Source organism: Cellulosimicrobium sp. SJTW-1, assembly GCF_047716875.1.
Classification (GTDB): domain Bacteria; phylum Actinomycetota; class Actinomycetes; order Actinomycetales; family Cellulomonadaceae; genus Cellulosimicrobium; species Cellulosimicrobium funkei.
In genome coordinates this window covers 168,223-223,892 of sequence record NZ_CP136680.1, presented here as the reverse complement: position 1 = coordinate 223,892, position 55,670 = coordinate 168,223, and the positions used below count along the sequence as shown (strand labels likewise).

The window sequence follows — 55,670 nt, the reverse complement described above, 5'->3', positions numbered from 1 at the left end:
CGCCGTCGGCGCCGAGGATGCCTGCACGGACCGCCGGCACGCGGCTCACCGCGAGCCGGCCGCCCTGGCCGAGCTCGGGGACGAGCACGTCCGGCTCCCACACGACGTCCCAGGTGCCCGGGCCGTCCTCGCCCTCGCCCGGCTCCGCGAACGTGAGCTCCGCCGTGGTGGTGTACTCCCAGGCCTGGTCGCCCGCGACCTCCCAGCGGTAGGCGAGCGTCGCCGTCGCGCGGTCGCCCGCGTCGTCGCCCTCCTCGTCGACGTCCACCGACTCCACCTCGACCGTGCGCTCGTACGGCGCGAGCGGCTCGAGCACCGCCTCCAGGTGGCCCTGGACGTCCTTCGCGGCGCCGTTGCGGAACTCCAGCGCGCTCACGTCGCCGGCCTGGAGGGCGTCGGCGAGCGCGTTCGCGGCGTCGGACGCCTCCGGGCGGTCGGGCGTGCACGCCGCGAGGGGCAGGGCGAGGACGGGGACGAGCGCCGCGGCCGTCGTCCAGCGGGCGGTCCTCCCGCGCCACCGGCCGTGCGTGCCGGATCGACCGTGGTCGTGCGCGACGCTGCTCACTCGTGCTCCCCTGCTCCGTACCGTTCGGGACGAGACGGACGCTACCCGACGGCACCGACGCCCCCGGCACCGACGGCCGGACCGGACCGGTTCGTCCGCCGCTTCTTCACCTCCCGCTCCTCCTCCCCGTCCCGCGGAGCCGCGGCGCGCTCCCCTTCCCCCGGACGGTCGCCCGGTGTCCGCGCAGGTGGGCTGGGGTGCGCGCGGGTGCGCGCCGCGATCCCTGGACGATCCTGCGCTTTTCCTGAGGAACAGGTGCGCCAGCGTTGAGGAGGACTCCGTACTTTTCGAGTCATGACTCTCCACACCCCCGAGACGACCCCCGCCCCGCGCCGCGACAAGCGCCGCGCCTTCGCCGCCTTCGGGCTGGCGGCCCTCGCCGTCGGCGGCATCGGGGCAGCGCTCACCAGCGCCGCCTGGACCGACAACGCGTTCTTCGCGGCGCCCGCGACGGCCGCGACCTTCGACCTCCAGGGGTCGCTGGACGGGACCACCTGGAAGGACTCGTCCGACCCCGAGGCGATCGAGCTCGTCGTGCCGTCGGACGCGCTCGCGAACCTCCTGCCCGGCCAGACGCGCACGATCGACCTGTGGGTGCGCAACGAGAGCTCGGTGAAGGCCGCGCTCACGTCCAGCGTCCGCTTCGCCTCGGGCTCGACCTTCACCACGAACCCCTCCGCCTCCGTCTCCGGCCTCGCCACGACGCTCGACGCCGCCGGCGGCACGTCCAGCGACCAGTTCCGGCTCACCGTCACGGCCCCGAGCGACTGGGCGCCGTCGAACCAGGGCGCCACCGGGACGCTCGTCGTCACGGTCTCCGCCACCGCGACGGCCTGACCGGACGCCGGACGCAGGAGGAGGAGAACCACCGATGCAGGTACTGCGGCGCGGGGCCGTCCTCGTCCTGTGGGTCCTCGCCGCCTTCGGGCTGGTGTGCGGGGCGGTGTGGGGCGCGACCGCGGCCGGCCTCATCAAGCCCCTCGTCGTGATCTCCGGCTCGATGGAGCCGGGGATCATGACGGGCGACCTCCTGGTCGCCCGGCCGGTCCCGGCGGCCGACCTGGCCGTCGGCGACGTGGTGAGCCTGCCCAGCGAGCTGACCGGCGACCTGGTGACCCACCGCGTCGAGGCCGTCGAGCAGACGGGCGACGACCGCTACACGGTCAGCATGAAGGGCGACAACAACGCCTACGCGGACGCCCTGGACTACACCGCCTCGGGCGACGTCTGGAAGCCCGCGGTCCAGCTCGCCGGCTGGGGCACCGCGATCGTGCGCATGACGACGCCCGCCGTGGCGGTCCCCCTGCTCGTCGGCCTGCTCGGCCTGCTCGGCCTCACCCTGCTCGTCCCGCCCGCACCGCGGCGCGCGCCGGTCCGCCGGTGACCGGCGCCCGGACCGGCCGGCGGGCCGACGGGGCGGCCGGTCAGCCGGCCGGCCCGACGGCCGGGCGCCGCACGCTGAGCCTGCTCCTGGCGGTCCTGACGCTCGTGACGGCGTCGTGGTGGGGCGTCGCGCACGCGGCCGTCGAGCCCACGACGGCCGCGTGGACGGACCAGGCCCGGGCCGCCGCGCCCGTCTCCGCCGGCCGGTGGCAGACGACGACGGCCGGCACGTGCGTCGCGCGTGGCGAGGGACGCACCGTCCTCTCCGGCTGCACGGTCCGCTCGATCTCGTCCGAGACGTGGGGCGAGCCGGGGAGCCAGGTCCGCAACTACTACGTGGCCTTCACGGTGCCCGCGGGCACGCGGTCGGTGTCGTTCGACGTCGACCTCCGGGCCGCGACCGGCCAGGAGACCTCGTGGCGGTGGAGCGGCGCACACGTCATCGCCGGGGGCCAGTTCACCCCGCAGCAGGGCTGGACCTGCGCGGACCTGCCGCGCGTGCGCGGGGAGGGCGCCGACTGGCAGAACCCGATCTACTTCCAGGTCGCCGAGCAGGGCGGCGGGGGCGCATCGGCCTGCCCGTGACAGGCGCCGTCGTGGCGCGCGTCAGTCCGGCGTGACCGGGCTGATCACGTACCAGAGCCGCACCGACGCGTCGCCCCCCGGCCCGGGCTCGTGGCTGATCTGCACGGACGTCTCGACGTCGCCGTTCGACCCGTTGATGCCCGTGCGGGCCCGCGTACCGCCCGAGCGCGACGCGTCGAGCGACGCGGGCAGCTCGTCGAGCCACCGGTCGACCTGCGACCGCGGGAAGCCCAGCACCTGCGCGTCGGCCACGAGCTGGTCGTGCACGGCCTGGCCGCCGGAGAGCGTGCGGAACACGTTGATCGCGCTCACGTACCCGCGCCGGGGCTGGATCGTCAGCTCCTCGGCCGTCGTCGTCCAGGTGCCGTCGGGGAGCGTCAGCTCGACCTCGGCCGCGCCGTCCGGCACCTGCACGACGGCCATCGACTCGCCCAGCCCGACGGACTCCGCGGTGATCGGCCTGCTCACGTCCCAGCGCACGGTCTCGCCCCTCTCGATGTCGTCGATCGTCGTCGTGCCCGTCGCGCCCCCGCCGCCCTCGACGACCGCCCCGCCCGACGCCGTCGGGCCTCCCGGGGCGGTCGTCCCGCCCGGTCCGGTGGCCGCGTCGTCCGGGTCGCCGAACGTCACGGTGCACCCCGCCAGCACGAGAGACCCGGCGAGCGCGCCCGCGAGCAGGACCGCGGCGACGCCGGCCCTCGGCGCCGTCCCGTGCGCGCGACGGAACCCCCGGCTCACTGGTCCACGTCCACGTCCCACTCGGTCAGTCTGTCAAGGATGCGCCCGATGCGGGCGGGGTTCGTGAGCCGGTAGTCGGCGATCCGGTCGGACACGTCGGTGCCGATGATCTGCGCCGCCTGGTCCGGGTGCTGCGTGACGAGCTGCTGGTAGGCGGGCAGCGTGTCGTTCGCGATGTACTCCCAGCGCGTCGCCTGGTCGGCGATGTTGCCGCCCGGGAGCGGGGTCTCGACCGTCACGGTCCCCTGCACGGGGTTGTCGAACGTGATGCCCGTGAACGGGATGCCGATGTTCTCGGGGCCGGGCGTCTCGACGCTCACCGTGAAGGGGTCGTGCTGCGCGTACGTGCCCGCGTCGGGGATCGACGGCTCGCCGACGAGCGTCATGAGGTACGTGAACGCCTCGCCCGTGACCGGGTGGTCGCGCATGGTCTGCCAGTCGTCGGCGATGATCTGGTTCTGCTCGCGCCACAGCAGCGCGGTGTTGCCGTCCGCGAGCGCCTGCGCGTCGCCCGCCCGGCCGGCCTCGACGTCCGCCCACGCCTGGTACGCGGCGCGGTCGATGACGCCGGCCTCGAGCAGCCGCTCCATCTCCTCCAGACCGCCGTTCAGGTACGCCTCGTGCATGACGGCCTGGTCCACGAAGATCTCGCGCTGCATCGACAGGAACTGGTTCTCGTAGAAGCCGAGCTCGGCGTCCGACATCGTCGCGATCGCCTCGAGCGCCGCCCGGTCGACGCCGGGCGGCAGCGCCCGGGCGCCGCTCGCGACGCCCTGCGCGAGCTGCCGCATCATGTCGAGGTCGAAGAACCCGGCGGCGAACGACGGCCCGATCATCGCGGCCATGCCGGCCCACTGCATCCACGGGTTGTCCAGGTAGAGCTCGCCGTAGTACGTGTAGACGCTCTCGATGATCTCCCGGTTGGCGGACGCCCCCGCGGACGGGTCCCAGTCGGCGAAGTCGAACCCCGCCTCGCCCGCGGCGACGCGCGTCCAGTGCGTGACGGCGAGCTCCGCGAACCCTGGGGAGTCGGGGTCGACGCCGAGCCGCACCATCTGGTCGTAGAGCGCCGCGACCTGCACGTCCGTCGCGTCCTCGAGCCACGCGGCGCGCTCGCCCGCGTCCATCGCGGCGTACTCGCCCGGCGTCGGCGTGGGGACGGTCTGCTGCGGCCCGCCCGGGCCGGACGTGGGTGCGCCGCCCGGGCCCGCGAGGGCGCCGCCGTCGGCGCTCGCGGACTCCTGCTGGTCGGCGTCCGTCGCGAGGCGGTCGGCCGCGGCGTCGAGGAGGCTCGCGGTGCCGGTGAGCGAGGGCCCGAGGGTGGTGGCCCACTCGCTGCGGAACTGCGCGGCGTCGGGCCCGTCCCACCGGGTCGCGGCCTCGACGACGGCCGCCACCTGCGCGCGGTGGGTCCGCAGCGCGTCGGCGCCGGAGCGCAGGCCGGACGCGAGCGCGCGCAGCGCACGGACGTCGGCGCCCCACATCCCGCTCATGCCGTCCCCTCCCGCCCCTGCGCGTCCCCTCACGCGCACGCGTCGACGCCTTCGTCCTCGACGGTCGCACGCCGACGGTACGCGGCCGGGTCGGCCGCCGCGATGGGGACAACTGCCCATGCCCGGACAGGGCAGGCGCGGCGGCGCGCCTCAGCTCAGGCGGCGCTCCAGCCGCACCACGACCGTGTCACCGACGTCCTTGCCGAGTCGCTTGCGCACGCCCGCGTTGAGCGACAGCATCAGCCCGCCCGACCCGGTCGGCATGAGCCCCACGTTGCGCAGCGCGACGTCGTCGACGGTCGCGTCCACGCGGACCGCGCGCAGCGACCCGAAGAGCTCGCGCGCCCCGGGCACCTCCACGCAGGGCCACGTGTCGCCCTTGACGTCGACGCCGACGGGCGCGGTGAACGTGTGGTCGAGGAGGACGGGCTCGAACGGCATCGGGTGCTCCGGTGGGTCGTGCGGTCGTGGTCGGAGGTCTGACCCGCCGAGGGCCGAGAACTCGTCGGTCGTGGTCGAGCGACGTTCAGACGCCCCGCACCGACGCGCCCATGCGCTCGACCGCCTCGGTGAGCACGTCGACGCCCGTCGCGAGGTTGAGGCGGACGTGCCCCTGCCCGCCGGGGCCGAACCGGCGCCCGTCCTCCAGCGCGACGCGCGCGCGGTCGAGGAACCACGACCGGGGGTCCGCACCCGCCGGGCCGGGCAGACCGCGCGCGTCGAGCCACGCGAGGTACGTCGCCTCGCCGGGCCGGTAGCGCACCGTGGGCAGGTGCTCCGCGAGCAGGTCGGCGAGGAGCCACGCGTTGCGCTCGACGCCCGCGAGGACGTCGTCGAGCCACGCCTCGCCGTGGTCGAGCGCCGCGACGTGCGCGAGCACGGACACGTGCTGGACGCCGTGGCTCGCCTCCTCGGGGATGCGCCGCAGGTCGTCGGCGGCGTCCGGGCCGGCGGCGGCCGCCGCCGCCTTGAGGCCCGGCAGGTTCCACGCCTTCGACGCGGAGACGATGGCGACGGCGGATCCCGCCCCGGGGACGGCGAGGAGCGGCGTGTGGGTCGTCGCGGGGCGCCCGTCGAGCCCGGGCCGCGTGAGGGGCGCGTGGATCTCGTCCGCCACGACGCGCACCCCGTACCGCGCGGCGAGCGCCAGGCCGGCCGCCAGCTCCGCGCGCGTGTGCGCGGTCCCCGTCGGGTTCTGCGGGTTGCACACGAGCCAGACGGCGCGGCGCCCGCTCCCGGGGCCGTCACCGTTCGCGGCGACGCCGGTCGCGTCGGCGAACGCCCGCTCCAGGGTGTCGAGGTCGAGCCGCCCGTCGGTGCCCAGCGGCGCGTCGACGACGCGGCGCCCCTCGTTCGCGGTGAAGCCGTAGAACGGCGGGTACACGGGCGGGTTGACGACGACCGCGTCGCCCGGGGACGTGAGGACGCGCAGCACCTCGACGATCGCGACCATGACGTCGGGCAGCGTGCGCGACGTCGCCGCGTCGAGCGTCCAGCCCCAGCGGCGCCGGGCGAAGCGCGCGTACGCCTCGCCGTACGCGGTGCCGACGTCGTACCCGGTGTCGCCCGAGCGCAGGGCGGCCGTCACGGCGTCGACGACGGCGTCGCACGGCGCGACGTCCATCTCGGCGACGAACAGCGGCAGCACGTCGGGCGCGAACGTGCGCCACTTGACCGACGTCCGACGGCGCAGCTCGTCGAGCGTGAGGACGTCCAACGGTGTGCGCATCGTGCCCCTCCTCGGTGCGGGCCGGGTGACCGCCCGGCGCCGGGCCGACGGGGCTGCCCCGGTCGACCGACCCGCCCCACCCTAGGCGGGCTCGGGCTCCGTCGCCGCGGGCGCGCCCTCCTCGGCCGCGGCGTTCGCCGGGCTCGTCGCGAGCACGACGCACCCCCCGACGGCGGCCAGCGTCGCCACGACGGCGGGCACCGCCCAGCCCGACCGCACGACGTCGCCGAGCACGGCGAGCCCGACGATCCCCGGGGCGAGCACCTCGATCACGGAGACCGTCGCGGCGACCGTCCCCACCGCGCCCCGCTCCAGGGCGCGCAGGTAGGCGAGCGCGCCCGCGACGCCGCCGAGCACGATCGCGAGGGCGAGCGGCTGGAGCACGGTGTCGAGCAGGTCGCCGGACGCGTGCGCGCCGCGCGCCGCCACGGCGGCGACCGAGTAGCCGAGGCCGCCCAGAACGGCGAGCAGCACCGGGTGCCCGCGCCGGTACGCGGCGGCGGTGCCGACCGCCACGACCACCCCGGCGACGTTGACCCAGGTCGTGAACCCGGCCGGCGGGTGCGTCGCGGGCTGCTCCCCCGCCGCGAGCGCCAGCACCACGAGGCCCGCGACGACGACGCCGATCGACACGACGTCCGTGCGGCGCAGCGTCGCGCCGAGCACGAGGCGGGCGAGCAGCACGACGGCGACGAGCGACGCCGCGACGACGGCCTGCACCACGAACAGCGGCAGGTGGTCGAGGGCGAGGAGGGAGAGGAGCCAGCCGACGCCGTCGACCACGAGCCCGCCGACGACGAGCGGCTGGGCCACGGCCGCGAGACCGTGGGCCCGGCGCGTCGCGACGGCCTGCATGATCGTGCTCACCGCGTACAGGAGGCTCGCGGCCACGGCGGCGAGGAGCGAGAGGATCACGACGCGGCCCCGGGACCGGCGCCCGCGGCGGGCGCGACGTGGGCCGCGCGCACGGGCACGCTGGGCCGTTCGGTCGGGGCGGGCACGTTCCGATCATCCGCCACGGCGCCGCGCACCGCGCGGGCGGGACGCCCGGCCCGCCGGACGTCGGGCCGAGGTGGTCAGGCGCCGCCGCGGGCGGACGCGGTGGTCAGGCCTCGTCGCGCGCGGGCGCCGCGTCCCGACGGCCGCGCGCGTGGGCGGGCCGCTCGTCGTCGTGCACCCAGCGCCAGACGCGCGTCACGACGAACCACACGACCGCCGCCGCGACGACGGCGATGACGACCTTCTGCAGGACGCCCGCGTACTCCTCGACGACGTGCCACTGCTCGCCGAGCGCGTACCCGGCGTAGACGAAGATCGTGTTCCACACGGCGCTGCCGGCGGTGGTGAGCGCGGTGAACTTCCACAGGGGCATGCGCTCGACCCCGGCGGGGATCGAGATGAGGCTGCGGAAGATGGGGATGAAGCGGCCGAAGAAGACCGTCGCGCTGCCGTGCCGGAGGAAGAACTGCTCGGTGCGGTCGACGTCCTCGACCTTGACGAGCGGGAGGCGCTCCGCGATCCACCGCGTGCGCTCGCGCCCGACGATCGCCCCGACCGCGTAGAGCGCGAGGGCGCCGACGACGGACCCCGCCGTCGTCCACAGGATCGCCTCGACGAGACCGAAGCTCCCCTGGCTCGCCGTGAAGCCCGCGAGCGGCAGGATGATCTCGCTCGGCAGCGGCGGGAACAGGTTCTCGAGCGCGATGGCGATCGCGGCCCCGACCGGGCCCAGCGTCTCCATGAGGTTGACCGCCCAGCCGGCGACGCCGTCGAGAGCGGGCTCCGCCGTCGTGGCGGCGGGCACGGCGGCCGTCAGGGCGGCGGAGAGTCCGGAGGGCATGGGTCACGAGCCTAGGCGAGCGGTCCGTGGCGCGAGCGCCGATGCGGCCGGGAGGGTGTGGAGGTCTCGTGCGGAGGCGCGGGACGCGCCGGGGACCGCCCCGCTCAGCCGCGGACGAGCTCGTCGAGGCGGCGGATCGGGTCCCAGGCGCCCGCCTCGCTGTTCGACAGCACGACGACCGTCACGCCCGGCGCCCCGGCCGGCGGGAGCGCGTCGGCGCCGTCCCCGGCGGCCACCGGGTCCGGGTAGTGGCGCAGGATCGCGCTCGCACCCGTGTTGATGCCGTCCTTGTACGCCGAGCGCACCGACCCGTCGGCGAGCAGCTCGAGCTCGAGCCCGAAGCCGTAGTGCACGCTCGGGGCGGGCTCGTCCCCGTCCGTGTCGTCCGTGCCGTCGTCGTGCAGCACCTGCGGGGTGAGGAACGCGCGCGTGAGGTCGGGCGGGAGGAGCTCGCCGCCGCGCACCGCCGCCCAGAACCGGGCGAGGTCGCGCGCCGTGACGTGCGCGCCGCCGTCGGGCGAGCCGACGGGCGGGTAGGAGTAGACGTTCTGCCGCCACCCGGTGACGGGGCCGTCGTCGTCCGGGCCCTCGTGCACGGGCTCCCAGCCCTCCGCGACGTCCGGCTCGGCCTCGTCCATGCGGAAGAACCCGGAGCGGTCCATGCCCGCGCGCGCGAACACGTGCTCGCGGACGTGCTCGCGGTACGTCGTCCCGGTGACGGACTCCAGCGCGAGGCCCGCGAGGACGTAGCCGACGTTGCAGTACCGGCACCCCTCGCCGGGCGCGAAGTTCGGCTCCTTGTGGACGAACCCGGGCAGGAAGTCCGCCGTGCGCGTCACGGAGTAGCTGGGCCGGTCCGCCCACAGCTCCTCGTACGACTCCCCCGCCTCCTCGTCGGCGTCGTCCGCGATGCCCGACGTGTGAGTCAGCAGGTGCCGGATCGTCACCTCGCGCGGGATCGTCGTGCCCGCGAGGTCAACGTGGTCGTGGACGCGGTCGTCGAGCCCGAGACGGCCGTCGCCCACGAGCTGGAGCACCGCGACGGCGGTGAACAGCTTGGTGACGGACGCGACGTCGAACCGCGTGCTCGCGCGGACCGGGACGCCCCAGCGGCGCGACGCGACGCCGTAGGCGCGCTCGAGGAGCACCTCGCCGTGGCGTTCGACCCGCACGACGCCGGAGAAGTCGTCGGCGTCCGCGGCGGAGCGCAGGTGCGTGTCGAGGGCGGCGAGAGCGGCGTCGTCGAGCGCGGTCATGGCCCGACCGTAGGCGGGCCGGGGCGCTCCCGGCCAGGACTTTTGTCCCGGAGAGCCGCACGTCGTCACGGGTGGGAGCGCTATCACGGTACGGTCGCCGCATGGCGACCTCGACGACGACCCCAGCGCTCGGCGTGATCCTCCCGCGCGAGCTCCCCGCCGACCTCATCGTGCCGTTCGCGCGCCGCGCGGAGGAGGTCGGCCTCGACGAGCTGTGGGTCGTCGAGGACCTCACCTTCCACGGCGGGATCGCGCAGGCCGCGACGGTCCTCGCCGCGACCCAGCGCCTCACCGTCGGCATCGGGATCCTGCCCGCCGCCACGCGTGCGCCGTCGACCACCGCGATGGAGGCCGGCACGCTGGCCGCCCTGCACCCCGGCCGCCTGCACCTCGGGCTCGGGCACGGCATGCCGGGGTGGATGCGGCAGATCGGCGTGTGGCCCGCGAGCCCGCTCGCGATGCTCGAGGAGACCACCGCGACCGTGCGCGCGCTGCTGCACGGCGAGCGCGTCAGCGTCGCGGGCCGCTACGTGTCCGTCGACGACGTCGCCCTCCACGCCCCGCCCGCCTCGCCGCCGCCCGTGCTCGCGGGCGTGCGCGGCCCGCGGTCGCTCGAGGTCTCCGGCCGCGTCGCGGACGGGACCATCCTCGACATGCCCGTGACCACCGAGTACCTCGCCGTCGCGCGCGCCGCGATCGACGCCGGGCGCGCGAGCGCCGGCGACGCGGCCCCGCCCGCGCACCGGGTCGTCGCCTTCTCCGTCGGCGCCGTGCACGACGACGTCGCGACCGCCCGCGCGATCGTCCGGCCCTACCTCGCGGTGCTCGGCGAGGCCGACTGGTCCGCCCAGATCGACCCGCTGCCCTTCGCCGACGACTTCCGCGCCCTGCGCGACGCGAGCGCCACCCCCGACGACTTCGCCGCCGCGATGCCCGACGCGTGGGTCGACGCGCTCGCCGTCGTCGGGGCGCCCGAGACCTTCCGCGCGCGGCTCGCCGAGCTCGGCGCGGGCGGGGTGTCGAGCGTCGTCCTCGTCGCCACGACGGCCGACCCCGCCCGGCCGGACGACCCGTTCAGCGCGCTCGACGCGCTCGCGGCGGTGACCCGCCCCGCCGCCTGACGGGAACCGTCGACCTGCGAGACCGCGCCGGAGAGCCGACCATGGGCAGGTGAGCGAGCACGCACCCACCTACACCGAGACGTGGCCCCTGCTGAGCCCGGGAGACCGCCGTCGGCTCGAGGAGCTCGACGACCTCGAGACCGACATCCTCCGCCAGCTCTCCGAGGCGTTCGCCGACGAGGTGGACGCCCCCACGCTCGGCGAGCTCCAGGTCGAGCGGCTGCGGGTCTACCGCGACGCGCAGGCCCGCGCGCAGCGGCAGCGGACACGCGCCTGACCGCCCCGTGAGCGCCCCGGGGCCGCGCGCGCCCGCGGCCTCGTCCTGCACGGCGTCCAGGCCCACGCGACCGCCGTCCGCCTGCTGCGCGGCCACGGTCGCACGGCCCTCGCCGCCGGCGAGGCGCACCGTCGACAACCACGTCGACCGGAACTTCCGGAGGCTGGGCATCACGTCGCGCGACCAGCTCCCCTCCGTGCTCTGACGACCGACGTCGTCCCGCCGGCGCCGCCGCATCAGTAGCGCCAGGCGCGCATGTCCTCCTGGTACGTGCGCTGGACCGTCGGGGACAGCAGGGTCGACGGCGGCAGGTCCCGCGGCGGGTTGTCGGCCGGGAGGCGCGTGGTCGCCGCGAGGGACGCGGCGTCGTGGAAGCGCAGCCCGTCCGGGAGGGGCGTGCGCGCGAAGGGGCCGGGCACGACGTCGGCCGGTCCGCCCGGGAGCGAGAGCGCGAAGCCCCACTCCCCGAAGGAGGGCACGTTGACGGTCAGCGGCACGACGGTGCGCCCGGGAGCCGCGGCGCGGACGGTCGAGACCACCTGCCAGAACGCGTCGGGCGTGAAGTACGACGACGTCGCCTGCGTCGCGAACGCGCCGCCGGGCCGCAGGTGCGCGGCGACCATGCCGTAGAACTCCTGCGAGTACAGCTTGGCGACGCGCTCGGAGGACGGGTCGACGAGGTCGACGAGCACGACGTCGAACGTCTGCGGCGTGTCCTCGACCCAGCGGAACGCGTCGGCGTTGACGACCGTGACGCGGGGGTCGTCGAGCGCGTGCTCGTTCACGGCGGTGAGGAGCCGGTTCTCGCGCGCGAGGTCGGTGACGGCGGGGTCGAGGTCGACGAGCGTGACCTCCTGGACCGAGCCGTAGCGCAGGACCTCGCGCGCGAGGAGGCCGTCGCCGCCGCCGAGGATCGCGACGGACGCGGGCGCCGCGACGGACGTCATCGCCGCGTGCGCGAGCGTCTCGTGGTAGCGCGCCTCGTCGACCGAGGAGAACTGGAGCTGGTTGTCGAGGTAGAGCCGCGTGTCGCCCCGGTACTCCGTGACGACGACCTGCTGGTAGGCGCTGCGCTCCTGCGCGACGACCGGGTCCTGGTACATCCCCGCGCTGATGCGCGCCTCGAGCCACGACGACGCCGCGAACCCGGCGAGGAGCACGACGAGCGTGACGCCCGCGAGCACCGACCACCGCGGCGGGTGGCCCATGCGCGCGAGCATGAACCCCGCGACGGCGACGTTGAGCACCGCGACCGCGAACGCCGTGCGCACGAGGCCGAGGTACGGGAGCAGCAGGAACGGGAACAGCAGGGAGGCGGCGAGCGCCCCGAAGTAGTCGAGCGCGAGCACCTTCGACAGCAGGGAGACGGATCCCTCGCTCCCCCGTTCCTTGAGCACCGCGACGAGGAGCGGGATCTCGACGCCGATCGCCGTCCCGATCGCGAGCGACAGCACGACGAACACGACCCACGCGAGCTCGGTGGCGGCGTACGCCCAGAACAGCGCGAGCACCGACGTCCCGCCGAGGAGCGAGAGCACGAGCTCGTTGCGCACGAAGCTCAGCCCCGCGGTGCGCTGCAGACGCGGCGCGAGGAGCGAGCCGAGGCCCATGCCGAACAGCGTGAGCCCCGTCGCGACGGAGAACGCGACGACCGAGTCGCCGAACAGGTACGACGCTGCCGTCCCGAGGATGAGCTCGTAGACGAGCCCGCCGACGGCGACGAGCAGCGCGGCGGCGAACACGGTCGGCCGGTCGAGGTGGCGCGCCCCCGAGCGCCCGGCGGGCGCGTCGCGGTCCGCGGCCGCGTCCGCCCCCGGCGGGCCGCCGGGCGGGACCTCCTGCTGGTCGAGCACGGTCAGGAGCTGATCGTCCCCGCGATGATGAGGCCGATCGCCACCGCGAGGCCCGCGATCATCACGCCGAACGCGACGTTGTGCTCGTCGACGAGCTCGCGGTGCAGGTTGAGCCGGAACACCTTGTTCGCGACCACGAGCGTGACGAGCAGCAGGACGATGCCGAGCACCGAGTAGAGGACGGTCGAGAAGAAGGACCAGAGGAACGCCAGCGGGGCGGCGGCAGAGATCACGGGGTCTCCCGGGTTCGGGTCGTGGGACGGGCGGACGGGTGCAGGGGTTCGGGGGCGGGACGACCGGGCGCGGGGCGGGTCACTTGCCGAGCCCTCCGCCGCCCCCGCCGTAGACGGTGCGCCGCACGCACGTGCCGTCGTCGGTCGTGCCGACCTGGCCGGTGGTGGGCGACGTCGTGACGACGGAGCGGGGCGTGCACGACGCGCTGCCCGAGGCGGCGCGAGCCGCGCACGACCCGAGGCCGAGCAGCACGACCGCCGCGACCGCGAAGGCGACGAACCGCCCGCCGGGGACCGTGCGCGGCGCGACGCGGCGGCCGAACAGGCGCTTCTGCTCGGCGCTGTCGAGACGGCGCCCGTGGTAGACGGACGTGACGGGGCCGAGCGGTCCGGTCGTGCGCTCGATCGACACGATCGCCCCGTGGGCCGAGAGGTCGACGTACTCGACCTCCTGCCCGACGGCGAACGGCTCGGCGAACTGCCCCTCGACGTGCTCGACGCGCCCCGTCCCGTGCTCGCGCACCGTGAGCGTGTGCTGCCGCCCCTCGAGAGTCAGCCCGAGGGTCCGGCCGGTCCGCAGGCCCGAGAGGTCGACGACGGGCGGCCACGGCTCCGTCGGTCGCAGGAGCGTCACGTCGCGCGTGTCGTGGTCGTACTCGACCCAGACGTCGGAGCCGTCGTGGGCGAGGAGCTGCCACTCCTCCCACGTGAACGTGGAGCCGCCGTGCACGGTCGAGAGCACGGCGACGGCGCGCGGCGTCGCGCGCTGCGGCGGGGCGCCCACGAGGTCCTCGCCGACGCGCATCGCGAGCCGCGGGCGGGGCGTCCGGCTCACGCGAGGCTCCGCACGGCGACCTCGGTGGCGCCGAGCTCCTCGGCGAGGAGCGCGCGCACGTCGTCCGTGAACGTGGCCGACGCCGGGGCGCGGCACGTCGTGAGGGTCACGTAGGCGGTGCCGTCCTCAGGCCAGGTGTGCACGGCGAGGTGCGACTCCGCGAGCAGCAGCACGACGCTCGTGCCCTGCGGCTCGAAGCGGTGGGACACCTCCCCCAGCGGCGTCATCCCGGCCTCGCGGACGATCGCGTCGAGGCAGCGGCGGACGGTCGGCTCGTCGTCGAGCAGCGCCGGGTCCGCGCCCGTCACGTCGAACACGTGGACGAGGTTGCGCTGCACGTCCACACCCCTGTCGATGTCGGTCCTGTCGGCCGGCGCGGGCGAGCGCCCGCGGTCCGGTGGCCGCCGTCGGGCCGCGCACACCCTAGCCGACCTGCGGCGTCGGCCGACGGGTGGACCCGCCGCGCGAGACCGGCCGTCCGCCCGCACGGGCGGACGCCGTCCAGGGAGCGGGCGACGGCCGTTCGCCTACGATGCGCGGATGGATGCCGAGTGGTTCGTCGACGCCACGGCGCAGTGCGCCGTGGGTCGGCAGGCGCGCGAGGTCGCGTGGGAGCGGACACCGCTGGGCCCGCCCGACGAGTGGCCCGAGGCGCTGCGCCACGCCGTCCGCCTGTGCTTCTCGACGCGCTTCCCCGTCATGCTCGTCTGGGGGCCGGACCTCACGCTGATCTACAACGACGGCTACGAGGAGATGCTCGGCACGGCCAAGCACGCGGGCGCGCTCGGCGCCCCGGCGGCGGTGGTGTGGGCGGAGATCTGGGACGAGGTCGGGCCGCTGTTCGACGAGGTCCTGCGCACCGGGCGCGCGTCGTCCGACCGGGACCTGCACCTCGTGATGAACCGCTCCGGCTACGACGAGGAGACGTTCTTCACCTTCTCCTACAGCCCGCTGCGGGACGACGACGGCCGCATCGTGGGCGTGCTCGACATCTCGACGGAGACGACCCTGGCGGTCGTCAACCAGCGCCGCCTCGCGATGCTCGGGGAGCTCCAGGGCGCGCTCCCGACGACGTTCACCGACCTGGCGACGTTCGGCCGCCCGGTGCTCGACGTCCTGGCCGGTAGCCCCGACGTCGCACGCGCCGCGTTCTACGACGTGCGGGGCGGGCGACCCCGGGAGGTCGGGTCGGTCGGCCCGGGGCCGAGCGCCGCGGAGACCCGCCTCGTCGAGCGGGTGTTCCGGACCCGGCAGCGCATCGTCTCGCAGGGCCTCGTGGTCAAGCCGCTGCGCGACGCCCTGCGCGGCGGCGTGGCCGGGATCCTCGTGCTCCGGGCGAGCCCGATGCGCCCCTGGGACCGCGACTACGCGCGATACCTCGCCGGTCTGGCCGCGACGGTCGGGGCGGCGCTGCGCGACGCCGTGCGCCTGCGGACCACGATGGACGCGCTGCGGCTGCGTGCCGAGCGCTCGGAGGAGCAGACGGCGCAGATGCGCGAGGTCGCGCTCGCGCTCCAGCAGGCGGTGCTCACCGAGCCGCCCGAGCCGGACCACCTCCAGGTCTCCGTGCACTACCAGCCCGCCGCGCTCGACCGCGACATCGGCGGCGACTGGTACGACGGGTTCGTGACGCCCGACGGCGCGACGACCCTCGTCGTGGGCGACGTCGTCGGCCACGACCTCGCGGCGGCGGTGATGATGGGGCAGCTGCGCGGGCTCGTGCGCGCGATCGGCTACGACAGCGGCGAGTCGCCGGCGCGCGTCCTCGAGCGCGTGGACGCGGCGGTGCAGGGGCTCGCGCTGGGGAGCGGCGCGATCGCGACGCTGGTCGTCGCGCGCATCGAGCAGACCGCGGAGCAGGTTCGCCGCGGGACGCGGACGGTGCGGTGGACGAGCGCGGGGCACCTGCCGCCCATGCTCGTCCGCGCAGACGGCCGCGTCGACACGCTGACGCGGCGCAACGACCTGCCGCTGGGGCTCTCGCCGGGCACCGCGCGCACCGAGCACACGGTCGAGGTCTACCCGGGCGACACGCTCGTGCTGTACACCGACGGGCTCGTGGAGCGTCGCGGCCACAACCTGCGCGACGACCTGGCCGACCTCGCCCGCGCGCTGGAGGGCACGCACCGCGGGCCCATCGAGGAGGTCGTCGAGGCGGCGCTCACGCGGATGCTGCCGGGGCCGGGCGAGGACGACGTCGCGCTCGTCGTGCTCCGGACCGGCCCGCAGGACGTCCCCGTCACCGACCACGCCGACGCCGACGCGTCGACCGAGCACCGCGCAGCCGTCGTCTGACCCGGCAATTACGGGCGAGGGGTCGTCCCCCGCCCGTGACGGGCGGGGGACGACCCCGGGTCGGTGGCGCTCAGCGGCGCCGGTCGGCCGTCAGCCGCAGGTGGTCGCGGCGTACGGCGCGACGACCTCCGTGCTGACCTGCTCGCCGTCGACCGTCGCCGTGGCGGTGACGGTCGCCTCGCCCGCCTCGGCGGACGGGGCGCGCACCGCGAACGACTGGTACGCGTTCGCCCCCGGGGCCACGGCGGTGACCGCCTTGGTCCCGAACGGCGTGGCGAGCGTGACGTCCACGGGGACGTCCTCGCCGTTCGTCGCGCGCACGGCCACGTAGGCCTTGCCCGCGAGGCAGCGGGTCTCGGCCGTGACCGTCACGTCGAGCGTCGGCTCCTCGCCGTCGTCGCCGGCGTAGACCTGGGCGACCTCGGCGTCGGACAGCGCGCGGTCGAAGACGCGCACGTCGTCGATCGTGCCCGGCCAGTAGTCGACCGGGTTGCCGCTCCACTGCCCGCGCCCGATCGTCAGCGGACCGGACGGCGTGGTGCCGCCGCACACGTCGGACTGGCCGACGAGCTCGCCGTTGACGTAGAGCTTGAGCTTCTGGTCGGCCGCGTCGCGGACGCCCACGACGTGGTACCAGTCGCCCAGCACGGGCTGCACGACGTACTCCGCGCGCGGCTCGCCGTCGTAGGAGAAGGCCCACCGGCCGCCCCCGCCGTACTGGAGGTAGAACGCGCTCGAGCCCGTGACCGAGTCCTGGCCGACGATCGTCGACCACGCGCCACCGGGCGTCTTGTCGAGCTGGACCCACGCGGACACCGTGTACGAGCCGGTCGTGTCGACCACGGGACCCTCGGTCGCGAACGACTGGTTCGTGCCGTCGAGCCTGATCGCGGACCCGCTGTCGCCGTGACCGGCGACCCACGTGCCCGTGCCCGACGCCGCGTGGTCGCCGACGCCGTCGGCCGCCGTCGTGCCCTGGCCCTCGTCGAACGACCAGCGGCCCGTGCCGGTCAGCCCCGGGGTGCCCGGGTCGACGGGCGCGGAGCCCTGCACCGCCGCCGCGGCGACCCGCTCGTTGACGTCCTTGACGCGCGCGGCGTCCATCTTGAGGACGCGCCGGTCGTACGTGTAAAAGCCGTTCAGCTCGTTCTCGACGTCGGAGATCTCCGTGTACACCGAGCCGGACAGGTAGCACTGCGCCGGCCGCACGAGCTTCTCCGTGTTCTGCACGTACGCGTCGGTCAGCGCCTCGCTGTTCGCGACCCCGCCGTACGGGTTGGCGGACACGCCCGGCCACATGTGGCCCGGGACGCTCATCGAGAAGCCGCCGTGCTCGCCGTCGATCGCGGCGCGCGTGGCGTCCGGCTTCGGCAGGGCCGGGCCGGTGTACTGGTGCCAGTCGATGATGTCGCCCGTCTTCGAGTCACCCTTGGACGCGCAGCAGTTGTAGCCGGAGTGCGTGTTGAGGATCCGGCTCGGGTCGTAGGCGTCGATCGTGTTCCCGATCCGCGCCGTGTCGGCGAGGTTCCACTCGCCCCAACCCTCGTTGAACGTCACCCAGCCGACGATCGACGGCACCGAGCGGTGCTGGTCGATGATCGTCTTCATCTCCTGCTCCCAGAAGACGCGCGACGCCGGGTCCGTGTCGCCGTTGTTGAACCACCCGCTCGGGATGTCCTGCCAGACCATGAGGCCCAGCGTGTCGGCGTGGTAGTACCAGCGGGCCGGCTCGACCTTGATGTGCTTGCGCACCGTGTTGAACCCGAGGTCCTTGTGGGCCTGGAGGTCGAACACGTAGGCCTCGTCGGACGCGGGGGTGTAGATGCCGTCCGGCCAGTAACCCTGGTCGAGCGTCGACATGAGGAACGTCTTCTCGCCGTTGAGCAGGATGCGCTGGACGCCGTCCACCTCGGCGACCTCGATCGAGCGCATGCCCGCGTAGGAGGCCACCGTGTCGGTGGAGCCGCCGTCGGTGAGGGTGACGTCGACGTCGTAGAGGTACGGGTCCTCGGGCGACCACAGGTGCGCGTCCGGGATCTCGACCGCGAGCAGCTCGTTCGCGGCGCCGGTGACGGTGCCGACCTCGGCACCCTCGGCGTCCCGCACGACGGCGGTCACCTCGGCGTCGTCGGACGCGGCGGCCGACTGCGCGGTCACCGCGAGCACGCCCGCCTCGACGTCGGGCGTCGTGACGACGGCGTCGATCGCCGCCGCGGGGACGGGCTCCATCCACACCGTCTGCCAGATGCCCGACGTCGGGGTGTAGAAGATGCCGCCCGGGTTGAGCGTCTGCTTGCCGACGGCCTGGTTGCTGCCGTCCGTCGTGTCGACGACGCGCACGACGAGCTCCTGCTCCGCGCCCGCGACGAGCGCGTCGGTGACGTCGAACGAGAACGCGTCGTAGCCGCCGCGGTGCGTGCCGACCTCCTGGCCGTTCACGTACGCCGTCGCGACGTAGTCGACCGCGCCGAAGTTCAGGCGCAGGCGGTTGTCGCTCCCGACCGCCCAGTCCTGCGGCACCTCGAACGTGCGGCGGTAGAACATGTCGTCCTCGCGCCGCTCGATGCCCGAGAGCGCGGACTCGACCGCGTACGGGACGACGATCTCCTCGTCGAGGTCGCGGCCGCTCGGCACGGCGTCGTCGGACTCCGCCGCCTCGAACTGCCACACGCCGTTGAGGTTCTGCCACGCGTCGCGCGTGAGCTGGGGGCGCGGGTACTCCGGCAGCGGGTTCGTCGGGTCGAAGTCGTCGGCCCACGGGGTCTGGATCCGGAACTCGGAGCCGTTGGTGACCGGCAGGTTGAGCGGACCGACCTTCTCGCCGCCGACCGTCAGGTCGCCCTCGCCGTCGTAGACGAGGCGCGCGGTCGACGCGCGGTCGACGGGCTCGGCGAGCGTGATGCCCAGGACGTCGCCCTGCGCCGCGACCTGCGCCACGGGCCACGCGAGCTGGTCCACCTGCACCTTGAGGTGGTCGACGAGGCTCTCGTCGACGCCGCCCGCGGCGCCCTCGAACGTCACGTTGAGGCTCGTGCCGTCGCTCTCGAGCGCGGCCTGCGCGGGGAAGACGACGAAGTCGTCGGGGTACGTGAAGGCGTCGGTCGGCACGATCTCACGTTGCTGCGAGGGGCTCTGCCACCGCAACCGGAGGTGCGACCCGCCGGTGTTCTGGAACATCTCCATGCGGAACGCGTACTCCTGGCCCGCCTGGAGCTGCACCGGCGCGGACGTCTGCTCGACGTCCCAGTCGTCGACCCAGTGGTCGATGACGAGCCGGTCGTCGATCCACAGCCGGAACCCGTTGTCGCCGATCGCGGAGAACGTGTACGCCTCGCTGTAGTCGGGCGTGATCTGCCCCGTCCAGCGCGCGGACGTGCGCTCGCCGCGGCCGGTGAGCTCGGCGAACGTCGGGACCAGGTTGGGGAACTCGATCCGCTGGTCGGGGATCGTGGCCTTGAGGTCGGTGAGTGGCCAGCCAGGGCCGCCGGACAGGAAGTACTCGCCCTTGAGCCCGTTGTCGAGGGCGAGGTCCTGGGCCGCGACGTCCTGCGTGGCCTCGTCGGTCGGGGCCGACGGCGTCGCGGTCGCCCCCGCCGCCGTCGCCACGGCCAGGGGCACCGTGAGCGCGGCGGCCAGTGCCGCCGCCAGGATCCTCGCCGGTCTGCCCCGTGGGGGTGCTACCGCTGTCATGGACTGCATCCGTGCTTCCTCCTCGTCGAGTGAATCCAGGGACTGCACGACGCGGCGGCGAACCGGGCACCGATGCTCCGGCGGTCGCCGTCCTTGGCGCACCGCACAACGTCTCCCCAGAATCAAACAACTTCCACCAGAAAAAGACAACAGGTCACACCACGGAACACCAGATCGGGACCGCGGGGGCAGGCGCCGCGCCGCCGCGTCGGCGCGTGCGCGAGAGGTCGAGGTGGTGCGCGACCGCCTCGGGCGTGAGAGTCGGCAGCCCGCTGACGCCGCAAGTGTGGGAGGTTGGGAGCCGACAGAGTTCCCGCGTCGGCCGGCCTCCACAGAAACAGGCACCCGCATGGCTCACGAGAGCACCCCGGCCGCACATCCCACCGACCCGCTGCACGGGGGCCTGCACGCCACGGCCGACACGTGGGAGCTCTGGGGCGAGGTCGACTACGCCGTCGTCCAGGCCGCGAAGCACCGCCTGGGCACGACCGGTGGACCACTGCACATCGACGCCTCGCGAGTCACGTTCCTGGACTCCGCCGGCGTCGGCCTCCTCCTGATCGCCGCCGGCGCGCCCGCCCCGCCGACGATCCTGGGCTGCAGCGACTACGTCCGAGACGCTCTCGCGCTCGCCGGAGCGACCGACCTGTTCCTGTGGAGCACCGCGCCCTGAGCACCGGCCGCTCCGCGGGCCTGTCCGGGCTGCGCCGGCAGCGCCCCGTCAGCGGTGGATGAGCGACGTCCAGTCGGGCGGCACGCGGTCGGCGGGGCCGGGCGACCCCTGCTCGGGCGGCCGGGACAGCGGCGCGGCGAGGTGCGGGCCCTCGAGCACCTGCTCGGTCTCGAAGTCCCAGTACCATTCCTCGCCCGGCTCGAACGAGCGCATGAGCCGGTGGCCGGTCTCGTCGTAGTGCGCGGTCGCGTGCTGCGCGGGCGACGTGTCGCAGCAGCCGACGTGCCCGCACGTCGCGCACCGGCGCAGGTGCACCCACCAGCCACCGGCCTCGTCGCACTCGGCGCACCCGGTGCCGCTCGGCGGCACCTCGACACGTACCGCGGTGGCGAGGGCGGCCGCGAGCGCAGGGTCGTCGAGACCCTCGCCGTTGACGTTCGGCGCGCGGTCCGTCGTCACCGCGCCCCCGCCCCGGCGGCCCGGACGACCGGCGCCCACGCCTCGGGGTCGAGAGCGGGCGCGGGTTCTGCCGCAGCCCAGGCGCGGCAGTCGTCGATCGTCGCGGACAGCAGCGCGCGCAGGCGCTCGTCCGGGTCGCTCACGCACGCCTCGGCGATGCCCTGCACCGCCGCGGAGATGATGCTCGGTGCGGCGTCGCGCACGAACCGCGTGGGCCGCAGTCGCGCGCCCTCGCAGAACCGCTGTGCCCACCGCGCGGTGCGCGGGCAGCTCGCGAGCGCGTCGGCCGACTCGGCGCTCAGCGTGCCCGCGGGGCGGTCGTCGAGGACGTCGAGCATCTTCTCGGCACCGATGATCGCCACCGCGAGCGTCTGCTGCCGGTCCGCCGGGGCGATCGGCAGCGCCGTCACGGCGGCGCGCAGCGCGATGCGCACGTCCCAGTGCGGGTCGTCGCTCGTCAGCCCGATGACGGACGGGATGAGCGGCGCGAGCCTGGGGCGCTCCGGGTCGACCGTGAGGTCGTTCACGGCGCGCGCGAGCATCGCGAGCAGCGGGTGCGTGCACCGTGGATGGTCGCTCCAGCGCTCTCCCGCGAGATACGACGCGAGCTCCATGAAGCACGCACCCTTCTTCGGGTTGCGGTGCTTGCCACGGCCCAGCATCGGCAGCATGTCGTAGGTGTCGGTCACGAGGTCACCCCCACAGCGGGTCCGGTCCTGCGTCCAGTCTGCGCCGGGGTCCTCCTGTTGGCAACGGGAGGAGTGACGCGGGTCACGTTCGTCGCTCGGTCCGGCCGTCCTCCTCCCGCGTGCGCCTGCCGGACCTCCGTCAGGGCAGTCAGAGCGCGTGCAGCTCCGGGACACGCCACGTGCCGTCGAGGACTTCCGCGCGAGGGCGGTAGAGGCGGACGAGGAAGTTCCACCGCTCCGGGACCGGGATCGTGTTCGGCGCGTCTCCCACCTCGGTGCGCGGGGCGAATCGCACGGTGACCCCGCCGTCCGGGTCGGGCACGGCCGTGACGCTGTTGACGCTGTAGACGCCCTCGGGGTTCGGCTCGAAGAAGCCCTTCTCGTCGTAGACCGAGACCGACCAGAACGCGTCGACCGGGACGTCGCGCAGCGTGAGCGCGTACCGGCCGGGCGGCACGCCCGGGTCGACACCGACGTACGACGCCTCCGTCGTGGGCAGCCCGCCCCAGCCCGCCGCGGTCCCCACCAGGTGCCGCACCGGGTCGACCTGCTCCCGGGTGCCGAACATGCCGTCGAACCTGCGCAGGCCCGCGGCGAGCGCGAGCAGCGCGTCCCGGGTCGCGTCCATGCTCACCGCGTCGTAGTCGGGAGACACGAACGGATCCGCCGAGCCGGCACGCAGCACGACGCCGTCCTGCACCGCGGCGACGGCCTCGAGGTCGGCCGGGTCGGCGGGGTCCACGAGCGTGCGGACCGCCACGACGGCGTAGCGCGTGCCCACGCCCGTCGCGTCGAGACGATGCTCGCCCGGGGCGTGCAGGACGTCCGCCACGAAGTGGTCGTTGTCGACGACCATCGCTGACAGGTAACGGTCCCCGGCGTCGGGCAGAGTCAGTGCGGCACCGGCGGACAGGTCCACGACGGCGAAGCTGTAGAGCGTGTCCCGGTTCAGACGCACGACCGTCTGCCGGTCCACGGGCGCAGGCTCCCGGTTGTGGAAGAACTGGTTGACCCCGCCCGCGTCCCGCTGCAGCGCGGCGAACATCCTGTCGGTCTCGGCGCGCACGAAGTTGTCGGCGTCGACGTGCTCGGTCATCGCTGTCCTCCCTGGTCTGTCCGCCCCGGCGGACCACGCTGGTTCGCCCACCCAAGCACCTGTCCCCCCCGACGAGCGAGCGCAGCGTGGGGCCCCCGGCGTCGGCCGCCTCGGGACCGGTGCCTTAGGCGCCGGGGACCACCTCAGACCTCTCGACACCCGGATCCTCGTGCGCCTAAGGCACCCCCGGACGAACGGTGCGCGGTCGACCGATGCGACGGCCCGGTGCTCAGGACGACTGTGAGTGTCGGACAGGCAGGGAGCCTGGGAGACGGGGACGACCATGAGCACGCACATCGATCCGACGTTCGACGCGGACCTGGAGTACCGCGCGGAGCGTCTGCGGGCGGACCTGCGGCACGACGAGCCCGCGCTGCTGCACTGGTGGCGCGGCCGTCGTCGTCGCCACGACCACCCGGCGCGGTGACCGCGCCGCCCGACGCCGCCGACGAGGCACCTCTCGCCGGCGGCGTCGTCGTGTCCGGCGAGGAGTCCCGACCGGCCGGGGGCGGCCAATCGGCTGGTCACGTGTCGGTGCCCGCTGCGAGGATGGGGACCGTGCCCCGACCCTCCACGCGCGCGCCCTTCGTGGCCCGCGCGGCCGAGCTCGACGTGCTCGCCGCGGCGGTCGAGCGCGCGCGCCGCGGCGAGCCGGGCGTGGTGCTCGTCGGTGCCGACGCGGGGGTGGGCAAGACGCGCCTCCTCACGCGCGCGGCGGAGCTCGCGGCCGGGACGGGCGCCACGGTGGTATGGAGCCACTGCGTCGACCTCGGCGAGGTCGGCCTCCCCTACCTCCCCTTCTCCGAGGCGCTCACGACCCTGCGCGCCCAGCACCCCGTCGTCGACGAGACGGTCGCGGCCCGTCCCGCGCTCGCACGCCTGCTCGACGCCGGCACCCCGGCCGATGACGAGCAGAGCCAGGGCGAGCGCCTCCAGCTCTTCGAGAGCGTCGCCGCCGCGATCGCGGCGTCCGGGACGCCCGAGGCGCCGCTCGTGCTCGTCGTCGAGGACCTGCACTGGGCGGACCCGTCGAGCCGCGACGTCCTGCGCTTCGTCGTCGCACGCCTGCGCGCGGAGCACGTCCTGGTCGTCGCGAGCTACCGCGCGGACGACCTGCACCGCCGCCACCCCCTGCGCCCGGTGCTCGCGGAGCTGCTGCGCCACCCGCGCGTCGAGCACGTGCAGCTCTCGCCGTTCACCGAGCGCGAGCTGCGGGAGTTCACGACGGCGCTCGCCGGCAGCCCGCTGCCGCCCGCGGCGTTCGAGTCCGTGCGCACGCGCTCCGAGGGGAACGCCTACTTCGCCGAGGAGCTCGTCGAGTCGGGCCTGGGCGACGAGCTGCCGTGGTCGCTCGCGGACGTGCTGCGCGCCCGTTTGGAAGGGCTCGACCCGGCCGTCCAGCACCTCGTGCGCGTCGCGTCGGTCTCGGGACGCCAGGTGAGCGAGCCGCTCCTGCGGGCCGCGCTGGCGCGGGACACCGACGCGGGCGAGCCCGCGGACCGGTCGTCCGGGCGCCCGTTCGACGCCGCGCTGCGCGAGGCCATCGCGCACCACGTCCTCGCGGTCGAGGGCGACGGCGCGCGCGACACGGTCGTGTTCCGGCACGCGCTGCTCGCCGAGGCGGTCGCGTCCGACCTGCTCCCGGGCGAGCGCGTCGGCGTGCACCGCGCCTACCTCGCCGCGCTCGACGACGACCCGGCGCTCGGCTCCCCCGCCCTGCGGGCCCACCACGCGCTCGCCGCGCACGACCTCCCGGCCGCGCTCACCGCGTCGCGCGCCGCGGCGCGCAAGGCGGCGCGCGTGCTCGCGCCCGCGGAGGAGCTGCGGCACCTCGAGCAGGTGCTCGCGCTGTGGCAGGCCGTGCCCGACGCCGCGACCCTCCTCGGCGAGGACCGCGTCACCGTCGCGCTCGCCGCCGCCGGGGCCGCGAGCCGCGCGGGCGAGCCGGACCGCGCGGTGGCGCTGGCGCGGCGCGTCGTCGAGGGCACCGCCGACGACCCGATGCGGCAGGCGTCGCTGCGGCACGTGCTGTCCCGGTACCTGCTCGGCACGGAGGAGGTCGAGGAGACCCTCGCGCACACCGAGGCGGCGCTCGCCGTCCTGCCCGTCGAGCCGCCGTCGCTCGACCGCGCGTGGACGCTGGCCATGCGGGCGCGCGCCGCGATGAACGCCGACCTCGACGAGCTCGCCGCCGAGGTCGCGGCCGAGGCGATCGACGTCGCGCACCGCCTCGACGCGCCCGACGTGGAGGCCGACGTGCTGACCACGATGGCGATCCTCGAGGTCGCCGACGACGACCGCGCCGCGGTGCTGCTCGCCCAGGCGCGCGAGCGCGCGGTCGAGGCGGGCGACATCCTCACCGAGCTGCGCTGCTGGTACAACATCGCCGCGAACCGCTACTACGCGGGCCGCATCGACGAGGCCCTCCAGGTCACGGAGGACGGCCTCGACCGCGCGCGGGCGACCGGCCTCGGGTGGAGCGCGTACGGCGTCGAGCTGCGCCTGTTCCGCGACCTCGTCCGGTACGTGCTCGGCGACCTCACCCCCACGGACACCGCGGGCGAGACCATGCCCGAGGGCTCCGCGCCGCAGCTCTCGTGCGTCCAGCTCTACGCCGCCGTCGCGCGCGGCGACGCGGACGCGATCGCGCGGGGCACCGCGCTGCGGCGCGACTGGTTCCGGGACGGGCAGATCGCGCTCATCTCGGGCGGGTGCTCGATCGACGCCCTCACGTGGGCCGGGCGACGCGACGAGGCGGTGGCGCTCGCCGTCGAGCTCGTCGACCACCTGGGCCGCACGTGGAGCGACTACTTCCTGGGCCGCATCTGGATCTCCGCCCTCGCGCTCGCAGCCCTCGCCGACGCCGCGGACGCCGCCCGCCTCCAGGGCGCGGCCGGGGCCGCCACGGTCCGCGAGCTCGTCGCCCGCGGGGCCGAGCTGCTCGACGCCGCCCGCACGACCGCCGAGCGCGGCCGCCCCCGCGGGGGTCGGCTCGGGCCGGAGGGCCGCGCGTGGCTCGCGCGCGCCGCGGCCGAGCACTCGCGCCTCACCGGCACGGACGACCCCGCGCTGTGGGAGGAGACGACGCGCCTCTTCGACTACGGCTACCGGTACGAGGTCGCGCGGTCCCGGTTCCGGTGGGCCCAGGCCCTGCTCGGGGCGGGCGACCGCAACGCCGCCGAGATCGAGGCGGCGCAGGCGCTCGAGGAGGCCGAGGCCATGGGCGCCGCGCCGCTCGCCGAGGCGGTCCGCGCGGTCGGGCGTCGCGGTCGCCTCGACCTGCCCGGCGTCCGCCGGTCCACGACGGCCGTCCTCACCGAGCGCGAGGAGGAGGTCCTGCTGCTCGTCGCGCAGGGCCTGACCAACCGGCAGATCGGCGAGCGCCTGTTCATCTCGGGGAAGACGGTGAGCGTGCACGTGTCGAACGTCCTCGCCAAGCTCGGGGCGTCGGGGCGCGCCGAGGCCGTCTCGCTCGCGCACCAGCGCGGCCTGCTCGAGGTCTGACGCGTGGACCCGTCGCCCGGGGCGCTCGTGCTCGTGCGGCACGGGGAGAGCACGTTCAACGCGGGCGACCGCTTCACCGGGCTGCTCGACGTGCCGCTCTCCGACGTCGGGGTCGCCGAGGCGCGACGCGCGGCGCGCCTCCTCGCGGGCGCCGTCGCGCGTCAGCCCGCGCTCGCCCCGCGGCGCGTCGTGACCTCGCCGCTCGTGCGCGCGTCCGCGACGGCCGCCGTCGTGGCCGAGGCCCTGCCCGGGCCCCCGCCGCTCGCCGTCGAGTGGCGGCTCGTCGAGCGGCACTACGGCGCGTTCACCGACAAGCTGCGCGACGTCGTCCGCCGCGACTACGGCGAGGCCGCCTACTGGCGCTACCGCCGGTCGTACCTGCACCGGCCGCCGCCGCTCGCCGACGACGACCCGGCGCGCGCCCTCGTCGACGACACGCTCCTGCGCCTGCCCGACGCCGCGCGCGCCACCCTGCGGCCGGACGCCGAGTCCCTCGCGGACGTCGTCGAGCGCCTGCGCCCCTTCTGGGCCGCCACCCGCGCGCGGCTCCTGCACGGCGAGGCGGTGCTCGTCGTCGGGCACGGCAACTCGCTGCGCGCCCTGTCCGTGCTCGTCGACGACCTCACGCCCGAGGCGGTCCAGGACCTCGACGTGCCCACCGGGCACCCGCTCGTCCACCGCTTCACGACCGGGCCCGACGCCGCGCTCGTCCCCGAGGTCCGCGGCGGCACCTACCTCGACGCGCAGGGCGCCGAGCACGCGGTCACGGACCTCCGGGCCCGCGGAGGCACCTGACGGGTCCACGTCCACCGCGGCGCACCGGCCGGGAGCGTGCCCGCGCCCGCGCGCCGATCACGGTCCCGCCGCGCGCTCGGCGGCCTGCTCCGCGGAGCGCGCCGACGAGACCAGAGACACGTCGAGGTGGCACTGTCGCCAGGCGTCCCCGTCCACGCCACCCGGGTCGATGTCCCAGTGGCTCGGCAGCACGTCCGGCTCGGCCTCCCGCGCGGCGAGACAGGCGCGGAGCGCGGTCTCTGGCTCGTCCCGAGGCCCGGGCACGAGCGGGAGGAGGCGGTCGAGGACCGACCGGTCGAGGACGGAGGGCGGCGTCTCGACAGGCGCGACCTCCCGTGTCCGCGGGTCGTACGAGGACCGGCAGCCCGGGTCCCGGTCCGGGTCGCTCAGCGGCTCGCCGCAGGTCACCAGCGTGTAGTTGTTGCCGTCCGAGTACGTCGTGGAGGACAGGACGCCGCGGACGTCCGTCACCCGTCCCGCCTCCGGCCCGAGGAGCGCGGCGTTGAGGAACAGCCCGCCCGCCCAGGCGTCGGGGAGCCGGAACGTCGGGCCGGTGCCGCCCGGTGCCTCCCCGGCCACGGCTACCCACGTCTGATGGCGGTCGCGCTCCCACGACGGGTCCGACCCGGCCGAGGTGCTGGACGACTGCACGCTCAGCACGAGCCCGTCCTCCCCGCCGGCGCGCTGGAGCAGCACCAGGTGCTCGAAGCCGTCGTGCACGAGGGTCCCTGCGTCGTCGCCCCGGCGCAGGGCGGCGAGGTCGTCGTCGTCGCCCGCGAGAACACGCAGGCCGCGCGGGTTCTCGCTGGCCGCCGGTACCGGGTCGTACTCGACGAGGAACCGCTCGCCGTCGCGCCACGCGCCGAGGCCGAGGTCGAGGACGTACGTGCCGTCGTCGCGCAGGTACGTCGCGGGCTCGGCGACGGCGACGACGCCGGGCGCTACGTCGACCGTGGTCGGCTCGGCGACGAGCACCTCGTACCCCGGGGAGCCGGTGACGACCTCGCGCGCGAGCTCGCGCACGCCGCCGGGGCCGCCCGCCGTGACGACGCCCGTCCCGACGAGCCCCAGCGCGACGACGCCCGCGACCCCCGCGAGGGACCGACGCCGCTGCGCACCGCGCCGGCTCGACCGCAGGACCACGTCGAGGTCGAGCGTGGAGGGCGGGACGGCGTCGTCGGCCGTGCGTCGCAGCCGCGCGAGGAAGTCGTCGTCGGGCGGGGCGGGGGTCGAACCGGTCTCGCGGCTCATCGGGCGGTCCTTCCGCTGGTCGTCGGGGCGCTCTCGTCGAGGGCGCCGAGGAGGGTGCGGAGCCGGGCGAGGCCGCGCGACGCCGTCGACTTCACGGTGCCGACGGGCATGCCGAGCTCGGCCGCGACCTCGTTCTCGCTGAGGTCGAGCAGGTGGCGCAGCACGACGACCCGCCGCTGCCGGACCGGGAGCGCGAGCAGCGCGCGCACGACGGCGTCCCGGTCGTCGACCGCGGCCGTGCCCGCTCCGCCGTCGCGCGCCACCGGACGGGCCGCTCGCTCGGCGGACGAGAGCTCGTCCGGCCCGGCGAGCACCTCGCGCCGGGTGCGGCGCCACGTGTCGATCCGCAGGTTCGCCAGGACGCGGCGCGCGTAGGCGAGCGGGTCGCGCTGCGCCGCGCGCGACCACGCGCGGTAGGTGCGCTCCAGGGCGTGCTGCGTGAGCTCCTCCGCGCGGTGCCGGTCCCCGCACAGGAGGTACGCCATGCGGTGCAGCGGGTCGCGGGCCTCACGCATGAACGCGGTGAACTCCTCGTCGCGCGTGCGGCGGGCGACCACGTCGACCTCGAGCAGCACCTCGGGCGGCCACCCGTCGTCAGGCCCGCGCTCCTCGTCCTCCCGCACCCCGTCCCCCTGCTCGAGCACGAGCTCGTACCGCCTCGGGCGGTCCCGCGCGCTCACCGTGCCGGCCCGCTCGGGGAGCGGCCGCCGTCGTGTCGTCGTCTCACGAGCGGAACACGCAGCACCCGCACGCGACGTTCCCTTCTGTCCGATTTCACCCCCGACGCCGCGCCGGGTGGGGCGGGTTGCGCTGTTTGACCAGGCTCGTCCCGGTGATACTGGACCATGACCGACGCCCAGGCGATCCACGAGCTCGTCCAGGCGGGGCTCGCCGAGCCGGCGTCGGACGAGTCGTTCGACCGCTTCGCGCGGCTCGTGCACCGGCAGCTCGGGGTGTCGTCGGCGCTCGTCACGCTGGTCCTCGACGACGAGGCGGTGCTGCCCGGCGCGCACGGTCTGCCCGAGCCGTACCAGTCGGCGCGCCGGACCCCGCGTAACCACACGTTCTGCCAGTTCGTGGCGAACGAGGCGCGCCCGCTCGTGGTCGAGGACGCGCGCACCGTCCCGCACCTGGCCACGCTGCGGGCCGTCGACGACATCGGCGTGGTCGCCTACGCGGGCTTCCCGATCTTCGACCCGCAGGGCCGTGCGGTCGGGTCGCTGTGCGCGTTCGACCCGCGCCCCCGCACCTGGTCGGACGACGAGCTGGCGACGCTCGCGGACCTGGCGTCCGCGTGCACGTCCGAGCTCCGGCTGCGCCTGGCGCGGGCCCGCGCGAGGCGCATGCAGCGTGTCGCGCTCGCGGCGAACAAGCGGTCGCGCCTGCTCCTGGAGCTGTCCGAGTCGTTCGCCGCCGCGACGTCCGTCCGCGACGTCGCCGAGCGGCTGGCCGCCGTCGGGGCGGCCATCGGCGCGCGCTACGCCGGGCTCGCGCTGCTCGACGGCGGCGGAACCCGCCTCGAGTTCACGACGCTGGACCACCTGGAGCCGGGGGTCCCGGCGTCGTTCCGCCGCATGCGCGTGGACGCGGACCGCGCCGCGTCGACCGCGGCACGGACGCGCGAGCCCTTGTTCTTCCGTGACCACGTGCAGTACGGCGAGCGGTTCCCCGAGGCCGCGTCGCTCATCGCGCCCGACACGGTCGAGGCGCGCTCGTTCGTGCCCGTCCTCGCGGACGACCGCCTCCTGGGCGTCGTGGCGCTCGCGTGGGACACGGTCCGCGAGTTCGACGACGACGCCGTAAAGACGGAGACGACGATCGCCTCGTACGTCGCGCACGCGGTCGAGCGCGTCCGGCTGCTCGAGGAGCGCCACCGCGTCGCGGCGACCCTCCAGGCCGCGATGCTCACCGAGCTGCCGCCGGTGCGGGGTGCGGAGCTCGCGGCGACGTACGCGTCCGCGACCCGCACGGACCAGGTCGGCGGCGACTGGTACGACGCGGTGGTGCTCGACGACGACGCGTGCGTGCTCATGATCGGCGACGTCACCGGGCACGACATGCGTGCCGCAGCGCAGATGGGACAGCTCCGGTCGATGCTGCGGACGTTCGCCTGGTGCCAGGACGAGCCGCCCGCCGTGCTGCTGCGGCTGCTCGACCGGGCGAACCGCGGGCTCGCGCTGCACTCCAGCGCGACGGCCGTCGTCGTGCGGCTCGACCGCACCCCGCAGGGGTTCGACCTCACGTGGTCGAACGCCGGGCACCCCCCACCGCTCGTGCTGCGCGCCGACGGGACGGTCGACCCGCTCGAGTCCGCGCCCGACCTCATGCTGGGGGTGCTGCCGAGCACGTCGCGGCACGACCACCGCACGCGCCTCGCGCCGGGCGACACGCTGCTCCTCTACACCGACGGCCTCGTCGAGCGCCGCGGCACGTCCTTCGCCAAGCGCCTCGCCGGCCTGCGGGCCGTCCTCGGCGAGCACGCGGGCACCGCGACGTCGGCCCTCCCGGACGCGCTCGTCCGCCGCCTGGTCGCCGACCAGCGGGACGACGTCGCGGTCCTCGCCCTGCGCGTGCGGCACACGGTCTCGCGGGCACCGGCGCCCGGGCGCCCGTCCGTGCTGACGCGGCCGGTCGAGCACACGTCGGCGGCGATCGGCCCCGCGCGGCGGTGGGTCGACGACGTGCTCGAGAGCTGCGACGTGTCGCCCGCGGTGCGCCGCGTCGCGATGCTCCTGACGAGCGAGATCCTCACGAACGCGGTGCAGCACGGCACGACGCCGGTCCGGGCGGAGCTCGAGGTCGGGCACCGGGTGGTGCGGGTCGGCGTCGAGGACGGGTCGACGGCGCTGCCGAGGCTGCGCTCGCCGCGGCCGGAGGAGACGGGCGGCCGGGGCGTGCAGTTCCTCGAGCGGTGCGCGTCGCGCTGGGGCGTCGACCTCCACGACGACGCGGCCGACGGCGGCGCGGCCGACGGCCACGCGGCCAAGACCGTGTGGTTCGAGCTCGACCTCGACGACTGAGCCGGACGGTCGTCCGGTGCCCCTGTGCGGTGTCGGAGGGCGGCGGTAGCGTGTGTGAGGTGGGCCACTCCCCCCGGGCACCGCGCGCGATCCCGTGACCCCTCGTGCACGTCGAGACGACCGAGTCCTGAGAGGCAGCACCATGACCGACCTCGCCACCCCTGCGACCCTGCGCGGCGACGCCACCGCGACCGCCACTGGCACCGCCCCTACGCCCGCCCCCGCCCCGCTGCCCGACCGCGAGCACCTGGACGCCGTCCTCGACGGCCACCGGCGCGAGCTCACGGGCTACTGCTACCGCATGCTCGGGTCGTCGTTCGAGGCCGACGACGCCGTGCAGGAGACGTTCCTGCGCGCGTGGCGGTCCTACGACCGCTTCGAGGGCCGCTCGGCCCTGCGCTCGTGGCTCTACCGCATCGCGACGAACGTGTGCTTCGACGCGCTCGGCGCGCGCAAGCGGCGCGAGCGCCCGATGGGCCTGGGCGGCCCGCAGGCCCCGGAGCTGGAGAACCTGGGCCAGGTGCTGCCGGAGGAGACGTGGGTCGAGCCCGTCCCCGACGACCGGGTGCTGCCGCACGACGGCGACCCGGCGCAGGTCGCGGTGGGGCGCGAGAGCATCCGCCTCGCGTTCGTCGCGGCCCTCCAGTTCCTGCCGCCGCGGCAGCGCGCGGTGCTGCTGCTGCGCGAGGTGCTGCGCTGGCAGGCGAGCGAGGTCGCGGAGCTCCTCGACACGACGGTGGCGTCGGTGAACAGCGCGCTCCAGCGCGCCCGCGCCACGCTCGCGGCGCGCGCGCACTGGGACAGCTCAGGGCTGGGCGACGAGACGGGATCCGCCGCGCCGGTCGCGGCGAACGCGGGCCTCGGCGACGAGGAGAAGCTCCTGCTCGAGCGCTACCTCGACGCGTTCGAGCGCTACGACATGGACGCGCTGGTCGCGATCCTGCACGAGGACGCGACGCTGTCGATGCCGCCGTACCCGCTGTGGATGCGCGGCCAGGCGGACATCGTCGCGTGGATGACGGGCCCGGGTCACGAGTGCGAGGGCTCGCGCATGGTCCCGGTCGCGGTCAACGGCACGTTCGGGTTCGGCCAGTACCGCCGCGCGGCGGGCGGCGGTCACGAGCCGTGGGCGCTCCAGGTCGTCGAGACGGAGGGCGGCCGCGTCACGGCCATCAACGCGTTCCTCGACACGGCCTCGTGGTTTCCGCTGTTCGGGCTCCCGGAGCGCCTGGACGACTGAGGTGCCGCGGGTCAGCCGAATGTCTCGAGGAGCGTGCTCCGCTCGGCGTCGGTGAGGTTCGTCGCGACGAGCGTGCCGTGGACCCCGTGGAACCGCTCGCCGACGCGGTCGAGGTCGCCGTCCTCGGTGACGACGAACAGCGCCGACGTCCCGGGCGTCACGCCCTCGCGGATGCGGTCGAGCTGGTCCTTGTCGATCCCCACGGCCTCCATCGCCTTCGTCGACGCGCCGATCGCCGCCCCGGCCGCGGCACCGAGCACGGGTACCAGGAACAGCGACCCGAGCAGCAGGCCCCAGAAGGCGCCCCAACCCGTGCCGCGCCACTCGTCCTGGTGGCCGTGGCGCGTCGTCGGCTTGGCCGCGCCCTCCGGCCACGACACGACGGCGGTGTCGACGATCTTGACGGCGTGCTCGGACGCCGAGTCGTGCAGGATCCGGGACGCCGCGTCCGCGCCCTCGGGGGAGTCGAACTTCCAGACGGTGAAGGTGGCCATCGCTCTCTCCGTTCTCTCAGCCGATCGGTCGCCGGCCCGCGCCCCGCACGTTCAGCGTGCGGCGCGCTCGGCCTCGTCGCCGTGCACGACGAGCGCCCACAGGACGAAGACGTCGAGCACGATGGTGACGAGCGACCACCACGGCGTGACCTGCAGGGTCGTGAACTGTGCGATCGCGTTGATGACGACGAGCACGATCGCGACCATGCGCGCCCAGCCCTTGCCGGACAGCAGCGCGAAGCCGGTGAGGACGAGCAGCACCCCGATGACGAGGTGGATCCAGCCCCACGTCGACACGTCGAGGACGACGATGCCCGCGTCGGAGACGCCGACGAGGCTGTTCGGGGAGAACACGGCGACCAGGCCGCTGATGGCGTTGAAGAAGCCGATCGTGACGAGCACGATGCCGGCGAACCAGACCCAGCCGACCCATGCCGTCACCTGTGACGAGCGTGCCATGCCATCCTCCTGAGAACCGTGGAGCCCCGACCGGACGAGCGTGCGGATCGATCGTGGCACCGGCCGTCCGGTTCGGCATCCGGAGGGTCGGCGCGTCCCGGGGCCGCTGCCCGGCGGCCCCGCTAGGTTCGTGGCCATGACGACCCCGCCCCCCACCGACGACCCGTGGTCGGGCGTCCCGGACGCCGGCACGCGCCCGGTCCAGCACGACTCGCGGCGCCCGCCGCGCTGGGTGCCCCGCGCGCTCGCGATGGCCGTCGTCGCGGTGTTCGTCGGCATCTTCGCCTGGTACGCCCTCGGTCGGCTCAAGGCGCTGGGCGTCAACATCCTCATCGCGTTCTTCGTCGCGCTCGCGCTCGAGCCGATCGTCGTGTGGCTCGTGCGGCACGGCTGGCGCCGGGGCGTGGCCGCCGCCGTGGCGCTCCTGGGGTCCCTCGTCGGGATCCTCGTCGTGCTCGCCCTGTTCGGGAACCTGTTCGTCCAGCAGCTCGGGCAGCTCGTCCAGTCGATCCCCGCCCTGTACGCGAGCGTCCAGGACTTCGTCGCGGACCGCTTCGACGTCGTCATCCCGGACTCCGACGACCTCCTCAAGCAGGTCATCAACGACTTCGGCGACGACGTCGCGTCCGGCGCCATCGTCGTGACGACGACGATCGTCGGCGGCGTCTTCGCGAGCCTGACGATCCTCCTCGTCACCTACTACCTCCTCGCGGCGGGACCGCGGTTCCGCGCGGCCGTGTGCCGCTGGCTCACGCCGAACCGGCAGGAGGAGGTGCTGCGCCTCTGGGAGATCACCCAGGTCAAGGTGTCGGACTTCATCAACTCGCGCATCGTGCTCGCCGCGCTGTCGAGCGTGTTCACGTTCGTCTTCCTGCTGATCCTCCAGACGCCGTACGCCCTGCCGCTCGCGGTGTTCACGGGCGTCGTCTCGCAGTTCGTGCCCACGATCGGGACCTACATCGGCGGCGCGCTGCCCGTCGCCGTCGCGCTCACGTCGCAAGGGCTGCCGCAGGCCCTGGGCGTGCTCGCGTTCATCATCGGCTACCAGCAGCTCGAGAACCTGTACTTCTCCCCCAAGGTCTCCGCCCGGGCGCTGGAGATGAACCCGGCGGTGAGCTTCGTCGTCGTGCTCGCGTTCGGCGCGGTGTTCGGTGCGCTGGGCGCGTTCCTCGCCCTGCCCATCGCCGCGACGATCCAGGCCGTCGGGAACACCTACCTCCAGCGGCACGAGCTCATCGAGTCGCACATGCTCCACGACCCGGACTCCGAGGGCCACACGCCAGGCAAGGGCAAGGGCAGCGGGAGGGGAGACAGGAAGGGCAAGGACGACGAGAGTCGCACCGCCCGCCGCCGACGCCGCAACCGCGAGGCGAACCTCGAGGCCGAGCGCACGGTCGACGAGCGGCGCGCCGAGGGCATCGACTGAGCGCGGCGCTCCGCTCCCGGGGGGAACGGCGCGGGCTCGCGGGCCGGGGAGCGCTCAGGCGTTCTCGTCGAAGGCCGCGCGGAGCTTGGCCTCCTCGTCGGCGGAGAGGTTCGTCTGCACGAGCTCGCCGTGGATCCCCTCGGCCTGCAGCGCCTCGTGCACGCGGTCGACGACAGCGCCCGACGTGAGGACGAACAGCGCGGACGTGCCCGGGGTGACCTTGCTGCGCACGGAGTCGATGAAGTCGTCGTCGATGCCGACGTCCGTCAGCGCGCCGGCGATGGCTCCGGACGCCGCGCCGATCGCCGCGCCGAGGAGCGGGACGAAGAACAGGAGCCCGAACAGCAGGCCCCAGAACGTGCCGCCGAGCGCCCCGACGGCGGTCGTGTTGTTCCCCTGGCGGGTCTTCGGCTTCTTCTTGCCCTCCTCCCAGGACACGGTGGCCGCGTCCTGCACCTGGATGAGCTCCTGCTTCTGGAGGGCGAGGAGCGCGTCCTCGGCGCGCTGGGCGCCCTCGGGGGTGTCGAACTTCCACACGGTGAGCGTTGCCACGTCAGACCTCGATCCGGATCGTTCGTTCGGCGGGGGCGCGCCGTCGCGCCCCGTGACGCGTCGAACGTATCCCCGCCTCCCGGGTCGCGCGCGGCGAGCGCGAGGACCCCACGGGGGCCGGGGCGCGGCGCCGCGGCTCCGGATGCGGTGCGGTCGGGTGCGTGGTTCTCTTCCCGTGTGTCCGACGCGCCGGCAGCCGCCACGACGTCGGGTCGCCTCCTGCGGTCCGTGGTGCCGGCCCTCGTCGTCGGGGTCGTCAGCGCCCTGACGCTGCTCGCGCTCTCCGAGCTCGCGACGTGGATCCAGCACCTCGTGTGGGACCGGCTGCCGGAGGCGTGGGGGATCGCGAGCACACGCACGTGGTGGACCGTCCTCGTGCTCACCGTCACCGGGCTGCTCGTGGGCGTCACGGTCCGGTGGGCCCCGGGGCACGCCGGCATCGACCCGGCGACGACGGAGCTCGTCTCCGAGCCGCTCCCCCTGCGCGCCCTGCCCGGTCTCGCGCTCGCCCTCGTCCTCGGCCTCGCCGGCGGGGTGAGCCTCGGGCCCGAGAACCCGATCATCGCCCTCAACGTCGCGCTCGCCGCGTGGTTCCTCTGCCGCCCGCGGTTCGGCGTGCCCGTCGCGGGTGCCGTCGGTCTGGCGCTGGCCGGGACCATCGGCGCGATGTTCGCCACCCCCGTCGCGGCGGCGCTCGTCCTCACGGAGAGCTTCGCGGAGCGCGGCGGGCAGAGCGGACCTCTGTTCGACCGGCTGTTCGCGCCCCTGGCCGCGGCCGGCGCGGGGGCCGTCACCATGACGGCGGTCGGGGCCCCGACCTTCTCCGTCGACCTGCCCGACTATCCCGGACCGGCCCTCGGCGACGTCGCGAGCAGCGTGCTGATCGGCGCCGTCGCGGCCCTCGTGACGGCGCTCGCGGTGGTCGCCCTCCCGGTCGTGCACAGGCTGTTCCACCGCCTCCGCAGCCCGGTGCTCGCGCTCGGTGCGGGCGGCCTCGTCCTCGGTCTGCTCGGGCTCCTCGGCGGGCCGCTCACGCTGTTCAAGGGCCTCGACGAGATGAAGGAGCTCGCGCAGCAGGCCGACACGTACGCCTGGTCCACGATCCTGCTCATGGCGGTCGTCAAGGTCGCGGCGCTCGTCGTCGCGGCTGCTGCCGGGTTCCGAGGCGGCCGCATCTTCCCCGCGGTGTTCATCGGCGTCGCCCTGGGCCTCTCGGCGTCGTCCCTCGTCCCCGCCGTCCCGCCCGCGATCGCCGTCTCCGCCGGCGTGCTGGGCGCCGTCCTCGTCGTGGCGCGCGACGGCTGGCTCGCGCTCTTCATGGCGGCCGTGACGGTCGGCGACGTCCACCTGCTCCCGGTGCTCTGCGTGGCCGTCCTGCCGCTGTGGCTCGTCGCCCGCTCGATGCGGCCCCTGCGTGTGGAGGTCCCCCCGGGCACCCCCGAGTTCCCCGCGCTCGCCCCGGCGGCCGACCCGACGACGACCGGGCACGGCGACCGCAGGGCGCGGTGACCGCAGGGCGCGGTGACCGCCGCCGGCGTCGTCAGCCGCGGGTCGTCGCCTCGCGGATCCGCTTGTCCTCCTGGCGGCGGTCCCACCAGCGGGTGAGGACGAGCCACCCGAGGAGCCAGCCGCCGAGCGCGCTGATCAGCCAGACGACGACCGTCACCCCGATCCACGTGGAGGCGCCGGAGATCTCCAGGCCGTCGCCCACGAGCGTCGCGATCCACAGCGCGAGGAACGTCGACACGAGGCCGATGCCGCCGAGCACCGCGGACGCGTACTTGCGCGCGACGTTGAACACGAAGGGCGCGAGCACCCCCTGGGCCACCGCGAACACGAGGACGGCGACCGTGAACCCGGAGGCGTGCACCGTGACGCCGTCGAAGACGTTCGCGGCGACGAGGAGGCCCACGGCGGCGAGGACCACGTTGATCGCGAAGCTCAGCAGGAACCGGATCATGCCGCAACCGTCCCGCCGCGCGGGAGGTTCCGCAACCGCTGGTGCGGCGCGGGAGCCCGCCCCGTGCGACCTGCCCGGGAGCTCGGGACACCTGCCCCTGGGACCCGGGACGCCGCCCGGCCGACGCTGCGGGGGCCGTCGCACCGCGTGACGGGCCCCGGCCGCGGGAGGCGGCCTCGAACGGAAGGTCGTCCCATGCAGGACAGCTCGCTCACCACGCCGTCGGCGGTCGCCGACGGCACGCCCCGCCGCGCCCGCGGCACGACGCCCCGCGCGTGGGCCTGGACCGGGGTCGTCGCCGGTGTCCTCGGCCTGGTCTCGATCCAGTCCTCGATGGCGCTCGGCATCAACTGGGAGGAGACCGCGGGCGACGCGGAGGCGATCGTCGCCGACCTCTCCGGCCGCACGGGCACGCAGATCGTGTTCCACACCGCGACGATCGCGTGCGCGCTGCTCGTGCTCGTCTTCGCCGCCGGGCTCAAGCGGCGGCTCGACGGGCAGGCTCCCGCCGGGTCGATCCTCCCGACGGTCGCGGGCTGGGGGCTCGTGCTCGTCTCCGTCGCCGGGCTGCTGGGCTCGGGCCTCGACACGCAGTTCCTGTTCGGCCTCGGCGACACGGCGCTCATCGTCCCGGAGTCGGGTGCGTTCTACAGCGACTGGGTCGCGACGATCCCGTGGCTGTGGGTCGGCGCGGGCGTCGCGGGCGTCGCGCTCGGCGTCGCGGCGCTGCGGCACGCGGCCGCGCCGCGCTGGCTCGGCGTCGTCGGGTTCGTGCTCGGCGGGCTCGCCCTCCTCACGGGCGTGTCGCCGCTGCAGTACATGGCGGGGTTCGTCGGCCCGATCTGGCTCCTCGTCACCGCGCTCGGCTTCGCCCTCGGGGACCGGCGCTGAGCACGACGCGCCAGATCGGCGAGGCACGACGAGATCGGCGGGTCCGGTCGGGATCGGCGGTCTGGACCGCCGATCCGGCACGGGACTGCCGATCTCGCCGTCGTCCGCGGCCGGGTGATCTCCCGCCCGGACCCTTCTCGCCGCGCGTGCCGCGGCCCTACCGTGGGCCCGTGGCCGAGCCCGGGCCCGGCCGCGCCGGGATGCCCCGCACGGGCTGGACGATCGGCGTCCTCGCCTGGGTGCTCGGCGTGTCCGCGCTCGCGCTCCAGCTCACGTCCGGCGTCCCGCTCCTGCTGGGCGACCTGCTGTTCGTCGTCGTGGACGCGACGGTCGCGCTCGTCTACGGCACGGTCGCGGCGGTGATCCTCGTGCGGCGGCCCCACGTCGTCGGGTGGCTCGTGGCGCTCGCCGCGCTCGGCGGCGGGGTCGCGGCCCTGGGCGGCGGGTGGCGCAGCTACGCGTCGACCCACCCCGGCCTGCCTCCGCTCACGCCGCTCGCGGACGCCTACGGGTGGGCGTGGGTGCCGGGCACGGTCGGGCTCTTCGTCCTCGTGCCGTGGTTCGTGCGCGGCGGGCGGCTCGGCGCGGGCGCGTGGTGCGGGGTCGCGGGCGGCGTCGCGTCCATCACCGCCTTCTTCCTCGCTCCCTCCGACGACCCGCGCCCCGCGATCGTCGGCGTCGTCGTCATGGGGCTCGTCACCGCGGGCGCGACGGCGTGGCGCCGGTTCCGCGGGCCGGCGGAGGAGCGCCGCGGGCTGGGCCTCCTCGCGCTCGGGACCGCACTCATGGCGCTGTCGTTCCTCCCGCTGCTCGGCACGTGGGCCGACCCGGACGTGCTCCTCGCGCTCCCCCTCACGCATCTCGCGTGCCAGGCGCTGTTCCCCGCCGCGATCCTCGTGTGCGTGCTGCGCAACCGGCTGTGGGGCATCGACCTCGTGCTGTCGCGCGCGACCGTCGCCGCGATGCTCGCGGTCGGTCTCGCCGTCGTCTACGCGGTGGTGGTCGTGCTCGCGACGACCGTCGTCGACGGCCCCGCCGCGCAGGTCGTCGCGGCCGTCGGGGTCGCGCTCGCGGTGCAGCCCCTGCACACGTGGCTGCGGCACCGCGTGCGCACGCTCGTCTACGGGGAGGGGAACGACCCGGGCCGGGCGGCGCTGAGCGTCGGCCGCCACCTGTCGTCCGCGTCGACGGCCGACGACCTCGTCGTGAGCCTCGCCGTCGGCGTGCGCGAGGCGCTGCGCCTGGAGAGCGTGACGATCGAGCGGTCCGCACCCGGCCCGACGGCGTCCGGCAGCCCCGCGGGCCCGGCGCCCTGGGCGGGCCCGGACGGCCACCCGGCGGGGGACGCCGTCACGCTCCCCGTCGAGCACGGCGGTCGGGTGCTCGGCCGGGTCTACGTCGTCGCGCGGGCCGGCGAGCGGCTCGACGCCCGGACGCGGGACGCGCTCGAGCAGCTCCTGCCCGTGCTCGGCGCCGGTCTCGCGCTCGCGCGGGGCGCGCACGAGCTCGAGGAGGCGCGCGACGCCACGACCCGCGCGCGCCTCGCCGAGCGGCGCGTGATCCGCCGGGAGCTGCACGACGGCGTCGGGCCGTGGCTCGTGGGCCTGCGCCTCGGGCTCCAGGGCGCGCGGAACACGCTGCGGACCGACCCCGAGGCCGCGGCCGCGGTGCTGGACGCCCTGGGGGTCGAGGTGGCGCAGCGCGTCGAGGACGTGCGGGCGCTGTCCCGCAGCCTCCTGCCGCCGTCGCTCGACGAGCACGGTCTGGAGGTCGCGCTCGGCGAGCTCGCGGGGCGGCAGGCCCTCGGCGGGTTCGTCGTGGACGTGCGCTGCGACCCGTGCGTCGGCCTCGACCCGCGCGTCGCCGCGGCCGCGTACGCGATCGCGAGCGAGAGCGTCGTCAACGCCGCCCGCCACTCCGGGGCGCAGGAGTGCCGCCTGACGGTCCTGCTCGGGGACGGCGTGCTGGTCGTCACGTGCGAGGACGACGGGCGGGGCGTCGCGCCGGACGCGGTCGCCGGCGTCGGCTCCCGGTCGCTGCGGGAGCGGGCCGACGAGCTCGGCGGGCGGCTCGACGTCACCGCGCTGCGGGCCGACGGCGAGCGCCCGGGCACGCGGGTCCGCGCCACCCTCCCGCTGGTCCCGGTCGGGGCGCTCGCGCGCGGGGCGGCGTCGTGATCCGGGTCGCGGTCGTCGACGACCACCCCGTGTTCCGGCTCGGCATGGCCGCGCTGCTCGACTCGTTCGACGGCGTGCGCGTTGTGGGGAGCGCGGCGTCGACGGCCGAGGCGCGGGCGCTGCTCGGTCTGGGCCCCGGTGGCACCGAAGGCGCCGGGGCGCGGGCCGACGTCGTGCTCCTGGACCTCGACCTCGGCGACGGGTCGGGCGTGGACGTGACCCGCGACCTCGTGCGCGCGGACCCGGCCGCGCGCGTGCTGGTCGTGACGATGCACGAGGACGAGGACGCCGTCGTCGCGGCCGTGCGCGCGGGGGCGCGCGGGTTCCTCGTGAAGTCCGCGAGCCCCGCGGAGGTCGAGCGCGCCGTCCGCGCGGTGGCCGACGGCGCGATGATCCTCTCCCCGTCCGTCGCCGACCGGGCGATGGCGTACGTCGTGGGCGGGCGCTCCGCCGTGCGCGCGCCGTTCCCCCAGCTCACCGACCGCGAGCGCGAGGTGCTCGACCTCGTCGCGGCCGGTCTCGACAACGCGTCGATCTCCCGGCGGCTCGTGCTGAGCCCCAAGACGGTGCGCAACCACGTCGCGAACGTCCTCGCCAAGCTCGCCGTCCGCGACCGCGCCGCCGCGATCGTCCGGGCGCGCGAGGAAGGGCTGGGCGGCGGCTGACGCGTCAGGCGTCGTCGTCCTGGATGATCGACAGCACGTTGCCCGCCGGGTCGGTGAACCACGCGATGAGCGGGCCGCCGCCGCGGAAGACGAAGTCGTCGTCCGTCTCGACGGGCGTGCCCGCGTAGCGCTCGAACTCCACGCCGCGCTCGCGGAGCGCCGCGACCGTGCCCGGCACGTCGGCGACCGGGAAGTTCAGCACCGTGAACGACGCCGGGGCGTGGGCCTCGCCCTTCGGGTAGACGAGCACGCGCGCACCGCCGCCGATCTCGAGCCAGAGCATGTCGTCCCCGCTGACGGTGAGGCCGAGGTCGTCGGCGTAGAACCGCCGCGCCGCGTCGACGTCGTCGACCGAGAACCCGCTGAACGCCGTGTCGAGCATGTCTCCTCCTGAGGTCGCGCGGGCCGGTGCCCGCTCTCCCCAGGGTCGACCGGCCGCAGGCCGTCGGCTCATCGGTCGCGCGGCGTCAGGCCTCACGGCGCAGGTGCAGCAGCGGGAACGGGCGGCCCTGGTCGTCCGTCTCCGACCGCCCGGTCACCTCGAACCCGAGCGCCCGGTAGAAGCCCAGCGCGCCCGGGTTCTGCTCGTTGACGTCGAGCTCGACGACCGGGTGACCGCGCCCGACCGCGTCGAGCAGCGCGCGGCCGATCCCGCGCCCGTGCAGCGCGGGGTCCACGAACAGCATCTCGACCCGGTGCCCGACCGTCCCGGCAAACCCCGCCACCCGGCCGTCGACCTCCGCGACGGTGAGGTCGACGGCGCCCAGGTACTCGTCCCGGACGGCGGACTCCAGCTCGCGCACGTCGTCGGGGCCGAGGAAGTCGTGGGTCGCCTCGACGGCGCGCCGCCAGACGCCGACCAGCGCGTCCGTGTCGTCGGGGCGGGCGGGGCGGAGGACGTGGTCGGTCACGGCACGAGCATGCCAGTGCCACGGCGCAGGGTGCTCCGAGAACTGAGCGAGCCGCTCCCGCGCAGGAGGGACGCTTGGCACCTGCATCGAGACCTGTCAATATAGAAGCATGTCGATGCAACCACGGTGCCTCCGGATCGCTGCCCCCGACGGTCCGGCACTCCCGTGAGCACCCCCGGCACGGCACCGCGGGCGCGGCTGTCGGCGCTCGACCGGTGGCTGCCGCTGTGGATCGGGCTGGCGATGCTCGTCGGCCTGGCCCTCGGCAGGTTCGTCCCCGCCGTGTCCGACGCGCTCGCCGCGCTGGAGGTCGGCGGGATCTCCCTCCCGATCGCCGTCGGCCTGCTGGTGATGATGTACCCGGTGTTGGCCAAGGTCCGCTACGAGCGGGTGGGTGCGGTCACCGGCGACAAGCGGCTCCTGGCGTCCTCGCTGGTCCTGAACTGGTTGATCGGGCCGGCGCTGATGTTCGCCCTGGCGTGGGCCTTCCTGCCGGACCTGCCCGAGTACCGCACCGGGCTGATCGTCGTCGGTCTGGCCCGGTGCATCGCCATGGTCGTGATCTGGAACGACCTGGCGTGCGGGGACCGGGAGGCCGCGGCGGTGCTGGTCGCGATCAACTCCGTGTTCCAGGTCGTCGCCTTCTCGTTGCTCGGCTACTTCTACCTCACGGTGCTGCCCGCGTGGCTGGGCCTGGACACCCAGGGCCTGGACGTGTCGGTGGGGCAGATCGCGCTCAACGTGCTCGTGTTCCTCGGCGTCCCGCTGGCCGCCGGGTTCGTCTCGCGTCTGGTCGGGGAGCGCGCCCAGGGCCGCGCCTGGTACGAGGACCGGTTCCTCCCGGTGATCGGACCCTGGGCGTTGTACGGGCTGCTGTTCACGATCGTGCTGCTGTTCGCCCTGCAGGGCGAGGCCGTCACCTCCCACCCGCTCGACGTCGCCCGGATCGCCCTGCCGCTGCTGGTGTACTTCGCGGCCATGTGGGGCATCGGCATCGTCGCCGGCAAGACGCTCGCGCTCGGCTACGCGCGCACCACGACGCTGGCGTTCACCGCGGCGGGCAACAACTTCGAGCTCGCGATCGCCGTCGCGATCGGCACCTTCGGCGCCACCTCGGGACAGGCCCTGGCGGGCGTCGTCGGCCCGCTCATCGAGGTCCCCGTCCTGGTCGGTCTCGTCTACGTCTCGCTGTGGGTCGCGCGCCGCTGGTTCGCCGTCGACCCCTACGCCGCGGCGGATCGGGCACCCGAGCCGGAAGAGGTGCGGTCATGACCGCTCGCAGCCTGCCCTTGACCGTCCGTGACCCCGACTGCACGCCGCAGGTCGACGCGCACGCGATCGGGGCCGAGGTCGCGGGCGCGGTCGCGGTCGCGCTCAAGGCCCTCGCCGAGCCGCTGCGGCTGCGGATGCTGTCGTTCGTGGCGACCTCGCCGACCGGGGAGGCGTGCGTGTGCGACCTCGCCGCCCTGACGGACGTGTCCCAGCCGACCGTGTCGCACCACCTGAAGGTGCTGCGCGACGTCGGCGTGCTGGCCTCGGAGCGGCGCGGCACCTGGGTCTGGTACCGCATCACGCCCGGGTACAAGGCCGCGGTGTCCACCCTGCTGGAGTCGTTCGCCCCGGCCGCGCTCGAGGCGCTCGTCGCCCCGCACGAGCTCACGGGCCTGCAGGACGTCGATGCCGCCCTCGACCACCTCGCGACCGACCTCACCGCCCGCCACCCCGACCTCGCGGCGGGCGTGGTGCTGGCCACCGTGCGCGAGTCCTACACGGCGCTGGCCCGCTCGGCCACGGTGTCCGCGCACCTGCTCACCCTGACCGACCGGTTCGCCCGCCAGCGCCTGGCCGACCTCACCCGCGAGGCCGGCGCACGCCCGCAGGTGCTGTTCGTCTGCGTCGCCAACGCCGGGCGCTCCCAGCTCGCCGCCGCCCTGGTCCGCCGCTACGCCGGCGACCGGGTCGTCGTGCGCTCGGCCGGCTCGACGCCGGCATCGGACGTGCACCCCGCCGTGCGACCCGAGCTCGCCGCGTTCGGCACCACCGAGGGCGAGGCCTACCCCAAGCCGTTGACCGACGACGCGGTCCGCGCAGCCGACGTCGTGATCACGATGGGCTGCGGCGACGTGTGCCCGGTCCTGCCCAACACCCGGTACGAGGACTGGCTCGTGGGCGACCCGGCCCTGGCCTCCCCGGCCGGGGTCGCCGCGATCCGCGACGAGCTCGACACCCGCGTGCGCGCACTGCTCGCCGAGCTCCTGCCCGACCTCGACCTGCCCGCACCCTGAGCCACCGGAGACCACCATGACCGACACCGCTTCGAAGCCGTCCGCCCTGTTCGTCTGCGTCCACAACGCCGGCCGCTCCCAGATGGCCGCCGGGTACCTGCGCGCCCTGTCCGGCGGCGCCGTGGAGGTCCGCTCTGCCGGGTCCGCCCCGGCCGACCAGGTCAACCCCGTCGCCGTCGAGGCCATGCTCGAGGAGGGCATCGACCTCCGCGCCGAGCAGCCCAAGGTCCTCACGACGGACGCGGTCCAGGCGTCCGACGTCGTGATCACCATGGGCTGCGGCGACGCGTGCCCGATCTTCCCCGGCAAGCGCTACGAGGACTGGGCCCTGGCCGACCCCGCCGGGCAGAACATCGAGTCCGTGCGCCCGATCCGCGACGAGATCCGCAGGCGCGTGCTGACCCTGCTCGACGAGCTCGGTGTCGCCCCGGTCCGCCTCTCGCAGAGCTGAGGGGTCGGCCGAGCGCCGGTCCCGCACAGGAGCGACGCGAGGCCTGTCGCTCACGGGTGGTCTGCGTCGCCCGAGCGGCCGTGCACGACGCCGGTCGCGAACCCGACCCCGGCCGGTGCCCCGACCCCGAGGGTGACCGGCTGCGGCGCCGCCGGCGCGGTGCCGCAGCACGACCCGCTCGCCCCCGCGCCGTCCGCCTCCAGAGCGAGGTCGGTCGAGCAGACCCCGGTCGCGGGGAGGGCCAGCTCGACCGCGTCGGCCGCAGCCCGGTCCCCTGCCAGCGCCGCCGCGATCGAGCGCACCTGCTCGTAGCCCGTGGCGAGCAGGAACGTCGGCGCACGCCCGTAGGACTTCATGCCTGCGAGGTAGAACCCGTCGTCCGGGTGGGACAGCACCTGCTCGCCGTGCGGCGGCACGGTGCCGCAGGAGTGCTGGTTCGGGTCGATGAGCGGAGCGAGCGCCGCAGGTGCCTCCACGACCGGGTCCAGGTCGAGGCGCACCTCGCGCAGCATGTCCAGGTCCGGCCGGAAGCCGGTCGCGTCGACGATCTGGTGCACCTCGAGGCTCAGCGCCCCGTCGCGCACGGTCCCCAGCACCTGGACGGTTCCGGCACCGGGGACGAGGCGTTCGATCGAGACGCGCGTGAGCAGCGTCAGCCGCCCAGCCTCCACGGCGGCCCGCAGGCGCGTGCCGAGCAGGCCTCGCGCAGGGAGCTCGTCGTCGGCTCCACCGCCGAAGAGGCGACGCGCGGAACCACCGCGGATCGCCCACGTGATCGTGGTGCCCGGCTCGGACTCGGAGAGCTCGACGAGGTTCAGGAGCGTGTTCGCCGCGGAGTGGCCCATCCCGACGACGAGGGTGTCCCTGCCTGCGAACCGGTCGCGCCGGGTGCCGAGCACGTCCGGGAGAGGTCCGGTGACGAACGCAGCCGACTCCTCCTCGCCCACGGCCGGAAGACCCGAGACCCCCAGCGGGTTCGACCTCGAGAACGTCCCCGACGCGTCGATCACCGCGCGGGCCAGCACGTCGGTCACCGTGCCGCCACCGTCCACCGTCCGCACCCGGTACCCGCGCCGCTCCCGGCCGAGGGAGCGTGTCTTGTCCGCACCGTCGCGGGCGACCGACACCACTCGCGTGCCGGTACGCAGTCGGGGCGCGAGCTGCGGCGTCGCGGCCAGCGGAGCCAGGTAGCGCCCCACGAGCTCCCCGCCGGTGGGCAGCGCGTCCGGATCCGGCTCCACCCACCCCGTCGCCTCCAGCAGGCGCCGCGCGGCGGCGTCGACGTCGTAGCGCCACGGCGAGAACAACCGCACGTGGCCCCACGACGCCACGGCCGCACCCGGCCCGTCGCCGGCCTCGAGCACGATCGTCTCCAGCCCGCGCTCCAGCAGGTGCGCCGCCGCCGCCAGACCCACCGGACCTGCACCGATCACCACGACCGGGAGCTCGTCCCGCCCCACCTCGACCATGAGCACTCCTCGTATTGAAGTTTATCGATGCGAGCATCGTGGACCACCCATCGATGAGTGTCAATGTGTGGCAGGATGGCCGCATGACGACGGCCACGCTGCCCCTGGCGCCCCCGCGCGGCGCACCCGGCTGCTGCGGCCCGGCCGCCACCGGGGCGGCAGACCCCGATGCCGCGCGCGAGCTCGCGCGCACCTTCAAGGCCCTGGCGGACCCGACGCGGGTCCAGCTCCTCGCGATCGTCGCCGCCCAGGAGGGGCACGAGGCGTGCGTGTGCGACCTCACCGGGCCGGTCGGCCTCTCCCAGCCGACCGTCAGCCACCACCTCAAGATCCTGGTCGACGCCGGTCTGCTGAGCCGCGAGCAGCGCGGCCGCTGGGCGTACTACTCGCTCGTCCCGGGCGCCCTCGCCCGCGTCGCACGGTCGCTCACGGAGACCGCGGGGAGCTGAGCGCCGCTCTCGCCGCGCACTCCCGTCGTCCTGCGGACCGTGCGCTGGCGGCGTGAGGACGTCGGCCCGCAGCCGGTCGAGGGCTGACCGCCACCCGTCAGGACCGTCGCCCGCGCAGCGCGACGACGGGCCCCGAGAAGAGCGCGATGCCCAGGACGAACCCGACGTCGTACCAGTTCCCGTTGTTGTCGACCTCGTAGATGCTCACCGTGTCCGTGAAGAGGGACACGATGAACGTGACCGGCAGGATCGTCCCCTGCCACAGACCCCACCAGAAGCCGTAGCCGCCGGGGTTCGCCTCCAGGTTCGGCCCGGCCGCGCAGGCTCCCAGGAGCAGGAGCACCGCGAGAGCCAGGACCGCACCGGCACCCCGTCGTGTCGTCGTGGACATGACGCTCACCTCCGGCACCAGTGAACCGCGCACGGGGAGGGACGGCGACAGCAGGGTCGGCGGCGTGCCGCACCGCGCCCACGGGCGGCGCGTCGGTGGGGTGCGGCAGGATGAGGCCATGAGCCCGAGCACGGACGACGACGCCCCCTCGACCAGCACCGCGCCGGGCGGGGAGCTCCTGCTCCTCGACACCGCGAGCCTGTACTTCCGGGCGTTCTTCGGGGTGCCGGACTCGATCAAGGCGCCGGACGGCACGCCCGTCAACGCGGTGCGCGGCCTGCTCGACATGATCGCGACGCTCGTCACGGACCGTCGTCCGACGCGCCTCGTCGCGTGCTGGGACGTGGACTGGCGGCCGGCCTTCCGGGTCGAGGCGATCCCCTCGTACAAGGCGCACCGCGTCGCGGAGGTCGTCCCGGGCACGACGGGCGTCGAGGAGGTCCCCGAGAAGCTCGTCGCGCAGGTGCCGGTCATCGTCGACGTGCTCGCGGCGCTCGGCATCGCGCGCGTCGGCGCGGCGGGCTACGAGGCGGACGACGTCATCGGCACCCTCACCGCTCGCGAGGTCGCGCGCCGTGCGGCGGCGGGCGCGACGCCGGACCCGTCGGGCCGGGCGGCGGTCGAGGTCGTCACGGGCGACCGCGACCTGTTCCAGCTCGTCGACGACGCCGCGGGCGTGCGCGTGCTCTACCCGACGAAGGGCGTGAAGAACCTCGACGTCGTCGACCAGGCGCGCCTGCGCGAGCGGTACGGCGTCGCGACGGGGGCGGCCTACGCGGACATGGCGGTGCTGCGCGGCGACCCGAGCGACGGCCTGCCGGGCGTCCCGGGCATCGGCGAGAAGACGGCGGTCGCCCTCCTCGAGAGGTACGGCGACCTCGCGGGCGTGCTCGCGGCGCGCGACGCGGGCGACCCGGGTCTGACGGCGACCCAGCGGCGCCGGCTGACCGAGGCGGCCCCGTACCTGGAGGTCGCCCCGCTCGTCGTGCGCGTCGCGCCCGACGCCCCGCTGGGCGACGTCGACGACGCGCTGCCCACCGCCCCGGCCGACCCGGACGCGCTCGCCGAGCTCGGCGAGCGCTGGGGTCTGGGGTCGTCCGTGCAGCGCCTCCTGGACGCGCTGCGCGGCTGAGCGGCCGCCGCCCGTCCGGAGGGCAGACTGGGTCCGCCGCCGCGGACCGCCGGCGGCCCGTCCGACCCCGCCGGGAGGCGACCCGTGGCTCTCGTCCGCTGCAGCTTCTACTCCGACGTGCTCGAGGTGAGCACGTCGATGACCGTCGTGCTCCCCCAGGCCACGACGACCCAGATCGGCATGGCCGGGTCGGCGAGCGCCCGCGCCGAGGGCGCCCCGGTGCTCTACCTGCTCCACGGCATGAGCGACGACGAGACGATCTGGACGCGCCGGACGTCGATCGAGCGGTACGTCGCCGACCGCGGGCTGGCCGTCGTCATGCCGCGCGTGGAGCGCAGCTTCTACGCCGACGAGGTGCACGGGCACCGCTACTGGACGTTCCTGTCCGAGGAGCTGCCGAGCCTCGTCGACCAGTTCTTCCGCGTGTCGACGCGCCGCGAGGACACGTTCGTCGCGGGGCTGTCGATGGGCGGGTACGGCGCGTTCCGCTGGGCCCTGCGGCACCCCGAGCGGTTCGCGGCGGCGGCGAGCCTGTCCGGCGTGCTCGACCTCGCCGACGAGTCGTACCGCGAGCGGCGCCTGCCGGACATCGAGCGCGTGTTCGGCGACCGCGAGATCGCCGGGTCGGACGACGACCTGCTCGCCCTGCTGCGGCGCGCCGCGGCCGAGGGCCGCACGGCCGACCTCCCCGAGCTGTTCCTCGCGTGCGGGACGGAGGACTTCCTCGTCGACGGCAACCGGGCGTTCGAGCGGGTGGCCGATGAGTCCGGCGTGGCGCTGCGGTCGGAGTTCTCGCCCGGGACGCACGAGTGGGGCTTCTGGGACCGCACCATCCAGGACGTCCTCGACTGGCTGCCGCTGGCCGGGACGCCACGAACCTGAGGCGGCGCCCTCCCTACCCCTCGGGCATGTCACAGACCGTGCCCGCGCGTCGTCGTCCAAGTGACCTGACCGCACCTCCGGCCGTGCAGCGCGCACACCGACGAAGGGGACCAGCACCATGACCGCCTCCACCACGCTCTCGCCCACCGACGTCGCCGCGCTGCGGGACCGCGTCTCGGGTCGCGTCCTCGCGCGGGGCGACCTGCCCGACGGCGGCCCGACCGCCGCGGAGGCCGTCGCCGCGCACAGCACGCTCGTCGCGCACGACCCCGACGTCGCGGTGCTCGCGGAGACGGAGGCCGACGTCGTGGAGGCCGTGCGGTTCGCGGCCCACCACGGGCTGCCCGTGCGGTCGCACGCGACGGGCCACGGCGAGTCGTCGCCGATCACGGACGGCGTCGTCCTCGGGACGAGCGGCCTCGCGGGCGTCGAGGTCGACCCGGCGTCGCGCGTCGCGCGCATCGGTGCCGGGACGCGCTGGAGCGCGGTCGTCGACGCGGCGGCAGAGCACGGGCTCGCGCCCGTCACGGGCTCGTCGACGTCCGTCGGGGTCGTCGGGTACACGCTCGGCGGCGGGTACGGGCCCCTGACGCGCAGCCACGGCCTGACGTCGGACCGGGTGCGCGGGTTCCGGGTCGTGCTCGCCGACGGGTCGGTCGTCGAGGCGGGCCCGGACACCGAGCCGGACCTGTTCTGGGCGCTGCGTGGCGGCAAGGGCGGGCTCGGCGTCGTGACGCGGCTCGACCTCGCGCTCGTGCCGCTGCGCACGCTGTACGCGGGCTCCCTCACGTTCGACGCCCCGCACGTCGAGGAGGTCCTGCGCGGCTGGGCGGCGTGGACCGCGACCGCGCCCGACGACGTCACGACCTCGGTCGCGGTGCTCGCCCTCCCGGACCTGCCGTTCGTCCCGGAGCACCTGCGCGGCCGCACGGTGCTCGCCCTGCGCTTCGCCTACCCGGGCGACCCCGCGGAGGGCGAGCGCCTCGCCGCGCCGCTGCGGGCGCTCGCGCCCGCCCTCGCCGACACGGTGGGCGAGCTGCCCGTGACGGCCGTCGCGACGATCCACGCGGACCCGGAGGACGCCGGGCCGTCGTGGGTCTACGGCGCGGGCCTGCGGGAAGTGGACGGGGAGTTCCTCGACCGGTTCCTCGCCGAGCTCGGGCCGGGCAGCGGGTCGCCGTTCGTCGCGGCCGAGCTGCGGCACGTCGGCGGCGCCGGGGCGCGCGACGTCGAGGGCGGGTCCGCCGCGGGCGGCCGCACCGCCGGGTTCCTGCTGAGCCTCGTGGGCGTCAACCCGCCGCGGCTGCCGGACATGGTCGCCGCCGCGGCCTCGTTCGCGCAGGGGTCGCAGCCGTGGGCCGCGACGGAGACGAACATCAACTTCCTGCCCGGGCCCTGGACGGACGACGCGCTCGCCCGGGCCTGGTCGCCCGAGACCGCGGCACGCCTCGCGTCGGTGCGCGCGGCGTACGACCCGACGGGCCTGTTCGCCTGGCGCGTGTGACCCGGTCCGCCCCCGGTTCCCCGGGGGCGGACCGTCCCGTCACACGGCGAACAGGGCGGTGAGCCGCGGGAGGCGGCGCGCGTTCTCCTCGTCGTCGTCGAAGTCCCACGGCTCGCCGGCGGGCTCGCTGCGCGCCCGCACCGACGACGTCCGCTCGCGCGCCGCGTAGTACGCCTCGTCGTCCTCGCCGGTCGCGCGGGACCACGCGTCCCCCACGAGCGAGTCGAGCGACTCGAACCCGAACCAAGGCGACCCGCCGTCGGCCATCGCGGCGACGACCGGATGGTCGGCGAGCGTGTCCGGGTCGGCCAGGGTGCGCTCGAACGTCTCTCGGCCCGCGAGGACGAGCCCGTCGCGGAAGTCCATGAACCCGTCGTCGCTGCACCCACCCTCGACGAGGTAGGCCGCACCCCACACCGGCCAGGCGTAGGCGTCGTTCGCCAAGTCCCCTGCCACGTCGACGAACGCCAGCATCTCGTCCGCGGTGAGGCGCTCGACGAGGAGGTCGGTGAGGGCGCCGGGCAGCGGGTCGTCCTCGGCACCGCGGTCGTCGGCACCCGCGCCCGCCCGCTCGCGTGCCGTCTCGACGATGCCCCAGAAGGTCTCTCGGTCCATGGCGCGGACGGTACGGCGAGGCACCCACAGCCGACCAGGCACCCGCTCCTCCTCACCCGGCGAGGCGGTAGACCTGCTCGACGACGTCCGCACCCACGCCCGCGGCGTACGAGGTCTCGCTCCCCACTTCGACGAACCCCGCGCGGGCCAGCACCCGCGCGGAGCCCGGATTGTGCGCCGCGACGCGCGCCACGAGCGGACGCTCGCGCTCGACGGCGAGGAACGCCGCGAGCGCGGCCGACGCGATCCCCTGCCCCCAGCGCGCGGGGTCGACCCAGTAGGTCACCTCGCGCTCGCCGTCCATCGTGAAGCTCCCGATCGTGGCGACGAGCTCGCCGTCGTGCTCGACGGCGAGGACCGTGCACGTCGGGTCGCTGCGGATCCGCGCGTAGTGCCGGTCGAACGCCTCGCGGTCGGCGGGATCAGGGCGCGTGAAGGCCGCCAGCGCGACGGCGGCGGGGTCGCGCTCCCAGGCGTAGACGCGGTCCAGGTCCCGGTCCGCGAGCTCCCGGAGGCTGACATCCATGCGCGCGACAGTAGCCTCGGCGACCGACACCGCCCGACCGACCGACCGGACGCGGCGCCACCCGGCGCCGCACGACCCGACCCGGCGCGACCCGGGCACGGGCCGGCGTCGCGCGGGCGGGGTCCGCTCACCGGCCCGGGGCGATCCCGAGGTGCGTGTGCCGCGCGAGGATCGCGTGCGCGTCGGTGCCTCGCGGCAGGACGCCGTACCCGTGGCCGCGGTCCTCGCCGAGCCGCGCGGCGACGAACGCGTCGGCCGTGCCCGACGGCGCGTGCCGCACCACGAGCGACGCCTGGAGGGCTAGGGCGAGCGACTCCACGACGCGACGCGCCTGCGCCTGCTGCGCCCCGGCGTCGGCCCCCGCGACCTCCGCGAGCAGACGGCGCGTGCGCGCGACGTGCGCGTCGAGGACGGGGTGCGCGCCCGCCGTCGTGGCGAGCTCCGCCTCGAACGCCGCGACGGACGCGGGCTCGCGGCCCATCGCGCGGAGCACGTCGAGCGCGATGACGTTGCCCGACCCCTCCCAGATCGCCATGACCGGCTGCTCGCGGTAGCGACGGGCGAGCGGGAACGCCTCCGTGTAGCCGTTGCCGCCCAGGCACTCCATCGCCTCGTACGCGTGGTGCGGCCCGCGCTTGCACACCCAGTACTTGCTCACGGCGGTCGCGAGGCGGCGGAACGCGCGGTCGTGCTCGGACTCGCCGTCGTGCGCGGCGGCGAGGCGCACCGACGTGAGCGTCGCGGCCTCGGACTCGAGCGCGAGGTCGGCGAGCACCGCGGTCATCGCGGGCTGGTCCACGAGCGCCGCGCCGAACGCGCTGCGGTGCCGCGCGTGCCACAGCGCCTCGGTGACCGCCTGGCGCATGCCCGCGGCCGAGCCGTGCACGCAGTCGAGCCGCGTGCGCGACACCATCTCGATGATCGTCCGCACGCCGCGGCCCGGCTCCCCGACGAGGAACCCGACGGTGCCGTCGAGCTCGATCTCCGACGACGCGTTCGACCGGTTGCCCAGCTTCTCCTTGAGTCGCTGGATGCGGAACACGTTGCGCGTGCCGTCCTCCAGCACGCGCGGCACGAGGAAGCACGAGGGCGCGGCGTCCCCGCCGCGCGCGGTCCCGCCCGGGACCTGCGCGAGCACGAGGAACGCGTCGGACATCGGCGCCGAGCAGAACCACTTGTGCCCGGTCAGCAGGTAGGCGCCGTCCGCCCCGGCGGGCACGGCCGTCGTCGCGTTCGCGCGCACGTCCGAGCCGCCCTGCTTCTCCGTCATCGCCATCCCGACGAGCACGCCGGGCTTGCTGCCCGGGGCCGCGAGGGCGCCGTCGTACCCGCGGGAGAGCAGGCGCGGCTCCCACATGGCGGCGAGCGACGGCGCGTGCCGCAGCGAGGGCACCGCCGCGTGCGTCATGGAGACCGGGCACGCGTGGCCCGGCTCGACCTGCGCGAACAGCGAGAAGACCGCACCCCGCACGACGTTCGCCCCCGGCCCGGGCTCCGCCCACGCGCTCGTGTGCGCGCCGTGCGCGACGGCCGCCCCGATCACCTCGTGGTACGCCGGGTGGTACTCCACCTCGTCGATGCGGTGGCCCCGGCGGTCGTGCGTGCGCAGCACGGGCTCGTGGACGTTCGCGAGCTCGGCCGTGCGCTGGAAGTCCCCCGTCCCGACGAGCGCGCCGACCTCGACGAGCCGGTCCTCGCCCCACGCCCCGCCGTACGCGTGCACCGCCTCGCGCAGCACGGGGTGGTCGAGGTACTCGTTGACCCCCTCGCGCTCCGGCGGCTGGTTGGTCACGCGGTGGGTCGTGCGCGGGGCCGGGTGCGGGACGGCGGTCGCGGCGTCGGTGACGCCTGCGGTCCCGGTGGCGCTGGCGGTCCGGGTGGGGGTGTCGCTGCGGGTGTCGGTCGGGGTCACGGTGTCCTCCTGCGGCTCTGCGGGTGGCTCGGGGTCGGTGCGGCGGTGCTCGGGTGCGGCCCGGACGGTCGGGTCAGGCGGGTGGGTCGGGCGGGCAGGTCAGGCGGGAGCGGGCGCCACCGCCCGGGCGCCGACGGCACCCAGGCAGAAGCGCTGGATCGTGGCGACGACGGCGTCCCGCTCGCCGGGGATCGGCGCCGGGCCCGTGGACCCGCCGTCGCGGGCCGCGGCGAGCGGCGACAGCGGACCGGTGAGCGACTCGCCGATCGCCCCGACGAGCGCGGTCGCGACGACTGCGACGTCCTGGTCGGGGATCTGGCCCGCTGCGACGCCGTCGCGCACGACGTCCGCGAACGTCGTCGCGTACGCCCGGCGGTACTCGAGCCGCGCGGCGTCCACGGCCGGGTCGACGGGCTCGAGCAGGAGCGCCCACGCGAGCGTCGGGCCGCGCAGCGCGCGCCGCGCGAACGTGTCGACGGCGCGGCCGAGGCGCGCCGCGGTGCCGCCGCCGGGCGGGTCGTCCGGGCGCGCGGCGGCGGCCGCGCGCACCGCGTCGAGCTCGACGTCGGCCGCCTGGCGGAACACCGCGACGAGCAGGTCGGCCTTGGTCGGGAAGTAGGAGTAGACGCCGCCGGTGCTCACCCCGGCGCGCGCCGCGAGCGCCTGCACGCTCGCGCCGGCGAACCCGTGCTCGGCGACGATCGTCCGCGCTGCGTCGAGCAGGGCGTCGCGCTTGCGCTCGCGGGCGGCGCGCGTCGCCGGGGTCTCGCGGTAGGGCACGGGTCCTCCGTCGTCGTCGGGTGAACCGCCTCGGGGCGGCTTCCACGAAGAATTGAAGCATGATTCAATTCATCGCGGTACCGGCCGCCGGGCCGGAGGCGTCGAGGACGACGCCGCGCACGACGTCGAGGAGGACGACATGCACCTGGGCAGCATGCTCGAGAGCACGGCACGCAAGGTCCCGACCAAGGAGGCGCTCGTGCTGGGCGAGCGTCGGCTCACGTACGCCGAGCTCGACGCGGCCGCGCGCCGCGCGGCGGCCGTCTTCCGGGACGCCGGCGTGCGCCCCGGCGACCGCGTCACGGTCATGACCTACAACACGCCGGGGTTCGTCGTCGCGGCGTTCGGCCTGTGGCGCGCGGGCGCCGTGCTCGTCCCCGTCAACCACAAGCTCCAGGCGCCCGAGGTCGCGCGGCTCGTCGCCCACAGCGGCGCCGTGCTGGGCGTCGCGGACGCGAGCCTCGCCCCCGTCGTGACCGCCGCCGCGCCCGCGCTGCGCTGGCTGTGGACGGAGGCGGACGCCGTCGGGCAGGACGCGGGAGGTGCGGAGGGGACGCCGGGGCACGACGACTTCGACGCGCTCGTCGCGGCCGCCGCGCCGTGGGACGGCGTGCCGCCGGACCAGGACACGATCGCCCAGGTGCTCTACACCTCCGGCACGACGGCGGCCCCCAAGGGCTGCGAGCACACCCACCGCGGGCTGAGCTCGGTCGCGGCCTACACGACGGCGGCCGTCGGGCTGCGCGCGGACGACCGCTTCCTCCTCGCGATGCCGATCTGGCACGCCTCGCCCCTCAACAACTGGTTCCTGTCGATGGTGTTCCTCGGCGGGACGACCGTGCTGCTGCGCGAGTACCACCCGATCGAGATGCTGCGGACGGTCGAGGCCGAGCGCACGACCGCGTTCTTCGGCGCGCCCATCGCGTACGTCGCGCCGCTCCAGGTCGCCGCCGCGCAGGGCATCGACCTGTCGACGTTCGACCTGTCGAGCGCGCGGCTGTGGCTCGCCGGGGGCGCGCCCGTCGGTGCCGACACCGTGCGCGCGATCCGCGCCGCCTACCCGGGCGAGCTGCACCAGGTCTACGGCATGAGCGAGATGGGGCCGGTCGGCACCGCGCT

General features: G+C 75.3%; 55 protein-coding genes (2 of these 55 only partly in view). 25 read left to right on the top strand and 30 right to left on the bottom strand.

What is annotated here, in order from left to right; genetic code table 11:
- On the bottom strand, window positions 1–565 hold the start of the coding sequence (locus RSE42_RS01120) for a penicillin-binding transpeptidase domain-containing protein (protein ID WP_415297666.1). 1,421 nt of this gene lie to the left of the window's left edge; the window shows 565 of its 1,986 coding nt (coding positions 1–565); it begins with the start codon at window positions 563–565; its stop codon lies off the left edge, out of view.
- A 294-nt stretch (window positions 566–859) separates the two neighbouring features.
- Here RSE42_RS01120 and RSE42_RS01115 point away from each other — a divergent pair, with 294 nt between their 5' ends.
- The 3 genes from RSE42_RS01115 to RSE42_RS01105 are packed head-to-tail and all read left to right on the top strand — an operon-like array spanning window position 860 to window position 2,533.
- Window positions 860–1,402, top strand: coding sequence for a hypothetical protein (locus RSE42_RS01115; protein ID WP_194216336.1), 543 nt, complete (start codon window positions 860–862; stop codon window positions 1,400–1,402).
- A 34-nt stretch (window positions 1,403–1,436) separates the two neighbouring features.
- Window positions 1,437–1,949, top strand: a complete 513-nt coding sequence (locus RSE42_RS01110) for a signal peptidase I (protein WP_051027640.1) — start codon at window positions 1,437–1,439, stop codon at window positions 1,947–1,949.
- On the top strand, window positions 1,946–2,533 hold the full coding sequence (locus RSE42_RS01105) for a hypothetical protein (RefSeq protein ID WP_415297665.1): 588 nt from the start codon (window positions 1,946–1,948) through the stop codon (window positions 2,531–2,533). The genes RSE42_RS01110 and RSE42_RS01105 overlap by 4 nt, the downstream gene beginning before the upstream one ends.
- A 21-nt stretch (window positions 2,534–2,554) precedes the next feature.
- Here the strand turns inward: RSE42_RS01105 and RSE42_RS01100 are convergent, their stop codons facing one another.
- The 7 genes from RSE42_RS01100 to RSE42_RS01070 form a co-directional block, all read right to left on the bottom strand.
- Window positions 2,555–3,271 carry a hypothetical protein gene (locus tag RSE42_RS01100; protein WP_415297664.1) on the bottom strand — a complete coding sequence of 239 codons (717 nt, stop codon included), beginning with the start codon at window positions 3,269–3,271 and terminating at the stop codon, window positions 2,555–2,557.
- Window positions 3,268–4,764, bottom strand: coding sequence for a WXG100 family type VII secretion target (locus RSE42_RS01095; RefSeq protein ID WP_415297663.1), 1,497 nt, complete (start codon window positions 4,762–4,764; stop codon window positions 3,268–3,270). The genes RSE42_RS01100 and RSE42_RS01095 overlap by 4 nt, the downstream gene beginning before the upstream one ends.
- A gap of 150 nt (window positions 4,765–4,914) precedes the next feature.
- Window positions 4,915–5,205 (bottom strand): DUF1905 domain-containing protein, encoded by a 291-nt coding sequence (locus RSE42_RS01090; RefSeq protein ID WP_043652182.1) that lies wholly within the window; start codon window positions 5,203–5,205, stop codon window positions 4,915–4,917.
- Window positions 5,206–5,290: 85 nt separating this feature from the next.
- Window positions 5,291–6,493: a MalY/PatB family protein gene (locus tag RSE42_RS01085; protein WP_415297662.1), complete on the bottom strand. Its 1,203-nt coding sequence runs from the start codon at window positions 6,491–6,493 to the stop codon at window positions 5,291–5,293.
- Between the two features lie 81 nt (window positions 6,494–6,574).
- Entirely contained in the window at window positions 6,575–7,408 is an 834-nt protein-coding gene (locus RSE42_RS01080) for a hypothetical protein (protein ID WP_085386832.1), read from the bottom strand.
- 190 nt (window positions 7,409–7,598) lie between these two features.
- Window positions 7,599–8,333, bottom strand: coding sequence for a DedA family protein (locus RSE42_RS01075; protein WP_415297661.1), 735 nt, complete (start codon window positions 8,331–8,333; stop codon window positions 7,599–7,601).
- Between the two features lie 104 nt (window positions 8,334–8,437).
- The gene (locus RSE42_RS01070; protein ID WP_415297660.1) at window positions 8,438–9,589 is read right to left on the bottom strand and encodes a serine hydrolase domain-containing protein; all 1,152 of its coding nucleotides are present in this window, start codon (window positions 9,587–9,589) and stop codon (window positions 8,438–8,440) included.
- Window positions 9,590–9,690: 101 nt separating this feature from the next.
- Between RSE42_RS01070 and RSE42_RS01065 the strand changes: the two genes are divergently transcribed.
- Window positions 9,691–10,710 (top strand): LLM class flavin-dependent oxidoreductase, encoded by a 1,020-nt coding sequence (locus RSE42_RS01065; RefSeq protein WP_415297659.1) that lies wholly within the window; start codon window positions 9,691–9,693, stop codon window positions 10,708–10,710.
- Window positions 10,711–10,759: 49 nt separating this feature from the next.
- The gene (locus RSE42_RS01060) at window positions 10,760–10,987 is read left to right on the top strand and encodes a hypothetical protein (protein WP_175008826.1); all 228 of its coding nucleotides are present in this window, start codon (window positions 10,760–10,762) and stop codon (window positions 10,985–10,987) included.
- 236 nt (window positions 10,988–11,223) lie between these two features.
- Here RSE42_RS01060 and RSE42_RS01055 read toward each other — a convergent pair whose 3' ends face one another.
- The 4 genes from RSE42_RS01055 to speD all read right to left on the bottom strand — a co-directional run bounded on the left by RSE42_RS01055 (window position 11,224) and on the right by speD (window position 14,246).
- On the bottom strand, window positions 11,224–12,840 hold the full coding sequence (locus RSE42_RS01055; RefSeq protein WP_415297658.1) for a polyamine aminopropyltransferase: 1,617 nt from the start codon (window positions 12,838–12,840) through the stop codon (window positions 11,224–11,226).
- A gap of 2 nt (window positions 12,841–12,842) precedes the next feature.
- Window positions 12,843–13,073, bottom strand: coding sequence for a DUF350 domain-containing protein (locus tag RSE42_RS01050; RefSeq protein WP_034656213.1), 231 nt, complete (start codon window positions 13,071–13,073; stop codon window positions 12,843–12,845).
- Between the two features lie 79 nt (window positions 13,074–13,152).
- Complete coding sequence (locus tag RSE42_RS01045) at window positions 13,153–13,908, bottom strand: DUF4178 domain-containing protein (protein ID WP_137279957.1); 756 nt, start codon at window positions 13,906–13,908, stop codon at window positions 13,153–13,155.
- Complete coding sequence (gene speD / locus RSE42_RS01040; RefSeq protein WP_198163127.1) at window positions 13,905–14,246, bottom strand: adenosylmethionine decarboxylase; 342 nt, start codon at window positions 14,244–14,246, stop codon at window positions 13,905–13,907. Before speD ends, RSE42_RS01045 begins: the two co-directional genes overlap by 4 nt.
- A gap of 202 nt (window positions 14,247–14,448) precedes the next feature.
- On the opposite strand from speD, the gene RSE42_RS01035 reads away from it, so the two are divergent.
- A complete protein-coding gene (locus RSE42_RS01035) occupies window positions 14,449–16,203 on the top strand; it encodes a SpoIIE family protein phosphatase (protein ID WP_415297657.1) in 1,755 nt (584 codons plus the stop codon).
- A 90-nt stretch (window positions 16,204–16,293) separates the two neighbouring features.
- Here RSE42_RS01035 and RSE42_RS01030 read toward each other — a convergent pair whose 3' ends face one another.
- Entirely contained in the window at window positions 16,294–19,809 is a 3,516-nt protein-coding gene (locus RSE42_RS01030) for a LamG-like jellyroll fold domain-containing protein (RefSeq protein WP_415297656.1), read from the bottom strand.
- Window positions 19,810–20,242: 433 nt separating this feature from the next.
- Here RSE42_RS01030 and RSE42_RS01025 point away from each other — a divergent pair, with 433 nt between their 5' ends.
- Window positions 20,243–20,566, top strand: a complete 324-nt coding sequence (locus RSE42_RS01025) for an STAS domain-containing protein (protein WP_034656206.1) — start codon at window positions 20,243–20,245, stop codon at window positions 20,564–20,566.
- Window positions 20,567–20,614: 48 nt separating this feature from the next.
- Here the strand turns inward: RSE42_RS01025 and RSE42_RS01020 are convergent, their stop codons facing one another.
- From RSE42_RS01020 to RSE42_RS01010, 3 genes are all read right to left on the bottom strand, one after another.
- Complete coding sequence (locus RSE42_RS01020; protein WP_076404117.1) at window positions 20,615–20,935, bottom strand: UBP-type zinc finger domain-containing protein; 321 nt, start codon at window positions 20,933–20,935, stop codon at window positions 20,615–20,617.
- An 86-nt stretch (window positions 20,936–21,021) separates the two neighbouring features.
- Window positions 21,022–21,714, bottom strand: coding sequence for a hypothetical protein (locus tag RSE42_RS01015; protein ID WP_021480893.1), 693 nt, complete (start codon window positions 21,712–21,714; stop codon window positions 21,022–21,024).
- 148 nt (window positions 21,715–21,862) lie between these two features.
- On the bottom strand, window positions 21,863–22,810 hold the full coding sequence (locus RSE42_RS01010; RefSeq protein WP_034656204.1) for a DUF1214 domain-containing protein: 948 nt from the start codon (window positions 22,808–22,810) through the stop codon (window positions 21,863–21,865).
- Between the two features lie 283 nt (window positions 22,811–23,093).
- Between RSE42_RS01010 and RSE42_RS01005 the strand changes: the two genes are divergently transcribed.
- The 3 genes from RSE42_RS01005 to RSE42_RS00995 all read left to right on the top strand — a co-directional run bounded on the left by RSE42_RS01005 (window position 23,094) and on the right by RSE42_RS00995 (window position 27,109).
- Window positions 23,094–23,237 (top strand): hypothetical protein, encoded by a 144-nt coding sequence (locus tag RSE42_RS01005; protein ID WP_158097151.1) that lies wholly within the window; start codon window positions 23,094–23,096, stop codon window positions 23,235–23,237.
- Window positions 23,238–23,368: 131 nt separating this feature from the next.
- Complete coding sequence (locus tag RSE42_RS01000) at window positions 23,369–26,314, top strand: helix-turn-helix transcriptional regulator (RefSeq protein ID WP_415297655.1); 2,946 nt, start codon at window positions 23,369–23,371, stop codon at window positions 26,312–26,314.
- A 3-nt stretch (window positions 26,315–26,317) separates the two neighbouring features.
- On the top strand, window positions 26,318–27,109 hold the full coding sequence (locus tag RSE42_RS00995; protein WP_415297654.1) for a 2,3-bisphosphoglycerate-dependent phosphoglycerate mutase: 792 nt from the start codon (window positions 26,318–26,320) through the stop codon (window positions 27,107–27,109).
- A 57-nt stretch (window positions 27,110–27,166) separates the two neighbouring features.
- Here the strand turns inward: RSE42_RS00995 and RSE42_RS00990 are convergent, their stop codons facing one another.
- Both RSE42_RS00990 and RSE42_RS00985 read right to left on the bottom strand, forming a co-directional pair.
- A complete protein-coding gene (locus RSE42_RS00990; RefSeq protein WP_137279962.1) occupies window positions 27,167–28,360 on the bottom strand; it encodes a hypothetical protein in 1,194 nt (397 codons plus the stop codon).
- Complete coding sequence (locus RSE42_RS00985; RefSeq protein WP_232322648.1) at window positions 28,357–29,040, bottom strand: SigE family RNA polymerase sigma factor; 684 nt, start codon at window positions 29,038–29,040, stop codon at window positions 28,357–28,359. The genes RSE42_RS00990 and RSE42_RS00985 overlap by 4 nt, the downstream gene beginning before the upstream one ends.
- Window positions 29,041–29,205: 165 nt before the next feature.
- Between RSE42_RS00985 and RSE42_RS00980 the strand changes: the two genes are divergently transcribed.
- Both RSE42_RS00980 and RSE42_RS00975 read left to right on the top strand, forming a co-directional pair.
- A complete protein-coding gene (locus RSE42_RS00980; protein ID WP_171467231.1) occupies window positions 29,206–31,380 on the top strand; it encodes a SpoIIE family protein phosphatase in 2,175 nt (724 codons plus the stop codon).
- Window positions 31,381–31,522: 142 nt separating this feature from the next.
- Window positions 31,523–32,620 carry a sigma-70 family RNA polymerase sigma factor gene (locus tag RSE42_RS00975; RefSeq protein ID WP_108048230.1) on the top strand — a complete coding sequence of 366 codons (1,098 nt, stop codon included), beginning with the start codon at window positions 31,523–31,525 and terminating at the stop codon, window positions 32,618–32,620.
- A gap of 11 nt (window positions 32,621–32,631) precedes the next feature.
- Here the strand turns inward: RSE42_RS00975 and RSE42_RS00970 are convergent, their stop codons facing one another.
- Together RSE42_RS00970 and RSE42_RS00965 are read right to left on the bottom strand one after the other, a co-directional pair.
- A complete protein-coding gene (locus RSE42_RS00970) occupies window positions 32,632–33,114 on the bottom strand; it encodes a DUF1269 domain-containing protein (RefSeq protein WP_034655964.1) in 483 nt (160 codons plus the stop codon).
- Between the two features lie 51 nt (window positions 33,115–33,165).
- Entirely contained in the window at window positions 33,166–33,573 is a 408-nt protein-coding gene (locus RSE42_RS00965) for a hypothetical protein (RefSeq protein ID WP_051028277.1), read from the bottom strand.
- 136 nt (window positions 33,574–33,709) lie between these two features.
- Between RSE42_RS00965 and RSE42_RS00960 the strand changes: the two genes are divergently transcribed.
- Window positions 33,710–34,999 carry an AI-2E family transporter gene (locus tag RSE42_RS00960; RefSeq protein WP_415297653.1) on the top strand — a complete coding sequence of 430 codons (1,290 nt, stop codon included), beginning with the start codon at window positions 33,710–33,712 and terminating at the stop codon, window positions 34,997–34,999.
- Between the two features lie 54 nt (window positions 35,000–35,053).
- On the opposite strand, the gene RSE42_RS00955 is transcribed toward RSE42_RS00960, so the two are convergent.
- Window positions 35,054–35,551, bottom strand: a complete 498-nt coding sequence (locus tag RSE42_RS00955; protein WP_043656289.1) for a DUF1269 domain-containing protein — start codon at window positions 35,549–35,551, stop codon at window positions 35,054–35,056.
- A 177-nt stretch (window positions 35,552–35,728) separates the two neighbouring features.
- Here RSE42_RS00955 and RSE42_RS00950 point away from each other — a divergent pair, with 177 nt between their 5' ends.
- A complete protein-coding gene (locus RSE42_RS00950; RefSeq protein WP_415297652.1) occupies window positions 35,729–37,060 on the top strand; it encodes an ion channel protein in 1,332 nt (443 codons plus the stop codon).
- 31 nt (window positions 37,061–37,091) lie between these two features.
- Here the strand turns inward: RSE42_RS00950 and RSE42_RS00945 are convergent, their stop codons facing one another.
- Window positions 37,092–37,511, bottom strand: a complete 420-nt coding sequence (locus RSE42_RS00945) for a phage holin family protein (protein WP_061268381.1) — start codon at window positions 37,509–37,511, stop codon at window positions 37,092–37,094.
- A gap of 195 nt (window positions 37,512–37,706) precedes the next feature.
- Here RSE42_RS00945 and RSE42_RS00940 point away from each other — a divergent pair, with 195 nt between their 5' ends.
- From RSE42_RS00940 to RSE42_RS00930, 3 genes are all read left to right on the top strand, one after another.
- On the top strand, window positions 37,707–38,402 hold the full coding sequence (locus RSE42_RS00940; protein WP_061268382.1) for a hypothetical protein: 696 nt from the start codon (window positions 37,707–37,709) through the stop codon (window positions 38,400–38,402).
- Window positions 38,403–38,572: 170 nt separating this feature from the next.
- Window positions 38,573–40,579 (top strand): sensor histidine kinase, encoded by a 2,007-nt coding sequence (locus RSE42_RS00935; RefSeq protein WP_409141196.1) that lies wholly within the window; start codon window positions 38,573–38,575, stop codon window positions 40,577–40,579.
- On the top strand, window positions 40,576–41,244 hold the full coding sequence (locus tag RSE42_RS00930) for a response regulator transcription factor (RefSeq protein WP_409141195.1): 669 nt from the start codon (window positions 40,576–40,578) through the stop codon (window positions 41,242–41,244). The genes RSE42_RS00935 and RSE42_RS00930 overlap by 4 nt, the downstream gene beginning before the upstream one ends.
- A gap of 4 nt (window positions 41,245–41,248) precedes the next feature.
- Here the strand turns inward: RSE42_RS00930 and RSE42_RS00925 are convergent, their stop codons facing one another.
- Both RSE42_RS00925 and RSE42_RS00920 read right to left on the bottom strand, forming a co-directional pair.
- Complete coding sequence (locus RSE42_RS00925; protein WP_409141194.1) at window positions 41,249–41,626, bottom strand: VOC family protein; 378 nt, start codon at window positions 41,624–41,626, stop codon at window positions 41,249–41,251.
- A gap of 85 nt (window positions 41,627–41,711) precedes the next feature.
- Entirely contained in the window at window positions 41,712–42,155 is a 444-nt protein-coding gene (locus RSE42_RS00920; protein ID WP_043656429.1) for an acetyltransferase, read from the bottom strand.
- A 165-nt stretch (window positions 42,156–42,320) separates the two neighbouring features.
- Between RSE42_RS00920 and arsB the strand changes: the two genes are divergently transcribed.
- The 3 genes from arsB to RSE42_RS00905 are packed head-to-tail and all read left to right on the top strand — an operon-like array spanning window position 42,321 to window position 44,891.
- A complete protein-coding gene (arsB, locus tag RSE42_RS00915; RefSeq protein ID WP_415297651.1) occupies window positions 42,321–43,427 on the top strand; it encodes an ACR3 family arsenite efflux transporter in 1,107 nt (368 codons plus the stop codon).
- Window positions 43,424–44,440 carry a metalloregulator ArsR/SmtB family transcription factor gene (locus tag RSE42_RS00910; RefSeq protein ID WP_043656424.1) on the top strand — a complete coding sequence of 339 codons (1,017 nt, stop codon included), beginning with the start codon at window positions 43,424–43,426 and terminating at the stop codon, window positions 44,438–44,440. The genes arsB and RSE42_RS00910 overlap by 4 nt, the downstream gene beginning before the upstream one ends.
- A 16-nt stretch (window positions 44,441–44,456) precedes the next feature.
- Complete coding sequence (locus tag RSE42_RS00905) at window positions 44,457–44,891, top strand: arsenate reductase ArsC (protein ID WP_043656420.1); 435 nt, start codon at window positions 44,457–44,459, stop codon at window positions 44,889–44,891.
- A 50-nt stretch (window positions 44,892–44,941) separates the two neighbouring features.
- On the opposite strand, the gene RSE42_RS00900 is transcribed toward RSE42_RS00905, so the two are convergent.
- Complete coding sequence (locus RSE42_RS00900) at window positions 44,942–46,360, bottom strand: FAD-dependent oxidoreductase (RefSeq protein WP_415297650.1); 1,419 nt, start codon at window positions 46,358–46,360, stop codon at window positions 44,942–44,944.
- A gap of 83 nt (window positions 46,361–46,443) precedes the next feature.
- On the opposite strand from RSE42_RS00900, the gene RSE42_RS00895 reads away from it, so the two are divergent.
- Window positions 46,444–46,809, top strand: coding sequence for an ArsR/SmtB family transcription factor (locus RSE42_RS00895; RefSeq protein ID WP_415297649.1), 366 nt, complete (start codon window positions 46,444–46,446; stop codon window positions 46,807–46,809).
- 97 nt (window positions 46,810–46,906) lie between these two features.
- On the opposite strand, the gene RSE42_RS00890 is transcribed toward RSE42_RS00895, so the two are convergent.
- A complete protein-coding gene (locus tag RSE42_RS00890) occupies window positions 46,907–47,200 on the bottom strand; it encodes a hypothetical protein (protein ID WP_034656008.1) in 294 nt (97 codons plus the stop codon).
- A 118-nt stretch (window positions 47,201–47,318) separates the two neighbouring features.
- Here RSE42_RS00890 and RSE42_RS00885 point away from each other — a divergent pair, with 118 nt between their 5' ends.
- The 3 genes from RSE42_RS00885 (at window position 47,319) to RSE42_RS00875 (ending at window position 50,718) form a co-directional block, all read left to right on the top strand.
- The gene (locus tag RSE42_RS00885) at window positions 47,319–48,332 is read left to right on the top strand and encodes a 5'-3' exonuclease (protein ID WP_415297648.1); all 1,014 of its coding nucleotides are present in this window, start codon (window positions 47,319–47,321) and stop codon (window positions 48,330–48,332) included.
- A gap of 84 nt (window positions 48,333–48,416) precedes the next feature.
- Window positions 48,417–49,214, top strand: a complete 798-nt coding sequence (locus tag RSE42_RS00880; RefSeq protein ID WP_021482104.1) for an alpha/beta hydrolase — start codon at window positions 48,417–48,419, stop codon at window positions 49,212–49,214.
- Window positions 49,215–49,332: 118 nt separating this feature from the next.
- On the top strand, window positions 49,333–50,718 hold the full coding sequence (locus RSE42_RS00875) for an FAD-binding oxidoreductase (protein WP_415297647.1): 1,386 nt from the start codon (window positions 49,333–49,335) through the stop codon (window positions 50,716–50,718).
- 39 nt (window positions 50,719–50,757) lie between these two features.
- Here the strand turns inward: RSE42_RS00875 and RSE42_RS00870 are convergent, their stop codons facing one another.
- From RSE42_RS00870 to RSE42_RS00855, 4 genes are all read right to left on the bottom strand, one after another.
- Window positions 50,758–51,333 (bottom strand): DUF4240 domain-containing protein, encoded by a 576-nt coding sequence (locus RSE42_RS00870; RefSeq protein ID WP_415297646.1) that lies wholly within the window; start codon window positions 51,331–51,333, stop codon window positions 50,758–50,760.
- Window positions 51,334–51,385: 52 nt separating this feature from the next.
- Window positions 51,386–51,859, bottom strand: a complete 474-nt coding sequence (locus RSE42_RS00865; RefSeq protein ID WP_061268423.1) for a GNAT family N-acetyltransferase — start codon at window positions 51,857–51,859, stop codon at window positions 51,386–51,388.
- 127 nt (window positions 51,860–51,986) lie between these two features.
- Window positions 51,987–53,651, bottom strand: a complete 1,665-nt coding sequence (locus RSE42_RS00860) for an acyl-CoA dehydrogenase family protein (protein ID WP_415298807.1) — start codon at window positions 53,649–53,651, stop codon at window positions 51,987–51,989.
- Between the two features lie 219 nt (window positions 53,652–53,870).
- The gene (locus tag RSE42_RS00855) at window positions 53,871–54,551 is read right to left on the bottom strand and encodes a TetR/AcrR family transcriptional regulator (RefSeq protein WP_415297645.1); all 681 of its coding nucleotides are present in this window, start codon (window positions 54,549–54,551) and stop codon (window positions 53,871–53,873) included.
- A gap of 139 nt (window positions 54,552–54,690) precedes the next feature.
- Between RSE42_RS00855 and RSE42_RS00850 the strand changes: the two genes are divergently transcribed.
- Window positions 54,691–55,670 carry the 5' portion of a class I adenylate-forming enzyme family protein gene (locus RSE42_RS00850; protein ID WP_415297644.1) on the top strand. It continues 586 nt past the right edge of the window, so the window shows 980 of its 1,566 coding nt (coding positions 1–980); it begins with the start codon at window positions 54,691–54,693; its stop codon lies beyond the right edge, outside the window.

Excerpts from the sequence above, each read along its gene's own strand:
- RSE42_RS01035 (WP_415297657.1), top strand. The coding sequence starts at position 14,449 with ATGGATGCCGAGTGGTTCGTCGACGCCACGGCGCAGTGCGCCGTGGGT.
- RSE42_RS00965 (WP_051028277.1), bottom strand. The coding sequence starts at position 33,573 with ATGGCACGCTCGTCACAGGTGACGGCATGGGTCGGCTGGGTCTGGTTC.
- RSE42_RS01075 (WP_415297661.1), bottom strand. The coding sequence starts at position 8,333 with ATGCCCTCCGGACTCTCCGCCGCCCTGACGGCCGCCGTGCCCGCCGCC.
- RSE42_RS01110 (WP_051027640.1), top strand. The coding sequence starts at position 1,437 with ATGCAGGTACTGCGGCGCGGGGCCGTCCTCGTCCTGTGGGTCCTCGCC.
- RSE42_RS01070 (WP_415297660.1), bottom strand. The coding sequence starts at position 9,589 with ATGACCGCGCTCGACGACGCCGCTCTCGCCGCCCTCGACACGCACCTG.
- RSE42_RS00970 (WP_034655964.1), bottom strand. The coding sequence starts at position 33,114 with ATGGCCACCTTCACCGTCTGGAAGTTCGACTCCCCCGAGGGCGCGGAC.
- RSE42_RS01065 (WP_415297659.1), top strand. The coding sequence starts at position 9,691 with ATGGCGACCTCGACGACGACCCCAGCGCTCGGCGTGATCCTCCCGCGC.
- RSE42_RS01090 (WP_043652182.1), bottom strand. The coding sequence starts at position 5,205 with ATGCCGTTCGAGCCCGTCCTCCTCGACCACACGTTCACCGCGCCCGTC.
- RSE42_RS00925 (WP_409141194.1), bottom strand. The coding sequence starts at position 41,626 with ATGCTCGACACGGCGTTCAGCGGGTTCTCGGTCGACGACGTCGACGCG.
- RSE42_RS00885 (WP_415297648.1), top strand. The coding sequence starts at position 47,319 with ATGAGCCCGAGCACGGACGACGACGCCCCCTCGACCAGCACCGCGCCG.
- RSE42_RS00960 (WP_415297653.1), top strand. The coding sequence starts at position 33,710 with ATGACGACCCCGCCCCCCACCGACGACCCGTGGTCGGGCGTCCCGGAC.
- RSE42_RS01095 (WP_415297663.1), bottom strand. The coding sequence starts at position 4,764 with ATGAGCGGGATGTGGGGCGCCGACGTCCGTGCGCTGCGCGCGCTCGCG.
- RSE42_RS00975 (WP_108048230.1), top strand. The coding sequence starts at position 31,523 with ATGACCGACCTCGCCACCCCTGCGACCCTGCGCGGCGACGCCACCGCG.
- RSE42_RS01085 (WP_415297662.1), bottom strand. The coding sequence starts at position 6,493 with ATGCGCACACCGTTGGACGTCCTCACGCTCGACGAGCTGCGCCGTCGG.
- RSE42_RS00990 (WP_137279962.1), bottom strand. The coding sequence starts at position 28,360 with ATGAGCCGCGAGACCGGTTCGACCCCCGCCCCGCCCGACGACGACTTC.
- RSE42_RS01115 (WP_194216336.1), top strand. The coding sequence starts at position 860 with ATGACTCTCCACACCCCCGAGACGACCCCCGCCCCGCGCCGCGACAAG.
- RSE42_RS00910 (WP_043656424.1), top strand. The coding sequence starts at position 43,424 with ATGACCGCTCGCAGCCTGCCCTTGACCGTCCGTGACCCCGACTGCACG.
- RSE42_RS01025 (WP_034656206.1), top strand. The coding sequence starts at position 20,243 with ATGGCTCACGAGAGCACCCCGGCCGCACATCCCACCGACCCGCTGCAC.
- RSE42_RS00945 (WP_061268381.1), bottom strand. The coding sequence starts at position 37,511 with ATGATCCGGTTCCTGCTGAGCTTCGCGATCAACGTGGTCCTCGCCGCC.
- RSE42_RS01010 (WP_034656204.1), bottom strand. The coding sequence starts at position 22,810 with ATGACCGAGCACGTCGACGCCGACAACTTCGTGCGCGCCGAGACCGAC.
- RSE42_RS00940 (WP_061268382.1), top strand. The coding sequence starts at position 37,707 with ATGCAGGACAGCTCGCTCACCACGCCGTCGGCGGTCGCCGACGGCACG.
- RSE42_RS01005 (WP_158097151.1), top strand. The coding sequence starts at position 23,094 with ATGAGCACGCACATCGATCCGACGTTCGACGCGGACCTGGAGTACCGC.
- RSE42_RS00890 (WP_034656008.1), bottom strand. The coding sequence starts at position 47,200 with ATGTCCACGACGACACGACGGGGTGCCGGTGCGGTCCTGGCTCTCGCG.
- RSE42_RS00905 (WP_043656420.1), top strand. The coding sequence starts at position 44,457 with ATGACCGACACCGCTTCGAAGCCGTCCGCCCTGTTCGTCTGCGTCCAC.
- RSE42_RS00870 (WP_415297646.1), bottom strand. The coding sequence starts at position 51,333 with ATGGACCGAGAGACCTTCTGGGGCATCGTCGAGACGGCACGCGAGCGG.
- RSE42_RS00865 (WP_061268423.1), bottom strand. The coding sequence starts at position 51,859 with ATGGATGTCAGCCTCCGGGAGCTCGCGGACCGGGACCTGGACCGCGTC.
- RSE42_RS00875 (WP_415297647.1), top strand. The coding sequence starts at position 49,333 with ATGACCGCCTCCACCACGCTCTCGCCCACCGACGTCGCCGCGCTGCGG.
- RSE42_RS00980 (WP_171467231.1), top strand. The coding sequence starts at position 29,206 with ATGACCGACGCCCAGGCGATCCACGAGCTCGTCCAGGCGGGGCTCGCC.
- RSE42_RS00895 (WP_415297649.1), top strand. The coding sequence starts at position 46,444 with ATGACGACGGCCACGCTGCCCCTGGCGCCCCCGCGCGGCGCACCCGGC.
- RSE42_RS00900 (WP_415297650.1), bottom strand. The coding sequence starts at position 46,360 with ATGGTCGAGGTGGGGCGGGACGAGCTCCCGGTCGTGGTGATCGGTGCA.